The organism is Pseudoalteromonas thalassia (assembly GCF_049257215.1).
Classification (GTDB): domain Bacteria; phylum Pseudomonadota; class Gammaproteobacteria; order Enterobacterales; family Alteromonadaceae; genus Pseudoalteromonas; species Pseudoalteromonas lipolytica_C.
This window is the reverse complement of sequence record NZ_JBMMUE010000020.1, coordinates 1-57,671: the sequence shown is the minus strand read 5'-3', so window position 1 is coordinate 57,671 and position 57,671 is coordinate 1. Positions and strand designations below refer to the sequence as shown.

Here is a 57,671-nt window from a genome sequence, read left to right as displayed (position 1 = left end):
TGATGGGCTGCATTAAAGTGCTCAAAGGCCCGCTTATTGGCGCTAAAAAAGATTTTAAACTGGCTCGGAAATACGTCGTTTTCGGCAATATCGAAGTAGCTTTCGCTACTGAGTTCATCCAATGAATCCTCTGTTTTTGGCAGCTCTCTAAATTGACACTCTGTCAAAGGGCAAATTTCATCGTAGTCATAGAACACCACTCTTCCCCAACGGGTTACACCAAAGTTTTTCATCAGCATATCACCGGGAAAGATATTAGCCCCCGCGAGCTCTTTTATTGCCTTACCGTAATCAACCATAACTTGCTGCAGTTTTCGCTCATCACAGTCGTTGATGTACAAATTAAGCGGTGTCATTTTGCGCTCTACATACACATGGCGCAAAATAAGTGCATTTCCCGAAATCACTAGGCTATCAGCAATTTGCTGCTGCATTGTTTCTATAAGCTCTTCACTAAATCGGCTTAAATCAAACGCTAAATAACGAAATTCATGGGTATCAACTAGCCGGCCTACTCGGTCGGCTTGTTTAACAAAGTCGTACTTGGCCATTACTTGTTGCTTGGTGGCCGTTTTTGGTGCGCTAAATTTATCTTTTATTACCTTGTACACATAATCTGAGCCTGGGGTGGTAAATACCAGCATCACCATGCCTGGCGTACCCGGCGCAAGTGTGTATTTATCGTCAACAGGACTATTACGGGTGGTATCAACTTTGTAGCGATAGAACTCGGTTTTCGCGTGTTTGATAAAGCCTATGGCATTAAACAACTCAAAGCGTTGCTTATGAGGCATTAAAACACTGAGGTAATCAACGTATCGGGCGGGTTGGTCAGTATCGACCATAAAATATGTACGCGCAAAGCCAAACAACAAGCTTAATTGATCAGCTCCCATCACCACAGCATCAATGTGCAGACCTTTTTCACTGTTTAATAGCGCAATCGCAAATGGCATGTTATCGCCATTTTTAGCAATACAGCGACCTATGATGTAACAGGCTTTATTTCTAAAAAACAATGAATTAGCGTATTCAATATAGCCATCATTAAGAGCAAGCAGCTCATAAACTTGTGGGCATTGCTGTTTTGCTCCGGCAATCAAGGTGCGCTGTAACATGGCAACATCATCAGCAAAGTTAGCGTATTGTGAGCGAAACACATGACGTTTGATCAAGCTGCTGATCGCAGTTTCAAAGCCATTTTGCAGGGAAATACGGCTAACCAATGAATCAAAGGGCCTTGGCCCCAATTGATAGCGCGCTTTTAGTACAAACAAGTGCACATTGCGGATTTTTCGAGAGTCCCAGATTGCACCGAAGGTTGAATTAAAAAACGTATGAGCAATGGGCTGATTTTCGTGGCTTTGCACCATCTCTGCGTATATTTGTTTGGCTAATAGCCAAAGCGCTGGGTCGTCCACTTCACTATAAGCAATAATTTTTACCGCTTGGCTTACCTTTTTGACTTGCCCCTCGTAAACCTGCAATCGCGATTTCATAGCCCCTTGAACTTGATGCCACTGGCGCTGTTCAAAGCGACTTTGCGCACCGAGGGTAATATTTAAAAACTCTGCAAACATAGCCTCAAAGCCAGCATACACCGCACGGGCAAGCTTAGTCGCTACGACCTGATTTAACTGTTCGCTGTGTGATTTAACAGCCAAATGTGAACTCTGCTGTGGCATTATTTTTATCGCTTATGCTGATTATTTTAGTCGCCTTGTTTACACACAATAGCAAGCACGCTTTAATTTAGGTAATTAATAAAGATAATAAATAAGATTGATCAAATGAATATTAGGCACGTCGACCTCAACCTATTGGTGTATTTAAATGTCCTCATTGATGAACAAAGTGTGTCTAAAGCCGCCAATAAGCTGGCTTTGACTCAGCCAGCAATGAGTAACGCCCTTAAGCGTTTGCGTGATTTATTTGATGATCCATTATTAGTGCGAGCCGCTGGCACAATGACGCCAACCGCAAAAGCGCTCAGCCTTAAACCTGAAATAGAATCACTGTTAAAAATGGCCGAAGAAATTACTCAGCCAAGTGAAATATTCGACCCGAGCACCGCAAATATTACGTTTCGGATCATGGCAAACGACTACTTAGAATCAACGCTTATTGCGCCGTTTATTACCCAGCAGCTAGCAAAAAATCCGGGGCTTAATTTTGATATTTTGAGCCCAAGCGATGTTAATCTTCAGGATATGGAAAAAGGCACCATCGACCTTGCTATTAACCGCTTTAACGGCCTGCCCCGCTCATTCCATCAAGCCAGTGTGTGGCGCGACAATTACTGCTGCTTAACACACCCAGACAACCCTTATTTACAACAGCAAAACCTCGAAGGCTACCTTGCTCAAGAACACATTTGGGTGAATCGGGCTGGTTGGGGCGTAGAAGCGGCCGTGACGAATAAATCAGGCAGCCAAAAACTCGGCTGGGTCGATGAGGCATTATGGCAATTAGAACAAACCCGCAATATTCGTGTGTTCACCCGCCATTACATGGTGGCAAGCTTGCTGTGCCAATCACCAAAACTTATCGCCACACTCCCTCGCCGCCAAGCCATGTTATTAGCAAAACACACTGATTTGGTGATAAGTCCAGTGCCATTTCAAATAGTTCCTATTGAAGTGAAAATGTTATGGAGCCCTTTGTTACATCACGCAAACCCGCACCAGTGGCTGCGCAGAGAGCTACTTGCCTTTGCCGGTACGGTGGCTGATCGCTAAAAACAACATAATATTGATAAAATCAATATCAGTTATTGAAAACAACAATTTCATAAATAATGAGTGAAGGGCTAGAGTGAAGTTAAGCAAATAAACAAAGAGAAAATGATTATGGAAACTTCAGCGCAATTCACTCAACAGGACGGCCTTTACATTAATGGTCAATTACACTCATTCATCGAGCAGCAGCTTTGTAAAAAAAGCGATTTAGCTTGCGAAGAAATTTACCAAACACTGGCAACGATGGTTGATGAGTTTGGCTGCCAATGCCGTAAAACCAAACATCAAGATGATGATGTTTTACAAGCAGACACACTGTTAAAAGCATATAGCACAGTTCGCACTCACCCGCATTGTCATGTAGATGCGCAAACTACAACCGCAGTGCTCGATGAATACTGTTGCCAAGTACCGGCAATTTTAGTGGTAGCGTTAATGGACACATTAACAGGCATGACAAGTAACGAACCAGGTGCAGAGCACATTTACCAACGTGCAGCACAATTAACAGGTAAACCATGTGTCTACGCTGTTAAAAATGCCAATGCCGCTTAATATGGTTAATTATTTGAGTTACTTATTCGAGCGATGATGCTTTTTGCAAAATCACTGCAACTAAGCATCGTCGCACCGGCTACTAGGTTAGCTAAATCAAACGTCATTTCATTTGCGCTAAGCGTCTGTTCAAGCGCTTTTTCAATGTTATCCGCAGCTTGATGCCAGCCCATAAAACGTAGCATCATGACCGCACTTAAAATACTGCTTGTTGGATTTGCGCTGTCTTCACCGGCGATGCGATTAAATGTACCATGAGTCGGTTCAAAAAAAGCCACTTCATTATTTAAATTTGCTGCAGGCATAATACCCACGCCACCCACCTGCGCTGTAAGCATATCAGCCAAGTAATCACCGTTTTGATTTGTTGTCACCACCACATCGAATTGCTCTGGGGTGAGCAGCGCTTGTTGTAGCATGTTATCGGCAATCACTTCTTTGATGATTAAATCATCTTGATCGTCTCGTTTGATCACTAACCAACGACCATTTTCATGCGCTACAGCGTTAAACTCTTGCTCAGCAAGTGCAAATGCCCAGCGTTTAAACGCGCCATCGGTAAATTTGAGTACATTGCCTTTGTGCACCACAGTAAGGGATTCACTGTGCTCTTTAAGGGCAAAGTTGAGAGCGTAACGCATCAAGCGTTCTGCCGCCTCTTTCGAGCTATTTTTAATGCCAATGCCGCATTGGTTATCAAAACGAAGTCGGGTAACACCCATTTCTTGACACAAAAAATCAAGCATACGCTCGTTATCAATACTGCCAGCTTGCCACTCAATGCCCGAGTAAACGTCTTCAGAGCTGTCGCGTATTACAGTGATATTGGTTTTTTCAGGTTCTTTTAAAGGTGATGGTAAGTGTGGATAACTGCGAATGGGCCGCATGTTTACGAATAAATCCATCTCATGACGAAGAGCCACATTTAAAGAACGAAAACCACCACCAAGAGGAGTAGTTAACGGCCCTTTGATAGCAATTTTATATTGCCTGACAGCATGTAAGGTTTCTTGCGGGAACCAATCACCATCGTAAAGCGCGGCAGCTTTTTCGCCATTGAACACTTCCATCCAATGTATTTGTTTATCACCTTGATAAGCATGACTCACCGCAGCATCAACAATATCACGCATTACAGGAGAAATATCTTGGCCAACACCATCGCCTTCAATATAAGCAATAACCGGATTGTCAGGAATATGCCATCGCCCTTTACTATCGATAGTAATTTGTGCGCCCTTTGCTGGCACCGAAATGTGTTGATACTGCATCAAACTTTCCAAGCAATATGTTTTAACATTATTAGTATCAAGAAATAGCTAATTTGTCTGTGCTCATAGCGAAATAACGAGCATTCAACTAATTGATGTATCAATTATTAGTGAATGACATTGGCTATCTCATCTTCCATCGCGCAAAACAACGAGGCGATAAGTTGTGTATCAATCGTGACGGTGTCGTTTTTCAGCGCAGTATCTACAGCAACGGCCTTAACATAAAGCTTTTCACATTCGAACATATTGGCTGCGCCTTTTAACATATGAACATTTCTACTTAAACCATCGATATCCATGTTTTTATACTGTTCACGCATTTCTACATACTGGCTTTCAAGGCCTTTAATATAGTCATCTTTGAGGGCCTGAAATTCTTTTTCGGGCAACTTGATGTCTGCCAATTCATCACAATCTAAATAGCTGGCAATTTTGTGGCTAAAGCCATTTCTGTCAATTGGTTTGGCTATTAAATCATTAAAGCCTTGTTTCATATAACGGGTGACTTCATGTTTCATAGTATTGGCAGTCAGGGCAATGATAGGTGCAGTAACACCTGTTGCCTGCATCATTTTTAATGCTTCTTGACCGTCCATAATCGGCATTTGAATATCAAGTAAAATAAGATCAAAGCTGTCTTCTAAGGTCGCTTGCACAGCGTCTTTGCCATTTTCGACTGTAGTCACTGTTAGGCCCATTCGCTCTAATATTCGTGCAATTAAACGTCGGTTATCTGGATGGTCTTCAGCTAGTAGCACGCGCCCTTTTAGATTTTCTGGCGCATCGAGTTTACTAAATGGTGAGGTTTCAACGAGCCTAACTTCACTCATATCATTAAGCCAGCGAGTATTATCAGTAGTGTAAACGGACATAGAAAAAATAAACTCACTGCCAGAACCGACATTGCTTTTAACAAAGATATCCCCATCAAGCTTCTTAGCAAGACTTTTTGAAATATTTAAACCAAGCCCGGTACCGCCATACTGGCGAGAAATACTTGAATCAGCCTGATAAAAAGCACTAAATAAAGCTTGCTGCTCTTTATCTGTCATGCCAATACCTGTGTCTTTTACACTGATCGAAAGCACGTCATTTTCACAACTAACCGTAAGTGTTATTCGGCCGACTTGTGTGAATTTAAGTGCATTGGTAGTTAAATTTAACAGGATTTGTCGTAAACGACTTGGATCAGTAATAATATAATCTGGTAGTGGAAACTGATAATCCACACTGAATTTTAAGCCTTTATCGCGTATTTGCTTACCGATCAACGACTCAATATTGGCAATGGTGGCAAACAAATCTGTTTCGACTAAATCAATCTCTAGCTTGTTTGCCTCAATTTTTGACATATCGAGTATATCGTTTATTAACCCAAGAACATGGCGGCTATTTTGTAAAATAACGCCAATACCATGATTACGCTCATGAGGCTTGATATCACCAAGCATAATGCCATCTGCATAGCCAATTATTGAGGTCATTGGGGTACGAATTTCGTGGCTGATATTTGCCAAAAAGCGACTTTTGGCTTCATTGGCATCTCGTAATTCATCAGCCAACTCTTCAAGCTCTAAGGTTCTTAGTTGTACTTTTTCTTCTAAGTTTTTGTTTAGCTCTACGTTGTCATCATGTAATAACCTAAACTTGTCAGCAACAGCAAATGCTAGCAACATAGCGTCCATTGCCGTGCCTATCAAACCCAATAAATACAAATTAATTGAGGTGGCTGGCAACAAGCCTAAATTAGTTAAATTCCCGACCATGTTCGGTAGCATCATGGCAATATAGGCAAGCACAAAATAACGTGCCGGCTTAAAGCCAATCAGCATACAACGAATACCAATGTACAAGCCTAAACACAAAGCAACACCGGTTACTAATGTCGCCCAATAAAAACCAAAGCTTGGCCATAAAACACAAAAAGGGATGCCTAAAGTCGCAATAACCCCTACCGTTAAGGATAATTGAGCGAGCTTAGGGAACGTTTCTTTTAATTTGAGTAAATTATTGTAAAACAAAATATTGGTTAATGGTGTTAAGGCAAAACCTAGCCAATGAAGATGCGGGTTGTAGTAGCCAAACAACTGGTCTGATATATGAAAAAAATGACTCCATGCAAACACCCAAGATGCCGTAAATAACGCATAGTAAAGGTGAGTAACATCACGTGAGACTAAATAAATTAATAAGTTATAAAGTCCTAACGCAATCCCCACTCCAAAACAGAGCATCATGATCATATTTTCAAGAGTAATGGTTTCAAAATAATCTTGATAAGGTGTTAGTACCAGTTTTGCTGGGGTATAAAAGTAATCACTTTCAAAATAAGTGATTAGCGTATAGTGTTTATCTTTTTCAAGAGATAAGCGGTTACCATAGTGAAAGGCAAATTGATTTGGTTTTACACCGCCTGTAACAAACTGCTGAACCGGTGAGTTTGGATCAGTCATGTCGTAGATTCGACTTTCTATTTTTGATACAAGAGTGTTGTAGGGATAAAGTACTAAATCTTCAAATTCACTTTGATTTTCTATTTCAACGATTAGCCAATAACTGCCTCCGACTGAGCTAATACGAGATTGTGGCTTTTTATTTGCGCGCCATTTAGAGATATCAGCCACTGACGACGGAAACATATTATCGTTTGCGCTTAAAACTTGCCCAACATCATGCAGGTTTTGCTCCGCTGAGACATTCGTGTATACAAATGTCTCTTGTGCAAAGACCGAAGAACATAATAATAGAAAAAGCAGACCACAAATACACAGCTTTAACCGCATTCACTAGACTCCTTCACTACAACAAGCCTGCTGGTAATTAAAATTGAAAAGAAACGTCAAAACCATATCGTCTCCCTTCTCCTTTAAAGTCTTCAAGCATGCCTAGGAACGAGCTTAAATCGAACTTTAACTGACTGTATTCAGTATCAAATAAATTTTTGCCCCACAAAGTAAATGACCAATTATCAACATCGTATTTTAGATGCGCATTAACAATACTAAAGCCTTCTTGGCGGGCATAGGGATTCATGTTTTGATCAAAATAAAACTCAGACTGATAGTCGTATATGATGTTCGCTGATAACGGATACGACGCTAAGCTAGTGTCGTATTTTAAACCTGCTGAGACATTCCATTTAGAGGTAAAAGGCAGTTGATTATCGGTAATGCTATTACCAAGTGGGTCAACATAGTCGTCAAATTCTGCATGGGGGATATAACCCACTGCAAGTAACATGGCTAATTGCTTAGTTGCTTGATAGTTAATTTCAGTTTCAAGACCATAGATTATTGAATCAGCAACATTTTCAAGTAATTGCACAGGCGGCATTTGCGGTGTTTCTGACGCTTGGTTCATAAACACTTGTTGGTCGTTGTAATCATAATAAAACGCCGCCCAGTTCATTCTTAATTGTTGCTTAGGCCAGTACGACTTTAAGCCAATTTCATGGGCATTCAAGCGCTCTTTACCGTAATTCGCTAAAGTTGCTTGTTCTTCAGATGATAAGAATCCGCCATTGTAGCCGCCACTTTTACTGCCATTTGCAAATCGATAATAAACATTGCTTGCATCAGAATAACGGTAATTAACCGCAATTTGCCCTGTAAAACCGTTATCTGATTGCTCATCAGTAACGCGATAAAATGGCACCAGCACACCACTTAAATCGTTCACATCAACCACGGTATTTAATGTGGCGATTGAGTCATACTCTAGTGATTCATAGTCATATCTAAGACCTGCTGTAATCATCCACTGTTCTGCGACAGGCACTTCAATTTGGCTAAACACGGCCAAATTCTGCATCTTGATTTCATTATCGTAGATAAAGGTAGCAGTTAAGTTTGTTGGTAAAATGCCGCGAAAATCGCGTAAAATATCATTTAAATTATCTTGCTCAATGGTTTCATCCGCGAAATAAACACCACTCGTTAGCGTGTAATCTGCAAATTCATTTAACAATCTAAATTCTTGGCTAAACATTTGGGTATCTAACCCAAGTACCCCTTCGCATAAGCGAGCTGGTGAACCATCGCAATTAAAGGCATGGCTTCTTTGTAGATCATTAAAGCTCGACAATGAAGTAAATGTAGTTTGCTCGTTTACATGCCAATTTACTTCAGCGATAAAGCCATAGCCATCAGATTTATGAGGTGAGTCATTATTTACGCTTACCTCAAAAAAGTCATCACTACCATCATTAAAGCCAAAGTTATCAAAACAGCGTGTTGACCCCGCATCTGCTGGTGAACAAAGTTCTCCGGTTAAAGGGTTCGCTACAACACCAATACTCCCTACAGGCTGGACAATACCGTCCCAATCTTCAATATGCGCTTGCAGGTAAAGATCAACCTCATCCCATTCAGACGAAAAAGATACACGGGCATTTTTTTGCTCCATGCCTGCCGTTGGCGAGTCTGCAAAGGTATTTTTTGTTGAGTATTGGTAGTCTTGATAGTTAACAGCAACACGTAATGCACTAGAGTCAGTTAATTGCTGATTCCACACGCCATCGAGGCTCGTGCCATTGTTATTGGCTACTCCTAAGCTCAATAATCCATAGCTATCAAGCTCAGGCCGGTTTGAGCGAATAAGGATAGCACCACCCGTTGAATTACGACCAAATAAAGTCCCTTGTGGGCCGCGTAAAATTTCGAGTTGCTCAATATCATACAAATTCACAATTTGGTTATTGGCGGAGCCAACAGCCACACCATCAAGATACATGGCAACAGGTGACGTATTTGCGGTGTTGTAGTCAAGAAGACCCACCCCACGAATACTTACTGCGGGAGGTGTCCCCTCTGCGGCGTTTTGCGTTATTTTTACATTAGGTGAGAATAAACCAATCTCAGTTGAATCTTTAATATGTTGATTCTTGAGTAATTGTCCTTTCACTTGGCTCACCGCCACGCTAACGTCTTCAATTGCTTGAGGACGCTTTTGTGCGTATACACTAATGACTTCCATGTCTTTTCTAGTCTCTGCAGCCTGCGCAACAGCGCTTGCAATGACACAGAGTACCAAGCTTGAACAAGATAGTGTCTTCAGCTTTGGATCAATAAGAAAAGGACGCTTCATTCGCATTTTGACCTTAAAAGAGGGAAACCTGTTAAATTCTTGTAATTTCCAGCTTAGTATAGACCAAAACAAAGATTAAAGTCGCATACAAATAACAAAGACTAGTTATTTGTAATCAACACCATAATTGCCATCAGCATGATCATTCTTTTTCAAACGCATGTTCACCGCTAATCGTTTTGGGTAGACCGCAAATAGAACGTGCCGTTTGCATACCAGCCATTACAGCAGTTTCAACACAGCCCGCATTAACTCCGGTTTTTATCCAATCGCCAGTGATCCGTAAATTGATAAACTGACTACCATCAGTTGCAAGGCGGTATTTACTCGAATCAACCACAGATAACACATAGCGCTCACTGGGGTCTATATTAACGCGCCAGTACTGCTGTTCTGATACTGGTAAAATACTGTGAGGATCACTATAAAAAACCTGCCAATCAAATTTGTTATCAACATACGCATCAGGCCAAAGTGCCTGCATATCTGAACTAAACAAATTATGCATGTTGCGTTTGACTTCTGCCTTCATTTGCTCTGGAAACTGATGTGCAGTTGCAGGAGGGTAACTATCACAACTAAATGCACTACAAAAATAAGCAATATTTTTTGGGCCACTGTCGCTTGGCCAATCTTCTTTATCGACTAAATTACCCATCGCAGCCCAGGTATCAAACGGCTCAACAAAGCCACTTAATATAGGCCCCTCATTGCTTGGAACTGTGTCTTTAAAACCCAGTTGCTGGTTAGTTTTATTCAACCAGACTTGGCAAGCTTGCGTAGCCACACTTTGAACTTTTGTTGCTTGTAGAGAGAGCGCATAATCAACAGCGAGTAATTCAGGGGCTACATGCTCAAGTGAAGCAACCGACACACCTAAAATAAGCGTATCAAAGTCGATACCATGACGAAGAGTGATAGATGGCAGTGCTGTATTAAAATGCTCTTGGTAAACTTCTGGCCAGTTACTCCAAAAAGACTCAAGGTTTATTTGATACTCTTGCAGAAGGTGTGCTTGTTCAGAATTAATTTGTGAGTAAATTGGCTCACTTGGCCAACAAGGTAATTGTTTAACATCAATTAACGGCGCATAGTCTTCATTTTTTAGGCTCACTTGCTGACAAAGCTCTATTTCACTTACCAGCGGCTCACCTTGGTCAGTTTGCCCAGCAGATAAGTTAGTTAACTGATGGAAGAACTTAAACTTAACGCCACGCTGTTTTAATAATTCATAAATTGGCGCGAAAATAACATCGCCCATACCCGCTTGCATTTTCCACATTACACCGCCTTTATAGCAAAGGCCAATACGTAACATAGCAAGCGCAGCCACACCGGCTTCAACATTCGGCTTATTAAAATCACCATTTGGATAAGCAAACACTAAATCATAAAAACCGCGTACCGGTGCTGAATTCACACTGTAAGTTTTGTTAGCTCCATTTTTTTCAAGCCACTGACGAAAATCGTAGCAATTAATGACACCAAAGCCATCTCGGTAGACTTTATCTTTTATCAGCCCTGTGAGCATAGCAATGGCTAAGTCAGCGCAGATATAAAGTCGTCTTAGTTCTGCGTTTTCATCCAGTAAGTCAATTATCTGCTCTTTGAACCAACGCTTTATCTTGCGAACGATATACCAAATAACGAGGCGATCAGCTTGTTTACTTGTGTGGGTTGTTTGCTGCGAAGTAAACTGCAATAAGTGCGTCAGTAATGAGCGAGGACTTGATACTACTTCTGCCGCTCCCGCCTCAATATCATCGATAAATTGCCTTGCCCCACTAAGCTGGGTATCAATATCCGTTTTGATCTCTTGGTACATATACTTAAGTAAAGACTGATCTCGTGATTTTTTGGTCACCAATTTTGTTTTAGTTTGGTGCTGCTGACACACTAGCTCAATGCCTTCTGTCCATTTTTTGAGCCATGCTAATGTCATGGTGATAAAATCCCACACCGAAATATCAAGGCTGCCATCAGCAGGATTTCCAGCAACAGTTGGAAAATCAATAGGCCAAGTTTGCCATTCGTTATCAATGAATTCTTGCAAAGCAATAAAACTATGCGGTTTGAATGCCTGCTGCCAGGTTGCCAGCGAACAACTAGCAGGTCGGTTGAGTGAGTTATATACTCCTTCAAGGGTACGAAAACTATTTACATAAGCACCAAACCACACATGTAAACCATGCTCTTCAATACGCTGACCAAAATGGCTATTACGACCACTTGCGCCCTTGCCTCCTAAGCGCCAGCCCTGTTGATACACGGTTATTTCACGATGTTGCTGCCAGTCTGACTGCTCTGTCAGATAAACTGCAGCGGTCATTGCTGCTACACCGCCACCGACAATAGTAATTTTTTCTTTTTGCATGGTTATCCTTTACTCTGGTAAAACTTGAGTTGCGCCAAGTTGGTCAAAATCCATATTGACGTAAAACGGTAAGTGAACAGATTGTTTGCCAAGTGCTATGCCGAACATGTCATTAAGCGGAAAACTCGCCAGAGATTTAACATTAAGCTTAAAATCATTGTGTAAAAGTGTTAACTGATGGACTTTTTTGATTACAGACGGTGAATGAACCACGCTCTGATAAACTGCTTTATCCCCCTCTCCATCGGGAAATTGCTTAAACAAAATTTGATCCATCTGGGGATGAATGAAACCCTCTAACAATTGTTTTAGCAGTGCTAAATCAATACCTTTAATTTGAGGATCAAATAAATCAGTAACGCGTTTTGAAAATCGTGAAACGTTGTCGAGCAAATTTTCAGAGATGCTCGCGTCCGTTTGCTCAATAATTAGCAACTCATGCATTGCTAATTTAGAATCAGGTTTAAACACATCAAAGCATTCAAGGGATAGAGCAAACCGACCAGCGTCATCTAACGCAGATGGCATTTGATATTCACATAAATATTTATTGTAACCCCACGCCTCTCTGCCATTAATTAAAGCATAAATGTTATTTACGCTGATAAACGCCGGATACCAATAGAGGTGATTAATATCTCCCTTGACCATTTTTGCTACGGGAAGCCAAATAATGATATCCGTTTCTTGCATCCACCCATGCTCTGAAAAGGGAGGTGTCAAAGAGGAGATTTTTTCTATGTCAGTGAAGGTGAGCAAGCAACTGCTACCTAATACATTAAAAGAGACTGAATCTGTAGCCAGTAAATTCAATGTAGTATCAACATAAGCCTGCATCTTTTGCTCACATGCTGAGACAAAAAAACCATACATTTGCGCATTCGTCATGCGACAGGGAGGTTTAGCAACAGGGTTCGATAAAAAGTGGCTGTAATTTGAATGGTCCGTCATAGTTATTACTTACAATATTGTTTAGTAATAACTATAGACTAGTCTTTATGCATTAGTCACGAGTTGTTCGCAATCATGGCTGAGCAAAAGTTGTTTTGTAAAATACTGAAAAGCGCGTTGATTAAAGTTATCTGATAAAGGGTTCATAAACCCATGCTCATATTGTGTAATATCACATTGAACACCTGCTTTGGCTTTTAAAGCAGACACCACCGGAGCAAGCTCAAAATGCGTTTCTTTTTTAGGAAAAATAAACCTAAATGGAATAGACGCTTCAAGCTCAAGGTGATTTCTCACTTGTGATGGGTAAAAAGCAATAACCCGTTTTATCGCTGTATTTTTCAACTCTGCTTGAGCACGCCAAACGGCTGTTGCTCCAGCACTAAACGCGATAATTGTTGTAGGCTCACGCAGGGATGACATTTTCAGATACACTTTTTCGAGATAACCGTCATGGCCACAATGAGTCAAAAAGTGTTGATATTGAAACTGTTCATTAATAGGAAGTTGAATTTGACCCGAATATGGATCACATAGGCACGTTTTGCCACGAAGCTGCTGAGCAAGCTGGGTTAAATGCGCAGTTTTCCCAAAAATATCCGTTACTAACAGGTAATTCATGGTCATACCTATTTATTGTTGTTTTTGTGCCAATTCACACTACACTTGTTTCGAAAAAATATCCAGAAATTAATTGCTGTGTTTAAAAAATAAACCTTGCACTATGAAAAATCTTAACGTAATCTATTTCTCTGGTTTTAAAAAAACCTCGCGGTTAACCCCTTACCTTGATCCAGTAATTCCCGCATATTCGTATAAACACTTGCAACCCGAGTTGCTAAATGACATTTAGATGAATTTATAAATCATCACTAAACTGTCACAAACTTAGTCAACACTGTATGCAAGACAACAAATGTCGGTCTGTATTTTTTAATGCCTTTTAAAGCTCTACAGACACAGACAAAAAGAAAGAGTGAGTTTTATTATGTCATATAAATACAATGGATCTTTGATCCAAATCGCACATCCAGTGCAATCAATTTCGGTTAACAAACAGCGTGTAATCTTTAGTGACACGCAGGGCTTGAAAAATGCCATTTTCCAAAAGGCGAGTGATGCCCGTCAATTTGTTAAGTGGTTAAAAGCCAACTAAAACCAACCAATTAACGCCAGCTACAATGCTGGCGTTATAGTCTACATACCTACTATCACAAACCTAAATCCCTGCTAAACTTAGATTTAACAATACTTAATTATAGGTAGTAACAATGCGTCGTTTCTGGTTGCTTTTGTTATTTTTTTGCAGTGCTGTTTCACAGGCAACTGAACAACCAAAAGTCATTGAGTGGATCATGGTTGATTTTGCTCCCTACTACATCATGAATGACAAGTATGAAGGTACAGGGCGAGATGAGAGCGTAATCAAACTGCTTGAACAAGCGATGCCTGATTACACTTTTAAGCGCTCCCTCTTTCCTGCAAGTCGCGCAGTGCATGAGCTATCAAATCCATATAATAATTACTGTATGCTATCTTTGTACCAAAGTGAGCATCGCCGTCAGCATATTGTTTTTTCTAAACATACATCAACAGTTGGGTTATCCCCTTCTATAGCAATTAGAAAAGAGTTAGTGAACACTCTAGAACTGAACACAGCAAAGCCTGTTTCATTAAAAACATTACTTGCAGATAAGCACCTTGCTCTTGGAGTGTCTATGAGTCGCTCATTTGGTAAAGACATAGATAACGTTATAAACACCAGCCATGATGCCAATATTATCTCAAGACCCGGTCGCGACACTTTAGCAAGTTTGACATACATGCTTAATAAGAAACGAATTGATATACTGCTTGGCTACCCCAGCGAGCACTACTATTTAGCTCGTTCAATGGGATTTGAAGATGAGCTCACACAATTGACACTGTCAGAGGCGCCCGATTTAAGCCTTGGTTATATTGGCTGTACGAATAACGAACAAGGTAGTGAGCACATAAAACAGTTAGATATTACGCTTGAAAAAATAGCCCATACTCAGTCTTTTCACGATGTGATGATAAGGTGGCTACCCGATAATTTGCAGCCTATTTTGGAAAAGAGATTAATTAAAAGAAATGAAAGTGCCGCCCATTAAACGGCACTGATTTAAACTGTTGTTACTTACGAATACCTTCAATAAATAAACCAATATCAACATGTGTTGATGCTGGGCCAAGGTTGTAGTCGATACCATAGTCAGCTAGTTTTAGGCTTGTTTCGCCTTCAAAACCAACGCGGTAACCACCCCAAGGATCTTTACCTTCACCAATTTTATCAATTTCAAAAGTAATGGTTTTAGTAACACCATTTAAGGTAAATTCACCTGTAACATCCGCTTCATCACCGTCTTCATCAAATTTAATTGATGTACTTTTAAATGTTGCAGTTGGGTATTTATCAACATTTAAGAAGTCTTTACCACGTAAGTGCTTATCACGCTCGGCATGATTTGAGTCGATGCTTTTAGTATCAATCGTTACATTGATTTTAGAAGCATTAGGAGCTTTATCGTCATAGCTAAAATCACCTGAGAAGGTGTTAAAGCGACCATGTAACCAGCTGTAACCTAAGTGCTTAATTTTAAAAGTAACAAATGCGTGCGCACCATCTGTATCAATAACGTAGTCAGCTGCATTTGCGTTAGCTGTTGAGAAAAGTGCAGCACTTAGTGCTGTACCTAATAGTAATTTTTTCATGTTAATCATCCTTCAATGGTTTGATCATTCTAATTAAGGTTTTATCTTTATCGATAAAATGATGTTTTAGTGCCCCTAAAGCATGTAAAACAACCACAGCTATTAGCCCATACGCGGCATAAAAGTGAATTTTACCTGCAATATCTTCTTGGTTCGCGACCGACTCGGGTAATGCCGGTACAGCAAATAAATTAAATACTTCAATTGCACGGCCATCAGCCGTAGAGATTAAATAGCCCGATGTCACGATAACGATTAGAGCTAAATAAATCAGTTTATGTACTGAGTGAGCAACATGATTCATTGCCTTTGAGCTACCAGCAACAGGCTCAGGTTGAGTACCTAACAAGCGCCAACCAAAACGAAACAACAATAATGCCGCTAAGGTAATACCCACGCTTTTATGTAAATCCAAAGAGCCTTTGTACCATGCGTCATAATAGGTTAACTCAACCATATACACGCCTAAGCCAAACAAACCAAACACCCCTAGAGCCATTAACCAGTGCACTAAGATGGCGACCCAGCCATAACTTGACTTTGAATTCTTTAACATACTCATTTCCTATGAGAATTACGAAACTAAGTACAGCTTAGCTTAGGATTTATATAATGAAAATAGCGTAAAACGAACAGCTTCTGTGCGTATATGCACATTTCAGGGTAAAGAGGAAAGTTAAAAGGCAAAGGTCATATAACTATTAACTTTGAGTAGCTTAAGAAAATTAAGTTTTATATTTTACTTGCTGTTATTTCAATCCTGTACACTTCAAGACCCTCAGTCCCAACCTCAATCGTTGCAGGTTCGTTAAGGTTTACCATTAACTTAGGTTCTTGAAATTTATTATAAGAGCCATTTTCAAATTTATAGAGTGCTGACGTTAGTGTCACAGTTTGCTCGTTCAATGTAGGGGTTACATCAAATTTAAGAATATCATCTGCGGTCACTGTTTGAGTTTTGTCTTCTTCAGTTTTAACAACGTGCGTTTTTACAAGTTGATTATTCAAATAAAGGTTAAGGTCTAATTGCAAACTTTCTGCAGCTGAGACACCAAATGCAGCGAGAGATAACAGTAGCATTCCTAACTTTTTCATTATATTTTCCTTAATAGTAGGCTTACCCAAAATGGGAAAACTAACTTATCAGCTACTGAGTCTAGGCGCAATTGTTTAACACTTTGTAAGTTAAGTGTTTTATTAGAATACAAAGCACACTTTAGTGATTATCTTTATCTTGACTGGTGATGACCTACTTGCCATGAAGAAGTCACAGATTTTGAAACTTAAATCTAACCACTTAAAGCTTTAAACAGAAAAATTTTAGCTTCCAGCTATTCGCTTTCTTCCACCAAACCAACATAAATCTGGCTATTGGCATCTACCTGAAAGCAGCTGATCAAATTTTCTTTCACCAGTTCTAACATGGCGATAAAGCTAACTACAACACCGCTTCTGCCCTCTTCAATAGTAAAAAGAGTATGAAAAGGTAATTGTGATTGGGCTTCTGAGAGCTTATCTAAGATTAAGCTCATACGTTCACGGGTCGATAAAGCCTCTGCGGTAATATGATGGTGCTCAAATGTTTTAGCTCGGGCCATAACGTCGCTTAGTGCCACTAACAAGTCTTTCATGTCAACGTCAGGTAACAGTAACTCACGCTCACCAAATTCTGGCACCATTGCTTCGGCTACAAAGATATCGCGGCCTTCGCGAGGAATTTCGTCAAGGTTTTCGGCAGCTTTTTTAAATTGTTCGTATTCCTGTAAACGTCTTACAAGCTCAGCTCGTGGGTCTTCTTCCTCTTCAAGCTCTTCATGTTTTGGTAGCAATAATCTTGATTTAATTTGTGCTAATAAAGCTGCCATGACAAGGTATTCACCAGCCAGTTCAAGCTGAAACTCACTCATCATTTCAACATAACTAACGTATTGCTCAGTAATGCTAAAAATAGAGAGCTCTAGCACATCTAGTTTGTGTTTTTTGATTAAATACAGAAGTAAATCAAGAGGGCCTTCAAAGGTCTCTAAAATGATCTCCAACGCATCGGGAGGAATATATAAGTCTTCAGGTTTGTCGACCACCGCTTTGCCATGCAAAAAAGCCAGTGGCAGCTTTTGCTGTACTGGCTCTTGTAAGTTATCTTGGGCATCAAGCTCTTGGCTAGTCAATGAAATCTCTACAGTTCAAATGGTTTAGTATCACCACAACCCACACGTAAAATTTCGATATCATCATCCGACAAATCAATCACTGTGGTTGCTTGTTCAGGAAGATAACCACCATGAATTATTAAATCAACTTGCTTTTCAATGCGATCGCGAATTTCATCAGGATCAGCTTCTGTAAATTGCTCACCCGGTAAAATTAAAGAACACGACATTAAAGGCTCACCTAACTCAGCCAATAAAGCACAAGTGATCGGATGTTCTATAACACGGATACCAATGGTTTTTTTCTTCTCGTTCAATAAACGCTTTGGTACTTCTTTAGTGCCTTTGAAGATAAAAGTATAAGGCCCTGGAGTGTTATTTTTAATTAATCTGAATAACTGATTATCAACGCGAGCATAGGTTGATAGCTCCGATAAGTCGCGACATACCAAAGTAAAGTTATGATGTTTTTCAACACCACGGATACGCTCAATGCGCTCTTTTGCTTGCTTATTACCAATACTACAACCAATTGCGTAGCCTGAATCGGTTGGATAAACAATCACACCACCTTGTTTAATTATATCAACCGCTTGGCTGATCAAACGTGGTTGCGGATTATCTGGATGAATATGAAAAAACTGACTCATTATACGCTCCTATTGCCCTTCCCATGCTTGCCAAACCCCTTGGCAATCTTTTGGTAAGTATAAATTTTTACCCAGCTCTAACCAACTTGTCGGAAAATGAAAATCTGAGCCTTGCGATGCAAGTAACCCGTATTCACGACTCAATTCACCTAAAAACTGGCGCTCACTCGGCGCTTGCTGTGGTTGTGCCACTTCCATAGCATCGCCACCCGCGTCTTTAAACTCAATAATTAACTTACGCAGCCACTTATTCGACATTTGATAACGCCCAGGATGTGCAAGTACAGCAACTCCACCAGCTTGATGAATAGCAGCAATTGCTGTTTGCATATCGCACCAACTACTTGGCACATAGCCTGTTTTTCCTCGCCCTAAGTATTTTTTAAATACGCCTGGGAAGTTTTTAGCTACACCACGCTCAATCAGTGCACGGGCAAAATGCGCGCGTGTGATTTGTGCGTTTTCAGCAAATGTTTTTGCTTGGTCGTAAATGCCTTCAAAACCATTTTTAGCAAGGCGGCGACCTATCTCGGTTGCTCGCTCTTCACGTTTGGCTTGTTGCGCTTGTAATAATGACAACAGTGAGTCATTTTCATCATCAACATTTAAACCAACAATATGAATTTCGAAGCTTTCCCATTTTGTTGATACTTCAACACCAGCAATTAATTTAAGCGGTAAATTATCATCAGCTATGACTTGGCGAGCTGGTTTTATGGCACTTAACGTGTCGTGATCGGTAATTGCAAACACATCTATGTTTTTCTCAACCGCGCGGTGTAACAATTGCTCGACTGATAGCTGACCATCAGAGTATGTGGTGTGGCTATGTAAATCGTATTTTATCAAAGGGAAAGACTGCTTTACGTAAGTTCTTGAATCAATGATGTGAGTATAACAAAAATTTACTGCGAGGGCGTGATTATCTTTTTATGTTAGACATATAGCTGTGTGTACTAGTCACATAAATGGGCAATTACGATAGGTAAATACACAACACGTATTAATATGTAAATTAATGCTTGACAGTATCGGCTCAGGTACGCTTTACTGTATGCACTTTCAGACACGTTAAATAAGAAACAACAATGAACAAAACAATTCAAATCACAATTTGGTGGTGGCACTCGTAACAAGCGGGTGACGAATTGTCGTGTCTAACGATTTCTAAACCCGCTCATGTAGCGGGTTTTTTTATATCTAAATTTTAAGGTTTTATAATGAATTACATAGCAACTCTTACACATCATTGGTGGTGGCGCCTGGCTTAGCGGGACGGTAAGGGTCTATCTAATTTATAGGCATCTTTATACGAACCCCGCCAAGCATCGCTTTGCGGGGTTTTGTTTTTTAAAGAGTTTTTGGGAATGAGGGAGAATGAGGTTTGATTTTTAGTCATATAACAACGACACCGGGTGAAGTAACCAGTATCACTCAAGTGCGCGATTACATAAGTAGCCCACTTGCGTTATACAGTTTACTCGATAAGCCTAACTCACTGCTGTTAGAGTCTGCTGAAATTGATTCTAAAGACAGTGTAAAAAGTCTAATTTTGGTTGACTCAGCGCTACGTATTGTTTGCCAAGGCAAACAGGTCACACTCACAGCACAGTCAAATAACGGCAAACAATTACTGCCTTATTTACAAAGCCATGTGCAAAATTGTTCTGCAGAGCTTGTAGAAGACACATTAACCTTAACCTACAACGAGATTGCCAGCGATATTGATGAAGCCAGTAAACTAGTTGCAGATAACGCATTTAGTGCACTACGCAGCTGCATAAATAGTATTAAAAGCACCACAGACAATCCGTTTTCTGTGTTTTTAGGTGGTGTGTTTGCCTACGATATGGTTGCTAATTTCGAAACTCTTTCTGATGTGCCTGACGGCGAAAATAGTTGCCCTGATTATGTTTTCTATCTAGCCGAAACGTTAGTTGTCATTGACCACCAAGCAAAAACAACTGAGCTAATTGGCAATGTGTTTAACGGCCCACAAGTCCATGCTAATTGCTTTGAGGTTGGTCAACAGTTAGAGCGTTTAAATGCTGTTTGCGACAATGCACAAAGCTACCAAGGGCAAAAGCAAGCAGGCTCAAACCCAATCTCTGTGGATGTAAGCGACGAGCAATACTGCGAACATGTCATCAAGTTGAAAAAGAACATCGTTGATGGCGATATTTTCCAAGTTGTTCCGTCACGTACTTTTTCTCTCGCCTGCCCAGACTCACTTCATGCTTACAGCCAATTAAAACTACAAAACCCAAGCCCATATATGTTTTATATGCGCGATGAAGAATTTGTGTTATTTGGCGCATCGCCCGAGTCAGCCCTCAAATATTGCCCAGAGAGTAAACAAGTTGAGGTATACCCTATTGCCGGCACTCGCCCTCGTGGCAAGTTTGCTAACGGGCAAATTAATCCAGACCTAGACAGCCGCATTGAGCTTGAACTTCGCAACGACCAAAAAGAGCGTGCTGAGCACCTTATGCTAGTTGATTTAGCGCGAAATGATGTTGCCCGTATTAGCGTACCAGGCACACGTCACGCGAAAGAATTATTAAAAGTAGACCGTTACTCACAAGTGATGCACTTAGTTTCACGCGTTGTTGGCACTTTAAAGCCTGAACTCGATGCGCTGCATGCCTACCAAGCCTGTATGAACATGGGCACCTTAGTGGGCGCGCCAAAGGTTCGCGCCGCTGAATTAGTTCGTCAAACCGAACAAAAACGCCGTGGCAGCTATGGAGGTGCAGTGGGTTATTTAACGGGCGATGGCGCTATGGATAGCTGTATTGTTATTCGATCTGCCTTTGTTAAAGACGGTACAGCCTACGTGCAAGCAGGTGCAGGTGTGGTGTTTGATTCAGATCCACAATCAGAAGCCAATGAAACCCGCGCTAAAGCACAAGCTGTGATCACTGCGATTCAATCGACTTACGAGGCACAATAATGACGACAACATCAGCCTATAAAATCTACTTTTTAGATAACTTTGATTCATTTAGTTATAACTTAGTCGATGAACTTTCTATGTTAGGGTGCCAGTTAGTGGTATACCGTAATAACATCAGTGCACAAAGCATCTTTGAGAAAATGTGCCAAGAGACAGTACCCGTGTTATTAGTGCTTTCACCCGGCCCTGGCGCGCCATCTGATGCGGGTTGTTTAATGGAACTCATTGAACTATGTAAAGGCCGCTTCCCTATGCTGGGTATCTGTTTAGGACAGCAAGCTCTAACACAAAGCTACGGCGGGGTTATTGGTCATGCAGGCGAAACTGTGCATGGCAAGTCATCAATTATTACGTTGACTGAGCACCCAGTATTCGCAGGTATGGGCGATAAAATGCCGGTTGCTCGTTATCATTCATTAATGGCAACTAAAGTCCCTGATGATGTTGAAGTAATTGCTTGTTATGAAAATATTCCAATGGCAATTTACCATCAACAAGATAATGCCCTTGGCTATCAGTTTCATCCTGAGTCAATTTTAACGCCAAATGGCGCATTGCTATTACAGCAAAGCATTGAATTTTTAACCGCACGCGTGCAGTAGAGGAATAACATGGAAGCAACAACTCAAACCCAGTTAAACCAATTATTAGCAAAGCAAGATTTATCGTTTTCGCAAGCAACTGCATTGTTTGATGCCATCATGAATGGCCAGCTTAATGATATTGAATTAACTGCTGCACTTATCGCCCTAAAACTAAAAGGCGAAACAAGTGATGAAATCGCCGGTGCGGCAGCATCAATGCGCGCCAATGCAGTGCCATTTAAAACCAGCAAAACCTTGCTTGCAGATAGCTGTGGTACCGGTGGCGATGGCTCAAACACTATTAATATTAGTACTACTGCTGCTATTGTAGCCGCCGCTGCGGGCATCAACATAGTCAAGCATGGTAATCGCAGTGTATCGAGTAATTCTGGCTCAGCGGATTTACTAAAAGCCTTGGGTATCAATATAGATATGAGCCCTGAGCAAGCGGTCTATTGTTTAGAAAATACGGGGTTTGCATTTTTATTTGCACCGCATTATCACAGTGGTGTACGCCATGCGATGGGCGTGCGAACAGCCCTTAAAAGCCGCACAATTTTTAATATTTTAGGGCCGCTGGCAAACCCTGCAGCCCCTGAGGTGCAATTGCTTGGTGTTTATGACCCTTCGCTGTGTTTACCAATGGCCGAAACCTTAAAAACCCTTGGCACAAAACGCGCCATGGTGGTTCACGGTGCAGGCACTGACGAAATTGCCTTGCACGGGACAACCAAAGTGGTTGAGCTTAATAACGGTGAACTGAGCGAATACACGCTAACAGCGAGCGATTTTGGTCTTGCAAACTATTCACTTGAACAACTTGCAGGCCAAGGCCCAGAATATAACGCAAAAGCAAGCTTAGCGATTTTACAAGGTCAAGGTGAAATGGCGCATAACGCTGCCATTATAGCCAACGTTGCCGCCCTTCTTTATTTAACCGATAAAGCAAGTGATTTAAAAGCAGCCGCAGATCAGGTAAGTGAATTATTAGCATCTGGCAAAGCGATGAACACATTGAACGCAATTATTGAGGTAAGTCATGGCTAACGTGTTAGACAAAATTGTTGCCGACAAACGTATTGAATTAGAACAAAGAAAAGCACAGCGCCCGCTTGAGTCATTCATTAGCGAGGTTGTGCCAACCAAGCGAGACTTTGAAGGCGCATTAGCAGCAACCGGTACGCAGTTTATTTTAGAGTGTAAAAAGGCCTCACCGTCAAAAGGGCTTATTCGCGAACCATTCAATTTAGACGAAATTACATCGGTTTATAAAAAATACGCAACGTGTATGAGCGTATTAACTGACGAAAAATATTTCCAAGGTAGCTATCAGTACCTTGAATACGTGCGCAGCCAAGTGGAACAGCCGCTTATTTGTAAAGACTTCTTTATTGATGAGTACCAAGTTTACTTAGCACGCTTATCTGGTGGTGATGCCATTTTATTAATGCTCTCAGTCCTTGATGACGAGCAATATTTAGCGCTTCACAAAGTGGCTGACTCTTTAAACATGTCGGTACTAACAGAAGTCAGTAATGAGCAAGAAGTAAGCCGAGCACTTGCACTTAATGCCAGCCTAATTGGTATTAATAACCGCGACCTTCGTGATTTAAGTACTGATCTTGCAACAACAGAGCGCTTACGTCAGCTTATCCCAAATGACAAAGTGGTTATTTCAGAGTCGGGCATTTATACCCATAAAGATGTAAAACGCCTTGCGCCACTGTGCGATGGCTTTTTAATTGGCAGCTCACTAATGGCTGAGCGTGACTTAGAAGCCGCATGTCGTAAAGTCATTTTAGGTGAAAACAAAGTGTGCGGTTTAACTCGTTCACAAGATGCGATGGCAGCCTATGCCAGTGGTGCTGTGTATGGTGGCTTAATTTTTTATCCTAAATCGCCACGTTATGTTGATATCGACTGTGCCAAGCAAGTTACGCAAAGTGCCCCACTCGCGTATGTAGGTGTGTTTGTCAATGCGCCTCTTGAACAAGTGGTCGATTATGCTCAAAGCTTGAAACTAGCTGCAGTGCAATTACATGGTGACGAGAATAGCGAGTATATTCAAAGTCTCAGAAAGCAATTACCGCTTGGCTGTGAAATTTGGAAAGCTCAAGCTGTTAAAGGCGAATTACCTAAACCGCTTGAAGGGGTTGACCGCCATTTATACGATACTTACAGCAAAAACCACAAAGGCGGCACAGGCGAAGCATTTGATTGGTCTGTACTAGAGACAGCAACAGTACCTTTTATGTTAGCCGGTGGTTTGAATCCAGAGAATATTCATGCAGCGCTTTATCGCGGTGCTAATGGCCTTGACCTAAATTCTGGCGTTGAAACGTCAGCGGGCAAAAAGTGCCAAACAAAATTACAAAATGCGTTTTCGCATATCAGAAATTATTGAGGTTAGAATGCAAAATCCAGCTTATTTCGGTGAATTCGGTGGTATGTTTGTACCACAACTGCTTGTGCCAGCACTCAAGCAACTAGAAGCAGAGTTTAATAAATCACAAAACGATCCAGCTTTTCAGGCTGAGTTTGAAAAACTATTAAATGAATACGCAGGTCGTCCTACGCCATTAACTCTGACACGTAACTTAGTTAAAAATCCTAAGGTAAAACTGTATTTAAAGCGTGAAGATTTACTCCATGGTGGTGCGCACAAAACCAACCAAGTACTTGGTCAGGCATTGCTCACCAAGCGTATGGGTAAAAAAGAAGTGATTGCAGAAACAGGTGCCGGCCAACACGGTGTTGCAACGGCCCTTGCGTGTGCCCTACTTGGTTTAAAATGCCGTGTTTACATGGGTGCAAAAGACGTTGAACGTCAGCAACCAAACGTATTTCGTATGAAACTAATGGGTGCAGAGGTTATTCCTGTCACAGCAGGCTCTGGTACTTTAAAAGACGCAGTAAACGAAGCATTGCGTGACTGGTCAGCAAATTATAAAGATGCTCACTATTTACTAGGCACTGCAGCAGGCCCTCACCCATTCCCAACCATGGTGCGTGAGTTCCAAAAAATGATTGGTGAAGAAGCAAAACAACAAGTGCTTAAAGCTGAAGGTCGCTTACCGGATGCGGTGCTGGCTTGTGTAGGTGGTGGTTCTAACGCCATTGGTATGTTCACAGACTTTATTGATGAGCCAAGCGTAAAACTAATTGGTGTAGAACCCGCTGGTAAAGGCTTAGATACCCATCAACACGGTGCTACGCTATGTAAAGGCACAAAAGGCATTTTACACGGTACCTATACTTATATTATGCAAAATGACGATGGCCAAATTGAAGAGTCTTATTCTGTATCAGCAGGTCTTGATTACCCAGCTGTAGGCCCACAACATGCTCATTTACATGAAACTGGCCGTGCAGAGTACGTTGGTATTAGCGATACTGAAGCGCTTGAAGCGTTCCAACTACTGGCTAAAAACGAAGGGATTATTCCAGCGCTTGAATCAAGCCATGCCCTTGCATACGCCCTTAAATATGCCGAACAACAAACCGAAGACACTATTTTAGTAGTAAACCTAAGTGGCCGAGGCGATAAAGATTTGGCTCACGTACACAGTGTTTTATCAGAAGGAGGCGCGCTATGAGCCAGACCAACCGTTACGGACAAATGTTCGCCACATTAAATGAAACGAATCAAGGTGCCTTTGTACCGTTTGTTACTATTGGTGATCCTAATAAAGCACTCAGTGTAGAAATCATTAAAAGCTTAATTGATGGCGGTGCTGATGCCCTTGAGCTTGGTATTCCGTTTTCAGATCCGATTGCAGATGGCCCGGTGATCCAAGCTGCCAACATTCGCGCGCTTGATGAAAACATTAATACCCAAGATTGCTTTGATATCATCAAACAAGTGCGCCAGTACAATGCCGATATTCCAATTGGCCTGTTATTGTATTCAAACCTTGTGTTTAAGCGTGGCCTTGAAAAGTTCTATCAAGATGCTAAAGAAGCAGGCGTTGATTCAATTTTAGTGGCTGACGTACCGCTGCATGAGTCAAAGCTATTTCGCCAAACAGCAATGAAAAATGGTATTGATCCAATTTTTATTGCAACACCGAATGCAGATGATGACACTCTTCGAGAATGTGCTTCATATGGTCGTGGTTATACGTACCTTCTTTCACGCGCAGGTGTAACGGGTACAGAAACCAAAGCACAAATGCCAGCAGATTCATTAGTTAAAAAGTTAAAAGATTACCATGCTGCACCGGCATTATTAGGCTTTGGCGTATCAACACCGGAAGATGTTAAATCAGCACTCGATTCAGGGGCTGCTGGTGCGATTTCAGGCTCTGCGGTTGTTAAAATCATCGAGGCGAACCTTGATGACCAAGCAGCAATGCTAACTGGTTTAAAAGAGTTTGTAGCCAGTATGAAAGCCGCTACTAAGTAAGCTGTTTTATTACTTAAAAAAGGGCCTTAAAGGCCCTTTTATGTATCTACTCATTAATTATTAATGGTGGCGGTGGATGCCGTCAATACCAATTCGCTTAATTAAGCGGGCTTTTTGAGGCAAGAAAACCTGTTCGGTAACAAGGCAAAAATTTTGTAGTTTAGTTGCTCTAAATAAAAAATTTTTAACGCAGTTAACGTAAGGTTTAATCCCTCAAAATGAGTGCATATTAGTGCGAGTTGGTATCTATCTCTTCGATAAACTTACGATTAAAAGCCTCTAAGTCGGCTGGGCTTCGGCTTGTGACTATGCCATCATCAACACACACCTCTTGATCAACCCAATTAGCTCCTGCATTGATTAAATCCGTTTTAATACTTGGGTATGACGTTACTTTGCGGTCACGTAGTTTGTTAATTTCGGCTAGTAACCATGGGCCGTGGCAAATCGCGGCAATAGGTTTGTTTTTGCCTGCACTAAAAAAACCATCAACAAAGGCTTTAGCTTCACTGTTTTGGCGTAAAGTATCTGGATTAAATAAACCGCCCGGTAATAATAGAGCATCATATTCACTTGAATCTGTCTCACTGACTATGCGGTCAACGCTTACACGTTTTCCCCATTGATTTTCATCCCAACCAGTAATGTCATCTCTTTCAAGCGAAACAACTTCGACTTCAGCTCCTGCTTCAAGCAACGCACTGCGCGGTGATAGCAGCTCACTCTGCTCAAAACCATTTGTTGCTAATATCGCTACTTTCTTACCGTTTAGTTGGCTATTTAGATTTGACATGCTATCTCCTTATTTGTGAAAACTCACACTAATACAGCAGACACCATGCCAAACATAACCAACTGAAAATATTGCATTTATTAAAAATTCAAAGCGACACACCCTGTAAAAGCTACAAGACCTTTGCAAATCCTGCTTATAAGGCGTCTTTTAGGGCTTTTGCAGGTTTAAAAACAGGTTTGTTGGCGCCTGCAATTTCAATTTCTTCACCAGTTTGCGGGTTGCGCCCTTTTCGTGCAGGGTAATAACTCAAGGCAAACGTACCAAAGCCATTAATTTGCACTTGGTCACCCTCAGAAAGAGACTTTTCGATAGCATTTAACATGCTCGTTAAAGCTGCTTGTGTGTCTTTTTTAGTTAATTCGCTGTGGGCAGCCATTTGAGATACTAGTGCGGCTTTATTCATAAAAATGCTCCAAAATACGCCGCTTAATCATCTGAGGTTAAGCGGAAAAAGATAAGGTAAAACAACCTAAACGCAGGTTTAGGCCAGATTGGCTCGGGAGGCTAAGCTTTCAGGGCTACTAAGTCAACCTTGTATCTTGCGCAATAACTTGATACAACCCAGTATCATTTTAAATTAGAGCATTTATAAACCTATGCATGCGATTATTGAATACATCCCGCTGATTTTGTTTTTTGCGGTTTTCAAGTTAGTTGATATTTATTGGGCAACAGCCTTGCTGATGCTAACCACCTTAATTCAAGTTGCTTATTGTTATTTTAAAGATGGCAAAGTACCAACCCGTCACTGGGTGTTTTTTGCTATAGCGGTGGTATTAGGTACGCTGACCTTAGTATTCCACGACGAGCAGTTTGTAAAATGGAAAGCCACCATTGTTTATGCCATTTTCAGTGTCACTTTGTTAGTAAGCCGCTATGTGCTTGGCAAAAATCTTGTGAAAAAAGCACTTAGCTCAGTTTTAGAAAATGCCTCTGAGAGTAAACAAGAAATTGATGTACCAGAAGCACTATGGAATAAACTTAACCTGTTTTGGGTTGCAGTGACCGCAGGTATCTCTGCGCTAAATATCTATATTGCCTATAACTTCTCGCTCGATTTTTGGGTTAACTTTAAAGTGTTTGGTTTAATGGGTATTACCTTTGTTTGCGTGTTAGCAACGATCATTGCCCTTTTCAAATACTTACCTGAAGATGACGAAAAGAAAGATCCTAAGCAATCTTAATGTCATAAATCTGTCGTCTTAGCTTGTTAGCGTAAATAAAAAACACGCTGAGACGACATTGAACGCTAACCAATACCGCTGGTTTGAATTTACCCTCATATTTGTTTCTTTACCGCTATTAGGCTTTTTTCTGCGTGCCTATCTCGCGAACTGGCTTATTCCTGCCCTTATTATTTTAATGGCTGTTTGCGGCATGTTGCTGTTATCAGACCCCCACTTTAAGCGTTTTCGTTTAACTAGCCTTGGGCAATTTAGTGCGGTAAAACGTCGCTTATTTAGTTTTTTCTTTTTAGGGGCGCTATTCTCAGGGATGTTTTACGGCATCATGAATCAAGAAAACTGGTTTTCACTGCCAAGAAATTCATTTAACGATTGGCTAATGTTGCTATTGCTCTACCCCATTTTATCGGTGATGCCGCAAGAGCTTATTTTTAGAACTTACTTTTTTCACCGCTATAAACGGATTATGCCAAGTAAAACCGTGCGTATCATCGTCAGTGCATCGGTGTTTGCGTTGGCTCACATTGTCTATGCGAATGTACTCGCAGTACTGCTAGCATTTCTAGGTGGGCTGCTGTTTTCTTACACCTATGCGCAAAGCCGTTCTACCTTCGTGTGTGTTATAGAGCACAGCTTATGGGGGTTATGGATGTTTACGCTTGGCTTGGGTGATGTGCTTGATGCCGGAGCATTCTAGGGCTATAAAAAAGCCGCGCAAGTGCGCGGCTAAGTATTGAGCTGGCTTTTAAAATCCGAAAATACTAAATGCAAAAAACTTTGTTGCGACCGTATTTACAAAGATAAGTAATAAAATTGCCGGAATAAACGTTGATAGCGAAAAGTTCACATACTTCTCTGTAAAACTACCGATATAGCCTTCAGAGCCTTGGCTTAACTCTTCAGAAAGGTTCGCTTTTTTCCAACGATACATAACGAATAAACACACCATTAAACCATTAAGCGGTAAAATCGTGTCGTAAAACACATCATAAACAATATCGAATAAGCTCTTATCTGCCCCGCCGTAACTAACAAAATTTGTTAATGATTCAACCATACCAAACGACATCGTACACAGCACAGTTAAAACACCGGTTGATAGAGTTAAAATAGCTAACGCTTTTTTACGGCTAATGCCTTTGCGATCACTTAATGAAGCTGTCGGTACCTCAACAATCGATACAAGCGATGTAATTGCAGCAAAAAAGACTAATAAGAAGAATACAAACGCTACAATTGATGCACCCACGTAACCAATATCAGCTTGAAGCGCTAATAAAATTTTCGGTAGGTATACAAAAATCATCGACACTGATGAGTCAGATAACGTACTTGGATCTGTATTCGGGTTAAAACTAAAAATAGCCGGTAGCACCATAAGACCCGCAATAAAGGCAACAAGAGAGTCTGTTACAGCAACCATTTTAGCACTGCCAACTATATCGTCTTTCTTAGAGATATAAGATGCATAGGTCATTAAAATACCCATACCCAGTGACAATGAGAAAAACGCTTGAGCTAATGCACCATTTAAAACGCTCGCATCCATTTTACTGAAATCAGGAACGATGTAGTACTTCACACCTGCCATGGCATTATCCAGTGTTAATACGTAAACAACCAGCGCAGTGAGTAGTACAAATAAAGCTGGCATCATAAACTTAGCCGCTTTCTCGATACCTTCTTTTACACCACCAACCAGAATCAAGTTAACAATGATTGCAACAACGGCCATATAGCCAAACACTGTGTAGCTATTGATAAAAGTGCCAAAATTATCAGGCTGTGCCAAGGCATCTAGATTACCGAATGCAGTTTGCGATAAATAACCGAAAATCCATACGGTGATCACCATGTAAAAAACGGCAATCATAAACGGCGTTAATACCGCTAAAAAGCCAGCAAAGTTCCATTTTGGATCATTACCCGCTAAGATTTTGTATGAACCAAGCGGATCTTTCTGTGCTTTTCGGCCCATCGCCATTTCGGCCATCATCACAGGCAAACAGATAAAAATCACAAACAGTGCATAAACTAAAAGAAAAGCACCACCACCGTTTTTTGTAGCTGAAACAGGAAAACCTACTAAGTTTCCGATACCTACAGCAGAACCGGCTGCCGCTAAAATAAAACCGAGGCGGGAGCTAAAGTGCTCGCGTTTTTCGCTCATTTAAAAACCTTATTATTATTTTCTCAACCCAGCGACTCTACCAGTGTTACACCGCGTATTTCAAGCTTTATAAGTGAAAGCTATAAGCAAAGCTGTAAAGATTATTTAGCGAGTGAACACACATGTATGACACAATAATCTCTCGTCTATTGCTAACAATATGCTACTATTTTCTAAAAATAACATTGAGAACTCACTATGCTGTATATGATTTATTCAACTGATGTTGAAAATAGTTTAGAAGCCCGCAAATCTGCACGCCCAGCTCACTTAGCTCGCCTTCAAGAGTTAGACGATCAAAATCGTTTATTCACAGCAGGCCCTCTTCCTGCAATTGATAGCGAAGACCCAGCTGAGGCTGGTTTTACAGGCTCATTGGTGGTCGCGCAATTTGATTCATTAGAAGCAGCACGCGAATGGGCAGCAAACGACCCTTATATTGCTGTAGGCGTTTATGACAACTCAGTAGTAAAACCATTTAAAAAGGTGTTTGGTTAAAGCCTGAACTCAACTGAATCAATAATTCAGTGTTTGTTCACGGCTTATTAACTAAGATCTGGCTATCAAATTACAGAATTTAACGTAATTACTTGAATTTTAGTTAATTGGTTAATTAAACTAAATGGGTCTGGTTTAGGAGTTCCCCGTCATGCGCATATTATTAGCCTTCAGTTTTAGTCTTTTATTTGCATTATCAAGCTTTCATGCTGATGCCAATAAAAACCAAGCACCTGAGGTGACTAAAAAGCAAGCTGTGATGATTGCCAAAAAGTCTGAAGATGGCCGAACCCTAAAAATCACAGAGCAAGACAAAGTATTTACCGTAAGAATTTTAAAAACGAACGGCCATGTGGTTGACGTCCATGTGAACAAAAAGACTGGCGAAGTGAAAAAGGATTAAGAATGCGAATTTTAGTTATTGAAGATGATTTACACTTAGCAGATAACCTTCGTAATGCTCTAGAAAAAGAGCGTTATAGCGTTGACCTTTGTCACGATGGTGAAGCTGGTTTATTCCACATTACTGAGTACCCGCTTGATATGGCGGTGGTAGATTTAGGCCTTCCAAAAGTAGACGGTATCGAATTAATTACCAAAGCTCGCGCTCAAGGCATTACCATCCCTATTTTGATTTTAACGGCGCGTGACCGTTGGCAAGACAAAGTAGAAGGCCTCGATGCAGGTGCTGATGATTACCTTACAAAACCATTTCATGTTGAAGAGCTAATTGCCCGCTGTAATGCCCTTATCCGTAGAAGCGCAGGTAAAGCAAACCCAGAGATGACAGCTGGTCCTATCAAAATTCATACTCGCTCACAGCAAGTGTGGGTTAACGATAAAGAACTTAGCTTAACTGCATACGAATACAAAGTGTTAGAATACCTAATGGTTAACCCTCAAAAGGTAATTTCTAAATCTGAGCTAACAGAGCACATTTACGATCAAGACTTCGACCTTGATTCGAACGTAATCGAAGTATTCGTATTGCGTTTACGTAAAAAGCTTGACCCTGATGGCACCCTTAACCCAGTTGAAACATTACGCGGCCGTGGTTATAGGCTTAAAAGTCAGTGGTAGCATCGCAAATACCGCTTAAAGTAAGGCAAGGATTTATCCTTGTCTTTGTTTTATTAGTAGCCCTACCAATTTTGTTTTTCTCAATTGGTAAGGCTTACTACGCCTCTTTGGTCGAAGCGACCGAAAAAACCCTTGAAGCTCACTTATATTCATTAATTTCTGAAGTCGATTTCACCGAACGCGGCATTGTTATGCCAAGTACCATCTTAACTCCAGAGCTAAATAGATTAAACTCAGATACCTATGCGATGATTTATCGCGGCGACTTACCTGTTTGGTATTCTGAATCAGCCACCAATATCAACTTTATTCCTGATAACTTTGAAGCTCCAGCAGGCTCTGCTGACTTTCGCCGTGTTGAATACAACAATACCGTATATTGGCAATTAACACTTACCGTTATTTTAGAAAACATTGACCAATCGGAGCATGCCCGTTTTATCTTATTAAAACGTAATGATGCTCTACTTAGGCTGATGGATGGCTTTAAACAAACACTGGTTAATTGGATGTATGTGATGGGTGTGGCCATTGCTGCACTGATGGCAATTGGTTTTGTGTGGAGTGCAAGACCACTGCAGCGTCTCGATAAAGAAATTAAAGCCATTGAATCGGGCGATAACCAGCAAATAAAAGGTCTTTACCCGGTTGAGTTGCAAACTATTAAAGCCGATTTAAACTTATTGCTTGAATCGCAGCAGCGCCAAAAAGAGCGTTACCGCGCATCATTAAGCGATCTTGCTCATGCATTAAAAACGCCATTGGCAGTGCTTAAGTCAAGCCCATTGGCCAATGATGCTGATGCACAAGAGCAATTGGATCGTATTAATGTGATGATCGAACATCAATTAAAACGTGCCGCTACGGGTGCCTCTGATACATGGAAAAAGCAAACCCATATTAAGCCGGTTATCGAGTCAATTTTAAGTGCAATGAGTAAAGTGTATCGCGATAAAGATATTATTTTCACTTCTGAGGTCAGTGAAAAAGATTATTTTTTAGGTGATAAAACAGATTTAATGGAACTGCTTGGTAATTTAATCGATAATGCTTGTAAAGCTTGCCGTTCGCAGGTCGATATAAAGGTTAAGCAAAATAAGCAATTAACTCTCAGCATTTGTGATGATGGACCAGGTGTCCCAGAGCAAAAACGTGAATCGCTACTAACCCGCGGCACCCGACTCGATACATATGAGAGTGGGCATGGTGTTGGTATGGCCATCGTATCAGATTTAGTAAACTCATATAATGGCACATTGACTATCCGAGATGCAGAAAAACTGGGTGGTGCTGAGTTTATATTAGAGTTTAATTATCATGATAAAAAATAAACAATTCACTATAACACTCACTTTGTGCGCTGCTCTTGTAACACTGGCATCACAGGCTTCACAAGCACCACATGATTGCCAGTTAACAAGCAACAATACCGAAGAAACTAAGCGTTATATTCAATGTCTTGACCAAGTGATTAGCGATTTGCAACGCGATCAAAAAATGTGGGTAAATAAACTCACTATGGATATTGAAAAAATCAAAGAAGACACGGGAAATAGTCAATTACTGCCTATCTTTAAAAGAAGCTTAGTGAATCAAGAACGCTATCTAGAAGACAGCTGTCGTTGGCGATACTTAAATGAAATGCCAAATGCAACCAAGGCAGCCATTACCTATAAGCTTTGTGAAATAAATATCCTTGGTAATCACTTAAATATTCTAAAACAACCTCTTAAATAAAAGGCGCGTTAGCGCCTTATTATTTAAATTTTGCTTAATCTAGCAAATTGCTATTGGTCAATTGTTAACTCTTCACCGTTACCAAGTAAAGTTGCAAGCCACCGCCCTTCTTGGCTGGTTTCTAAAGCAATTTTTACTATCATGGTTAGTGGAACTGACAGCAACATACCTACTGTTCCCATCAACCAGCCCCAAAAAATTAACGATAAAAAAACCACCAGCGTTGATAAACCTAAGCCTTTGCCCATGAACTTTGGCTCGACGATATTACCCATCACTGTATTAATCACTAAATAGCCACCTGCAATGATCCCTGCAACTAGCGGCCCTTGCGTTATCAAAGCAAGTAATACAGGAGGTACCGCTGCAATGATAGAACCAATATTAGGAATGTAGTTAAGCATAAAAGCAACAACACCCCACAATACAAAATAATCAACGTCCAGTGCCCAAAGCATAAACCCAGCTAAAAGACCTGTAGCCAAGCTAACCATGGTCTTTATTGCGAGATAAGAGTTTATTGACCCTAAAAAGCGATCAATTTGTTGCATTTTCATTTCTGGGTCATCGAGTGCTAAATGAATTTTTTTATTCAGCATCGGCCCTTCAAACAGCATAAACACCACGGTTAATATAATTAGGAACAGGTTGGCCATCACTCCCCCTAATCCCGTTAGCATATTCGTTGCAACATCGATCATTTTGCCCGGATCGAATAAAGAAATAATCTGCTCTTTATCAATCAAAATATTATAACTTGCAGCAACATTAACCACCCAAACAAACTCTTCTTTTAGTTGTGTTTTATACTCGGGTAGTTTTTCAGAGAAATCGGTCATCGATTGCCCAACTAAACCGGCAAGGCTAATCCCAACGCCAACAATAATGAGCATTACTAACACCACTGCAACGCCCTTGGGAATTTTATACCCGGCAAAAAAACGTATAAGGGGATTACATATAATGGCAATAAAGGCAGCCAAAACAAAAGGAATAACAATCACACTTGCAGCTTTTATACCTGCTAAAACAATCACTAAAGCCGCAAATATAACTAAACTCTTATTAACACCAGTCAGGCTCGACAAAATAAAATCCTTGTAAACTTTTTCCCATCAGTGTATGTCAAATAAGTAATAAAAGAAAATCGAAAAACATCTGGCACAATAAATGCTCATAATTCATACAATCTGTGATATTATTGGCCAGTCGTATTGTAAAAGGAGCTAAGGATGGCGCATTTAACAGAACAAGAACTCTCATTTTTTAACCAACTCTTTGAAAATGCAGATGATGGTAGTGATGAAGTCACAAACACCAAAATGTCTGTAAAACTAAACTTACCCGATAAACTCAACGGATTATTAAAGAACGCTAAATTGACCTTACTTGCTGAAGTGGGTGTTTATCAATTATGGTTCCCGCTGGAGTTTGTTAATGATGAAAATGGCCAGGTTATTCCTCTACTCAGTGCTCCTGAGGTTATAGATACGAAAGGCATTGAGCGGAGTTGGCGAGCACCTCATCTAAACCTGCAAACTGACCACTACATTATTCTGTCACTATCAAGTACGGGAGTTTTGTTAAAACCAAAACAAAATAAGCCAGACTTTTCAAAAGAGCTGTTATTAGCATTTGAGCTGCCAAAAAAAGAGCGTATTGTTCTGTCTGCTAAACCTGTTCGCGTTACCAGCAATGGTATTGCAGCAAAAATTATTACGGTACACGAGGGTGAAATTGCTCTTCGTCAATACCTTTTCGAGACTCATAAAAAGCAACATGCCCAGCTATACGAACATGCCAATATAAGCACTGACCTTATCTAGTTGCAGGTAATGCTAAGCTTCGATAAGCTTGGCATTTTGCACCTCAACACAACAAGGTATTTTTATGAGTTACCCAATCGGAACGCCTGGTAAGCCATGGACCGACGCCGACAAAAAAGCGTGGCTTGAATTACAATCAGTAAAACGCAGTTACCGTGAAGATGTTGTCTCACAACTTGATGCTCTGTCTACACTCTTTGAAATTGAGCAGTATGGTGCACTGAGCTATGACAGCGATAAGTATCCTCTTTACATTTTAAAAAGCAAACAATGGCAAGCAGACAAACCAACTGTTTTAGTAACAGGTGGTGTACATGGTTACGAAACAAGCGGTGTGCATGGTGCACTAGCGTTTGCTAAAGACAAGGCCAAAGACTATTTTGCAGAATTTAATATCTTAGTGGCACCGTGTATCAGCCCTTGGGGTTATGAAACAATTAACCGCTGGAACCCAAATGCCACGGATCCAAATCGCTCATTCTATGCAGATAGTCCAGCTGAAGAGTCTGCCGCAATCATGCAATTTTTAGCCGACAACGCTATTGCACCCTATGTGCATATTGACCTTCATGAAACAACTGATACTGACAATAGTGAATTTCGCCCTGCTCTGGCAGCACGTGATGCAACGACTCACGATAACTGGAACATTCCAGACGGCTTTTATCTTGTTGCTGATAGCGAACGTCCGCATGATGCATTTCAAACAGCGATTATAAAATCAGTTGAGAAAGTAACCCACATCGCACCAAGTGATGAGAATAACCAGTTGATTGGTGTACCACAAACTCAATTTGGTGTTATTAATTACCAAGCCAAAAAGCTGGGGTTATGTATGGGCTTAACCGATGCAGAATATGTCACAACAACAGAGGTTTACCCTGACAGCCCACAAGCAAATGATAAAATCTGTATTGATGCACAAGTAGCCTCAATTACTGGTGCTTTGAACTATATTGTTAACAAATAGTTAGCTATATTTTAAATTCAGAGCGACTTATTTATTCGCTCTGAATGCAATTACACAAATAAAAACCTCACCCAAATCCAAATAAAGAAAAAAATATGTTTTTTCTTTTTTACATACTAAATAACTAGACACATATATACAATTGTATAAAATTCGCGCTCTTTTTTAATTCAAAAGGGAAGCAAATTGGAATTTAAGAATCACTATGGCAGTGTCAGTATCATCACTGATGGTCCAATTATTATTGGACAATTTTCTGGTAATATTAACGCACGTTTAGTCAATGACTTTGCAGTCGATTTAAAAAAGCATATTACTGCTTTAGCTGGAAAGCCGTGGGCATATATTAGTCATTCTACCCAATTACTTGCTACCACCCCTGATGCAGAACGTGGTTTTACTCAATTATTTCGTGCCCTGCAAGGCACAAACTGTGTAGCAACCGCTTATATGTTTAGCTCATCCATTGTGCTTAACCAAATGAAACGCATCATTGCGCAAGCGCAATCTCCGATTCAAATAATGGACTGTTTATTTGATGATTTAGACAGCGCTAAAGCTTATGTGCAAAAGCAGCTCGAATTTGCAAAGATGGCTTGTTAACTACAAGCCATTTTCACTTTTAGGTCAGGGTCAATCTCGGTAAAACTTAGTTTCTTTGGTAATTGCGATATCAGCATCTTCTAATGCTTGAATGTGAAAACTGATAGGCGTTACCTTTGATTTCAATTCATAGCCATCAGCAACCACAGTCACAGGCACACGCTTCATCTGACCCGCCTCAACTGTAATATTTTCGGGCACCTGTAAGCTTGCTTCTTCAATACCACTGATACCGATTGAATAGCTCAAACTATGCTGTGTTTTGTTGATAATTGATAAGGTATATGGGTTTTCTACTAAGCCTTCAAAATTAACACGATACAGGGCATTACGATCACGAATGACAGAGGCTTCAATAGGTGTACGCATTGCCATCCATACAACCATACCAACAACAAACAACGCCGTTAAACCACCATAGCCAAGCAGTTTTAGTCTAAATGGGTTGGTCGTTTTGCCTTCCATTTGTTTTTCAGAGGCGTACTTGATCAGGCCTTTTTGATAATTGAATTTTTCCATAGTGCTATCACACGCATCAATACATAAGCCACAGTTAATGCATTCATACTGTAAGCCATTACGAATATCGATACCGGCCGGACATACTTCCACACATAAGTTACAGTCTACGCAGTCACCTAAACCTAACTCTTTAGGATCGGCTTTACGTTTACGTGCGCCACGAGACTCCCCTCGCGCTTGATCGTAGGTAACCACTAACGTGTCTTTATCAAACATCACTGATTGAAAACGTGAATAAGGGCATGCGACCGTACACATTTTTTCGCGAAGAAAGCCCGCATTACCATAGGTACAAAAAGCGAACAGGAATACCCAAAAGCTGACGATCCCAGACATTTCTAGGGTAAATAAACTCATGTAAAGAGACTTAGCAGGGATGAAATAAGCCATAAATGACATAGATGTAAGCAAAGAGATCACCAGCCAAGCTGCATGCTTAGTGATTTTCTTTTGCCATTTACTTACTGACCAATCAGCTTTATCAAGTTTAATACGCTGGTTTCGGTTACCTTCGACTTTATGCTCGACCCAAGTAAACATCAGCATCCAAATTGTTTGTGGGCAAGTGTAACCACACCAAACACGCCCTAACCAATTAGTGACGAAGAACAAAGCAAATGCGCCAGTCATAAATAGCATGGCTAAGATCATAAAATCTTGTGGTAACAGCGTTAATCCAAACAGGGTAAATTTTTGGCTCGCTACATCGAGTAATACAACTTGGCGACCATCATATGGGATCCACGGTATGGCGATAAACGTCAGCATCAGCACCCAGCCTAAGTAACGACGGATACGTTGAAAATGCCCTTTTTGCTCTCGAATATAAATTGGCCCTTCTTGGTTGTAGGGCTTGATGATTAAGTCTTGTTCTTTAATATCAAATTTCATTTTGCTACTTACTTTTGTGTCGGTAATAGCCTGACAGAGCAACTATCAGACCAACACAAAGTAAAATGTAAATTACTGATATTAAATGATTAATTTTATTTCACCACACCATAAATCGCGATATATCACGAAAGCGCGCGTTATTTCGCGAAACTGCGTTGTATACCTAACTTTTTCATTTTTGATCTAAGGGTACTCTCAGGAAGACCCAGCAAAGTTGCAGCACCATTTTCACCTGATATTTGCCCGTTGCATCGCTTAAGTACCTCACAAATATGCTGCTTTTGTACAGCATCGAGGGAAACAACTTGCTCATTCGTTTGCTCGTTATTCAACGGCGCAGAGAGCTGTAATACAGTTTGCTTAGACAAAATAGCTTCACGCTCTAGGATATTTTGTAGTTCACGAATATTGCCTGGCCAATCATAATTAGCCAGTTTAGTGAGTGTAGCTTTGCTAAGCCCCTTTAACTGTTTACCTAAGCGCTTGTTAAGCTGTGTAATTATGTTTGCAGCAAGGAGCGGGATATCTTCTTTTCGCTCACGAAGCGCAGGCACACGAATAGGAAAGACATTTAAGCGATAATACAAGTCCATTCTAAAGCTACCCTGCTCGACCATTTGCCACAAATTACGATTTGTTGCAGCCAGTACTCGAATATCGACTTTTAAGGTTTGACTGCCACCCACGCGCTCAAACTCTTGCTCTTGCAGCACGCGAAGTAATTTACTTTGTGCTTCTAATGGCAATTCTGCCACTTCATCTAAAAATAATGTGCCTTTATCGGCCAGTTCAAAACGCCCTTTTCTGCGCTCATTGGCCCCTGTAAACGCCCCTTTCTCATGGCCAAATAACTCAGACTCAATTAAGTTTGCAGAAAAAGCAGCACAATTAACCCTAATAAATGGTTGCTTAGCTCGGCTACTCAAACGATGTAAGTTTCGTGCCACCAGCTCTTTGCCTGTGCCGTTTTCACCTAAAATTAGAACAGTGCTGTTAGTTTGGCTAACTAAAGTAATTTGTTCTAACATCGTTTGAAAAGAATGACTTTGCCCCACTAAACCTGAATCTTGCCAATCTTCGTTTAACTCTGAAATAAGATAAGCATTCTCAGCTTGTAGCTGTTCTGATAAGTGCTGGACTTGCGCTAAGGCATCACGCAATGCGACTTCTGTTTGCTGCTGTTTTGATACATCGCGAAAAATCGCGACTGCACCAATTAAGGCCCCATTTTTATAAACGGGTGTAGAAGTATACTCAACAGCAAAATAGCTACCATCTTTACGCCAGAATACTTCATCGTTTACGTGGCGATGTTTACCATCGAACATAGTGCAATATATCTGACATTCATCTGCGGGATATGGTGAGCCGTCTTTACGAGTATGGTGATGATATTGATGTATTTTTTTACCAAGCAGTTCTTCAGCTTTCCAGCCAGTCATGCGCTCAGCAGCAGGATTTACAAAGACCGCATTGCCCGATAAGTCAAAGCCATAAATCCCTTCGCCAACTGCATTGAGCAATAATGTGGGGTCGTTTAAAAATTCCTTGATCATAGTAGTCACTCAACTCGCGAAATATCACGAATGATTATGACAAGGTTAAGCTTGCTTAACAAGCAATTACAAAAAAAGCGGCTTAATGCCGCTTTAGATATTTTAATACTCTTATAAGGTAGGCACTAAGATAATTTCGCCCTGAGATACTTTCATATCTAATGGCAATTTGCTCAGTAATGCTAACTTAGGATCGTTCATATTTAACTTATAGACAGGGTTAACGGCTAAAAATCCGTTGATCACTTGCATTGCCTGATCATCTAATAAGTTTAAGCTTCCCTTAAAACCTGCTGTATCGATTGTTGTATCAACCAGTTTTACATTACGTAAAAAGACCGCTTTTTTCTCACTGTCATAAAATGGGCTACCTTCAATTTGCAGCTTCAAGCGTACTGGATATTTAAGCGCAAAGGCTTTAATAACAGCGCTTGAATCGGCTCCTAACACTACCACATCACGCTTATCTGGGCCTACATTTACACTTAGGTCATTTACCGCAAAATCAACAGGTAAGCCCATTAATTTAATTTGCTCACTCAATTTTGGTAATTGATCAGCAAGGGCTGCTTCAATTTCTGAATTGGTAAACGAGTACACAGACATACCTTGATTTGTACTTTTACATGCACCTAAAAATAAGCAGGTAAGTAATAATAAAATTCTCATTGTTTCCCTCAAAAAACACGGAAAAAAACCGCTATAAAAAGCGGTTTTATTCGTTAAATTGCAAATATTGCTTTAAGCCTTGCTAGTGTGTCAGCAGAAACTGAACCCTCACTGACTGCAAGTAATTGCTTTAAGTAATAATAAACATCGGCTTTTTCACCACGGTGTTTATCATCTAACATCGCAACTTGTTCTGTCATACGTAACTGACTATCAGCAGACTCAACACCTGCAAGAATCTCGATACGTGTTAAGAGCTGCTCAGCAGTTAAGCTAGTCGCTAATGAAGCTTGGAATTGCGACGGAAGCTCACTGCTGCTCTCAAGAGCTGCAAACAAAGCCGTTAACTTAGACTGCTCTGCTTGCTTACTAATAACCTTCGTTTTTTCGCTAATTGCTGATTCTAACTGAGCCACTCGAGCAGACAACGCTTTTGAGTACTCAAGTCCTGCCAATTTCACCGTTAAATCTTTAAGCTGTGCAAGATGCACTACACTCTCAAGTGCAGTTTCAAGTTCAGTTAACTGCTCAGCTACAACTTCATCATTTTGCTGTTGTACTTGTTTTTGCTGTTCAAACTCAGCACTACGCTTGGCAAATGTGTCGTCGTTAACACGTCTGAATTGTTGCCATAAGGTGTTTTCAGCTTTCATTCCCGCAAAGCCAATTGTTTGCCAAGTTTGTTGCAATGCTTTGAGCTCTTGACACGCAGCAGCCAAGTCATCACTTTGAGATAACAGTGTTGCTTGTTCTACAAGTGCGGCTTTTTGCTCAGCATTTGCTTTATGAAACGCAACTAATTGGCCTTGTACTTGTGATTGCGCAGCTTTGAATTGCGCTTGTAGTTCACGGTATGTTTTAGGGTCAACATTACCCGCAGAACGCCATGCTTTAACAACACGGTTAAACTTACTTTCAAACTGTTTCCAATCAAATTCACCAGATTCAGTATCGAGTTCATTGAGTTGCTGCATTTGCGCAATAATATCAACACGCTGTGCTTTAGCTTGCTCACGTTGCTGCTCTTGCTCTGCAAAATACTCGCGACATGGGGCAAACAATAGTTCAATCTGTTGATCGAATAACTCACCTTGCTGTTTCTCTGCATCCGTATCTAAACGACCTAATTCATTCCAACGACGACGTAACTGTTTAACTTGTTCAGCACGTTGTTTAGGGTCTGTACACTCGTTTGCAGCAAGTTCATTGACTTCAGCAAGTAATGCATCACGCTTTGGCGCTGATGCATATTTTTGCCAATCTTTTGCTTCTGCTAATTGGGCTTCTAAATCGGCTTTTAGGCTATTTAATGGCTGTTTATAGTAATCTGTAAGTGTGTCGTATAACTCTTCAAAGCCTTTAAACACACCAAACGCCACATTGAAACGGCCTTGTTCAATCAAACGCTTCACATCACGGGCTTTGCGTTTTGCTGTTTGTTGATTCTTTTCAAACTTATTTGTCAGCGGTGCCATTGCTTGCTGCCAGCTGTTTACTGCTTCAGCTAAATTTGCTTTGAAGCGACCTTGTAAACGACTAGGTATACTTGCTAGTTTTTTACGAGCCACTTTTTGCTGTTGTTCAAACTGCTGTTTTAAGCCATCAAAGTCATTTTCGTCTTCAGTCGTGGTAATCGCTTTTAAGGCATCAAACGCAGCTTTAAACTCTGCAATCGCGGTAACAAGTTGTGGTAATTGCTCAACTTGCTTAAATAGATTTGACAAGTGCTGTTTAACATCACGGACATTTTGATTATCAACTAAGTTTGCTTCAGCCAAAGTATCTTTTGCTTCTGCCACTTTAGCCTCAAGCCAATCTTGCTGAATTTGCTCTGGCGTTTCTAAACCTAATTGCAATGCGTTTTCAATTTCTTCGCCAATAGCTTCAAGGGTTGCAAGAGCTAGTACCTGACGCTGTTGCTCAGCTAATGCTTGCTGCATTGCTTCATGCTCTTTGCTTAGTGTTGCAATGTGAGCTTCAAGCTTTTGGGTAATCGTAGAGTATTTTTTATCAAGGACGCTTACTTGCTCATCACTGAGCCATTTTAACTCGATTGCTTGCCACTGTTGTAATAGCTCAGCATGTTGCAGCGATACTAGCTGAAAATCATTTTTATCACGAAGCGCATTCAATTTCGCCAATATAACGCGAGTATCAGCTTCGACTTTTGCAGGCATTTCTACTGCTAAACGTTCATTCTCAAGATGAGCCGCAAGTTGTGTATGCGCTTCACCTTTTGCATGTTTTAGTAGTGGCTTTGCAAGTTGGTGGTTAATGACAAGCTCAACAAGTTGCAATTGTAGCTCTTCGCGGCCTTCTTTAAAGGCTTTATCAATTAGGCTTGGGTTTGCTAAACGCTTTAATAATTTAACACGAACTTGAATTTCTTTTTCTGCAAATGCTAGCTTTTCAAGGGTTTTCACTGGCGCATAACGCTCTATAAACTCGTTTTTAATACTCGCGTCAAGTTTGCTATCAGTATTCAAAACCGCTTGATTAATGTGCTGCTCTGCAATTTCTTTAAGTGCTTGGTCTTGCTTGTATACTTGCCACCATAAAACAAGATCGTTCACTTTATTCAAGGCTTTTTTACGGATCTCAGCGGAGCTATCTTCAAGGGCAATACTATTTAAGATGCTAAGATCACGTTCTGTATCAAGGCGTTCAACTGCTGCTAAACGAACCTGACTTTTAGGGTGTTTCCATTTTGGAGTAAACAGGTGTTTAAAGATCATTTTCACTAAACCTAGCTATTTCATTTTCTGATGCGAATTCTTTTTGCAATTGAGCTTTACTCTTTTGCACCATTTCACCATTTGCGCCAATGGTAAACTGCTCATTGGTTTGCGAAACTTTAGCTTGGTAAAGCATCACGAGTTGAACTGTTTGTTGTTTTTGCTCTTCTGATAATGGAGTGCCATCAGGCCATTTACCTGTAGACGCACCATACTGAAGACGTTCAAATACTTCCGGGGTGATATTTTTAACAATATGATCAATATTCATGCTACTTTTTCTTTTTTAAAACAACTAAATAGATACGGCACACTATATACCATACAAAACCTACTGCCATTGCTGTCGAATAGGCATACCACTCAATAGACTCTGTTTCTGGATGCATAAAGTAATAACAGAAAAAGCCACCTAAAAATAATATCAGTGCGAGGAAAGACTGATTCATAAACTTTTGCTGTCTACGAATACGCGTTTCTTTTTGCATTTGCTGCAACTGCTCATTGCTTAGATCGGTGACTTGGCATTCACAATGCGGGCATTGTTTATGTTTGTCAGATATTGATTTTGCACATTGCGGGCAACTAATAATCGCCATATCTTTCTCCATACTACGCATAAAAAAGGCGCCTTTAGGCGCCCTTTATTGTACTTGTTTTATGAGTCGATGTCTTATTTGAATTTCATTCATTTGTGAAGATTCGAAAACCTGTACAACTAAATTCACGACAAATACTCAAAAAGCTGATTTATTGTTTCTGTTTCGCCTTTTCAGCTAGACGCTTTTCCCAGAAAGTCGCATTTTTAATGCCTAATTTAACTGGGTCAAAGGTGATTTCACCACCCGCTTTCTTTTGGTCTTCATAATCTCGTAGACAATTAAGAGCAGGTTTGGCAACAAAGAAAATAGCTAAAATACCCACGATGTTGATCCACGCCATTAAGCCAACACCAATATCACCGATATTCCAGATATAGCCTGAGCTATTTACCATACCGTAAGCCACCATAAACATAATGACGAACTTCACAACAACCAGTGGAATATTACCTTTAAAATAACGGTTTAAATAAGCAACGTTAGTTTCAGCAATATAGTAATAAGCAAGAATGGTTGTAAATGCAAAGAAGAATAAAGCAATACCAACAAACGCTTCACCAAAACCGCCAAATACACTAAACAGTGCCATCTGAGTAAAGGCTGCTGAGCCTACTTCAGTTGCAGCATCAACATTTTGTACAATAAATTGACCCGCAGGTAACTCACCCACAATATTGTATTGTTTAGTGATTAGAATCATTAGCGCTGTTGCTGTACAAACGAAAATAGTATCAACATAAACAGAGAATGCTTGCACTAAGCCTTGTTGAGCTGGGTGGTCTACTTCAGCTGCAGATGCTGCATGCGGACCCGTACCTTGGCCTGCTTCGTTTGAATAGATACCACGTTTAACACCCCAACCAATCGCAGCACCAAACCCTGCTTGCGCAGTGAATGCATCAGATAAGATCATTGAGAAAATGCCTGGCACTTTATCTAAGTTTAAGAACACCACGATTAAAGCTAACACGATGTAACCTAGCGCCATAAATGGCACCACAATTTGTGTGAAGTTTGCGATACGTTTAATGCCACCGAAGATGATAAACGCAAGTACAATTAAAATGATTGCAAGAGCAACTAGCTTAAAGCTACCTACTTCACCAAAGCTGGTGCTAACCAATGTGCCTTCACCGAAGACTTGTGTGAATGCATTACCCACCGCGTTTGCTTGTACGCCAGGTAAGAAAACACCACAAGCAATAATAGCGGATAGAGCAAATAACACTGCAAGCCACTTTTGTTGTAAACATCTGTCGAAGTAATAAGCAGGGCCACCTCGATACTGACCATCTTCTTCTGACTTATAAATTTGACCTAGCGTTGATTCTGCATATGCAGTACTTGCGCCTAAAAATGCGACAATCCACATCCAAAAAATCGCACCTGGACCACCAAAGCCGATCGCAGCAGCAACCCCGGCAATATTACCAACACCAACACGGCCCGATAATGAAACAGCCAGAGCTTGGAATGATGAAATTCCTGTATCTGAGTTATTAGAACTTAGCAATAACTTACACATTTCTTTGAAATGTCGAACTTGCGCGAAACGGGTTAAAACGGAATAAAACAGGCCTGCACCTAGACATAAGTAAATGAGTGCACTACTCCAAATTACGTCATTGACGGCGCTTACAAAAGCTTCCATGGATATCCTCTATAATTATATTTTTTATTGATAGTTACGATGCTCTGCGTTAGCGAATGAGAATGCGCGACATAATGATCTGAGAATTAATCAAAAATAATCTTCTCTCAGCTAGATGTACTGAATATTAACTTAAACAACCTAACTTTGTTAACAGTTAATTTTCAATATGACAAATGTGCTTTGTATTAGTCAACCAAAAAAAACGGGCATCAATCTGATTGATACCCGCAAAATTTGCTTAATGTTGTTATCTTAATTTATCAACAACGTTAACAATAGCCGCTAACGTATCTTGACCAAACTGATATGAACGACGGTCAGACCAGCCGTAATCAGGGTCTGGTAAATCATCGTTATCTTTAAATGGCATCTCTACCGTATACGCTAATGCATTAAACTCATGCGCTACAGCTGAAGAACCTACCGTTAGATTAGCCTGACCTGGCTCATCTTTTGGATAACCGTGTTCGTCTTGGAACTCAGGCGTTACAGTTAAAAGCGCAGCTTTAAAGCTATCTTCTAACTCTTTTAAACGATCATCGTAACCCGGAATACCTTCGCTACCCGCAACAAAGTTATAAGGAATCGCTTCGTCGCCATGAATATCTAAGTGCATATCAAGGCCCGTTTCACGCATTTTGTTAAGCACTAAAAATACTTCAGGGCTATTTTCCATGCTTGGTGTTTGCCATTCACGGTTCAAGTTAACGCCCTTAGCGTTAGTACGTAAGTGACCACGCACACTGCCATCAGGGTTCATGTTTGGCACAATATAGAATACTGCTTTAGATAATAGTGCCGCTGCATGTGGGTCTTCGTCATCAAGTAATTTATGAAGTAAACCTTCAACATACCACTCAGCCATTGTTTCACCTGGGTGCTGACGTGCCGTGATCCAGATTTTTTTCTTTTCACTGCTAGGTATACCGACACGTAATACACTCATGTCACGACCATCAAGTGTTTCACCTAAAGTTTCTAGTTCACACGCATGCTGGCTTTGTGCCCATGCTAATAAATCAAGGTGACGGTCATAGCTATATGGTGCGAAATAAGCAAAATACATGCTGCTGCACTCAGGCTCAACTTCAAATGATAATGTACCGTTTGCATATTCAGATGGAACACGGAACCAAGTTTGACGATCGTATGATGCAACCGCATGATAACCATCCCAGCCATCAGGATACGCTGAGTTTTCTAGGTTATTAATGTGTAATTTATGGTTTTGAAACGCGGTTGTTTCAAGACGAAAGTGAAACCACTGGAAAAAATCAGACTGATTGTCTTTATTAATTTCTAATTGAATATTCAGTGGATCAACGGCTTCAATAACCTTGATATTACCACTATCAAAATTGCTGGTGATTTTCATTCTATAAACCTATTGGTTAAAAATAATTCTTAGCTATTCGTTTGTAAGTTAAGAATTAAGTCAACGCCCTATCGTTAGAACGTTTCGTTAGTAATATGGTGTAGACCCTTAACAGCCTACCACATGCTGAAAATTTGCAAAAACTTTCACGACTAAAAAAGCCAGCATAATGCTGGCTTCTAGATTCTTTATAGCTTAGGTATTAGCGAGGTAAACTTGGGAAAGTTACTTCAGCCATATCACGCATACAACGTACTACCTGACAGCTATAACCAAACTCATTATCGTACCAAACATAAAGAACAACACGGTTGTCATCTACGATAGTCGCTTGTGAGTCAACAACACCAGCGTAACGGCTACCCACTAAGTCAGTAGATACGATTTCAGTTGACGCTGTGTAATCGATTTGATCACGAAGGTCTGAGTAAAGTGCTGTTTCACGTAAGAACGCATTTAGCTCTTCAACTGTAGTGCCTTTTTCAAGGTTTAAGTTCAAGATTGCCATTGATACGTTTGGTGTAGGAACACGGATAGCGTTACCTGTAAGTTTACCTTCAAGCTCAGGTAAAGCTTTAGAAACCGCTTTTGCAGCACCCGTAGACGTGATAACCATGTTAAGTGCAGCAGCACGACCACGGCGCTCAGCTTTGTGGTAGTTATCAATTAAGTTTTGGTCATTGGTGTACGAGTGAACAGTTTCAACGTGACCATTCTTGATACCGAACTTATCGTTAAGCGCTTTTAACGTTGGGGTAATAGCATTGGTTGTACAGCTTGCTGCACAGACAATTTTATCTTCAGGTTTGATATCTTGGTTGTTTACACCGTAAACGATGTTCTTGATGTTGCCTTTAGCTGGTGCAGTTAATAATACTTTTGCTGCGCCTTTGGCTTCTAAGTGCTGACCAAGGCCTGCTTCGTCTTTCCAGATACCTGTGTTATCAACAACAAGTGCATTCTCGATGCCGTAAGCTGTGTAATCAACTTCGCTTGGTGAGTTAGCGTAGATAACTTGAATGTAGCTACCGTTAGCTTTAATTGCATTACGCTCTTTATCAATTGTGATTGAGCCATTGAATGGACCGTGGATAGAGTCACGACGAAGTAAGCTTGCACGCTTTTCTAGGTCGCCGTCTTTACCGCCACGCACAACGATTGCACGTAAACGTAGGTCTGCATAAGGACCTGACTTTTCGATTAATAGACGCGCTAATAAACGACCAATACGACCAAAACCGTACAACACAACATCACGTGGTTCTTTACGCTCTGAGTTTGCGATTTCTGCAAGTTCGTCAGTTAAGTACTCTTCAACTGAACGACCTTTTGCAGCATCGTTAAACAAATAACCATACGCTAGTTTACCAATATCGATACGTGCAGAATTTAAATCCATTTTGCTAATTGCTTCTAAGAAAGGGAAGCTTTCACGTAAACGTAGTTTTGTACCTTCAAACTGAGCGACTGTTTTGTGCGCTTTGATGATATCGATTGTACTGGCATTAACGAGAGGACGGCCATATACAGCGATTTCGATACCACGATTACGGTAAAGTCTACCAATGATTGGTTGCATACTTTCTGCGTAATCTTGACGTTCTTGCCAGCTGCTTGTGTATTCTAACTCGTGAGATGAGGTCATTTTTTTTACCTAATTAAACAATTTTGAACGGATAGCCTTTGAAAATGTGTTGTGATTTGAGAGCAACACATGTTAGGCACGGCTATTCTAATTTAAACTCAAATGATTCTCCACTGTTACAGAACAATTCATTGCGCTAGAATAAAGTCGTAATTATTAAGTCGAGGTTAAGGAATGTTATTAAGAGCAAGCGTGTTGCTTGGTTTATTGGCGTTAACGGGGTGTGAAGATCCGCTTACACTGGCAAAGGTATGCGAAGAGACTCCTGGCTTTTGCAGTGATTTAAATAAAGACAGTCACTGTAAAGAGCAACGTGCCGAGGTCATCATTCAGCGATATGTTGAATATAAGTCACCAACAGACGAAAACAAATACCAGTTATTAAAAGATTTCGAGAAATACGATCAGTGTGTATCGCTCGCTGCCAAAATTGAGCATATAAAACTAAAAGAAAAAACGACGTCTCGTGTTGAAGGTCATTTAACCAGTATTAAAGAGATGACACGTATCTTCCAAGATACAAAAGACACAAATCATCCAGGCTTGTTGTATTACCATTGGTCACGTAATAACGACCAATCAGCGTTAACGAAACTTCTCGCTCTTGAAGAAAAACAAGATAAGCGCGTAACTGAAGATGCAGAAATGCAGTTTTTCTTAGCAAGCTACTACGTTAAGTTTGATGATGAAAAAACCATTGACTTGCTTTACAAAACGCTAGAACTGAATAAAGCAGGTGAAACACCCAACCCTGAGATCTACCCTACTCTTGTGAGCTTATTCTACAAACATGAAAAGTATAAGCATGCCTACACCTTTGCACGTGTAGCACAATTATCTGGGTATGAAGATGTCGATATTTTACCTATCGAGCATCAACTCGCTGCCGCAGGTAAAAGCCTGGACAGCTTAGATGATTTAGCGCAAAAAACCTACGATAGCATCCAAGCGGGTAGCTTCGTATCACCACGCGGGTTTTAATTAATTCGCTAGTGCAGTACTTAGACAAATAAAAAAGGCAGCTAACGCTGCCTTTTCTTATTTTGCTTTGCTTGTGCCAACTTCTACACGAGTTTTTAGCTTTTGACCTGGTCTAAAAGTCACTACTCGGCGTGCCGAAATAGGGATATCTTCACCTGTTTTCGGATTGCGACCTGGACGTTCTTTCTTATCTCGAAGATCAAAGTTACCAAATCCAGAGAGCTTTACTTGCTCGCCTTTTTCTAGCGCTGAGCGGATTTCTTCAAAAAACGCTTCAACTAAATCTTTGGCATCTTTTTTATTGATCCCGAGTTTTTCAAATAGGTGTTCAGCTATGTCGGCTTTAGTAAGCGCCATATCTAGTCCCTCAACGATGCGTTAAATTGTTCGGCCAATGCGGCCACCACATTATCAACTACTTGATTGATATCTTTCTCTTCGAGCGTTCTATCAACCGCTTGCAGTGTTAGAGCAATCGCCAAACTCTTATAATTTGGCTCAATACCTTTGCCCTTATACACATCGAATAAGTTTAGGTCAACCAATTGATTTCCGCCAACTTTTTCTATTACATTTAAAATATCACCAGATTTTACGTGATCTTTCACTAAAATCGCGATATCACGGCGGTTTGACGGGAATTTCGAGACCGTTACCGCTTCTGGTAATTTTCTTTTTTCAAGGGCTGACATTTCGATTTCAAATACAAAGGCTGTGTTATTGATATCTAGTAACTTTTGCACTTGTGGGTGCACAGCACCAAAAAATCCTACTTTTTTACCATCAACATAAATAACTGCTGATTGACCTGGGTGTAAGCCATCAGACTGCTCTGCTTTTATCTCAAAGCGTGCAATATCGTTGCTAATTGCTAAAAGTGCTTCAACATCGCCTTTTAAGTCATAAAAATCAACGCTACGCTTTTCTTGAACCCAATGTTCGCCGTGTGCAAGTCCAGAGATTACACCACCAATCACAGCAACTTGGTTTACGCCGTTTTCAGCATTCTCGTCACGTAAGAATTTTAAGCCATGCTCAAATAAACGTACACGTGGTTGTTGACGGTTTTGGTTATACACTAACGATGCTAATAGACCCGGCATTAAGCTCACACGCATTGCTGACATTTCAACTGAAATTGGGTGTGGTAATACAAGCGCATCACTTTGTGGATGTAAAATTGCTTGTGCTTTTGGATCAACGAAGCTGTAGGTAATTGCTTCTTGGTAACCACGTGTTACAAGCGTATTGCGGAATTTAGTTACCGCAACATGTGACTCGTCATGGTTAGTCATTTTTAATTTAGCTGTTGGTGCAACGTTTGGAATGCTGTTATAGCCGTAAACACGTGCAACTTCTTCAATTAAGTCTTCTTCGATACGAATATCAAAACGATAGCTAGGTACGTCAGCGCTCCATACACCATCAACAATTTTCACATCTAGACCCAAGCGCGTTAAGATATCAGTGACTTTTGCATCATCAATATGATGACCAATTACACGGTCTAAACGCTCACGACGTAAACGCACTTCTGTCACTTTTGGTAATTTATCAGTTGCTACTGCTTCAACAACTGGGCCTGCTTCACCGCCAACAATCTCTAGAAGTAATGCTGTAGCACGTTCCATCGCATCTTTTTGTAGCGCAAAATCTACACCACGCTCGTAGCGGTGTGATGCATCCGTGTGTAAGCCGTAGCTACGTGCTTGACCAGCAATCGCTACCGGGTTAAAGAAGGCACTTTCTAATAAAATATCTGACGTTGACTCAGTCACACCTGACTTTTCACCACCAAAAATACCCGCGATAGCAAGTGCTTTATTGTGATCAGCAATAACAAGTGTAGATTCATTTAGTTTCGCAGTATTGCCATCAAGAAGAACGATTTCTTCACCAGCATTAGCGCTGCGAACTTTAATACCACCTTCAATAGCATTTAAATCAAATGCGTGCATTGGGTGACCAAGCTCTAATAACACGTAGTTTGTAACATCAACTACTGGATCAATTGAACGAATACCACTGCGACGAAGTTTTTCTACCATCCAAAGCGGTGTTTCTGCATCAAGGTTAATACCTTTGATTACACGACCTAGATAACGAGGACAGGCATCATCATTAACAAGTTCAATGGATACTTTATCTTCAATCGTCGCCGCAACAGGGGCAATCTCAAGATTGTTAACATCAATACTGTTCAGTACACCTACCTCACGCGCTAGACCTTTAATACCTAAACAGTCACCACGGTTTGGTGTTAGGTCAACATCAATAATGTTGTCGTCTAGGCTTAAGTACTCGCGTAAGTCAGTGCCGATTGGTGCATCACTTGGTAGTTCCATGATGCCATCACCTTCTTCGCTGATACCTAACTCAACGAATGCGCACAGCATACCGTGAGATGGTTGCCCACGAAGCTTGGCTTTTTTGATTTTGAAGTCACCCGGTAATACAGCGCCAACTGTCGCAACAGCTACTTTTAAACCTTGACGACAATTAGGTGCACCACAAACGATATCAAGTAGCTCATCACCACCTACGTTTACTTTAGTTACACGTAATTTATCAGCATCAGGGTGTTGACCACACTCAACCACTTCACCAACTACAACACCTGTGAACTCTGCTGCTGCAGGCTCAACACCGTCAACTTCAAGACCAGCCATTGATAACTGTTCCGAAAGAGCCTGTGTGTCGATTGCTGGGTTCACCCACTCTCTTAACCACTTTTCACTAAATTTCATTTTATATCTTCACTCTTAACGGAACTGGTTTAGGAATTTTAAATCGTTTTCGAAAAATGCACGTAAGTCGTTTACGCCGTAACGCAACATAGTCAAGCGCTCAACACCCATACCAAATGCGAAGCCTGTGTATTTTTCTGGATCAATACCCACTGATTTAAGAACGTTAGGGTGAACCATGCCACAGCCTAATACCTCTAACCACTTGCCGTTTTTACCCATAACATCAACCTCAGCTGATGGCTCAGTAAACGGGAAATATGAAGGTCGGAAACGGATTTCCATATCTTCTTCAAAGAAGTTACGTAAGAAATCGTGCAAAATACCTTTTAACTCAGTGAAGCTTACATCTGTATCAACCATTAAGCCTTCCACTTGGTGGAACATTGGCGTGTGAGTTTGGTCATAATCGTTACGATAAACACGACCTGGAGAAATGATGCGCAATGGTGGCTGCTCAGTTTCCATAGTACGGATTTGTACACCACTGGTTTGTGTACGAAGCACAAGCTTAGGGTTGAAATAGAAAGTATCGTGATCAGCACGCGCAGGATGGTGCTCAGGAATATTTAGCGCATCGAAGTTATGAAAATCATCCTCAACTTCTGGGCCTGATTTAACCGCAAAACCTAACTCACCAAAAAAGCTTTCAATACGTTCAATTGTACGAGTTACTGGGTGTAAGCCACCTGTTGGCATAACACGACCCGGTAAAGTTACGTCGATCGTTTCTGCAGCTAGTTTCTCTTCAAGAGCCTTACTTGCTAGTAACTCACGCTTTTCGTTAATGGCTGTTTGTACTTCTTGTTTTGCTTGGTTAATCACTTGACCCGCTTCTTTACGCTCTTCAGGGGCAATCTTGCCTAGCGTTTTAAGTAAGTTGGTGATTTCACCTTTTTTACCAAGGTAATTAACCCTGATATCTTCTAACTGCGCGATTTCATTCGCACTGGCAACTGCCTCAAGTGCTTGCGCTAAAATATTTTCTAAGTTCATTGAGTACCTGGTCTTTCACAGAAGGATTTTGTAATAGCTAATGATAACTGAAAGCAAGGACTAGATTCTAGCCCTACTAAAGCTTTAACGTTGATTTTATAAAGGGAATTGTTAATTTTCTTTGTGCGGCCATCGAGGCATGGTCGAGTTTGTCTAAAACATCGAGTAAAGCGCGCATATCACGGCTTAATCGCGTTAATAAAAAGCGCGCGCATTCATCGGTCAGTTCAAGGCCACGCATGTGAGCGCGGCGTACAAGTGCCTCTGCTTTATCATCATCACTCATTGAGCGAATTTGTAATGTGGTACCCCATTTTAGTCGAGATACTAAGTCTGGTAAGTTTATATGCAACATATCAGGCAATAGATCGGCTGTTACAACAAGATATTTACCAGGCTCGTTAAAGCGATTAAAAAAGTTAAATAGCCCCTTCTCCCATGCATCATTCCCTGCCACTAAGTGCACGTCATCGATACATAAAACGTCAAGGTTTTCGAGGCCTTCGAGTACCACAGGGCCAAAATCAATCACCTCGCGCATCGACAGTAACATCGTTGATAAACCATGCTCTTGAGCGTGAATACAAGTCGCGTATAAGAGGTGGGATTTACCAGAATCGCCTAGGCCGCATAGGTAGGTATATTGAAACTTATTATTGAGCTTTGTGAACGCATCTTTAAGATGACTGACTTCAAGCGAGTTCTCACCACCAAAGTAAGATGTAAATGTTTCATCATCGGGTAATGTAACCGGTAATGCCATTTGCATAGGTTCTTGCACGTGTTTTAAAGCCCTTGCCACTGATATTCTAACTCATCACCTGTTACCACCTGATAAAAATCACGAGGATCTTGATAAGCTTTAAACGCACTGTCTAACTCGAGAGCTTTTCTGAAATCATTCATACTGCCAGTATGATTTACAGTAAACTGTACAGTATCAGGTTTTCGGATAGTGATTTCAGCTCGAGTTACAACACTTAAACTTTCTAAACGACGTTTTGCAACTTCAATATCTACAAAGTTATCAATACCTTTTAGGTAAAATGTTGCAGTTGCAAGCTGACCAATCATGGTAGGGTCAATAGCATACTCTTGTGCTAAACCGCCCGCTAAATTATCAACCATATCTGCAACAATTTGTTGCTTATCACCAACTAATCGATTTGTTTCAAATAATTCTGCATTTGTAAAACGCCAATCAAGCACCCAAGTTTCAGAATCTTGCTGCTGATACATTCGAGCTGTGATACTACGCTCTGCACTGTAACGACTTGATGCTTGCTCTACTGGTTCAGAAAAATTTCCCCATACTTCGGGTATGCCAACTATAGAACGATCTTGCAAATCAAGTAATGGCACAACCACAGGCAAACCACGTCTGTCTGCCTTATCATAGATTAACTGCTCAAGTTGTGGGTAACTTTCTTGCGTAACGAGCTCACGTCGCCAATTATCTTCTATAGCTAACCAGATAGCTACTAGCGGGCGTCGTGTCCCCCATAAAGGCAGATTTAAATCCTTTATTAGTGCATTAATTTTATTAGCTTCAAACTTAACAACCAAGTTCAAAGTACCATCTGGCTTTTCATCATATTCAAACTTAAGCATATAGTCTGAAATGTCGCTGGTACGCTCTTTGGCAACAGGGTTTTGATCTGCTGATGTATCACCCGTCACTTTAACCAATACATTAAGAAGTGCTTCACGACTAGCAGCTAATCGAGCATCTCGTGATTTATCAGCAACTTTCAGAGTATCTTGGTATAGATTAGTCACCTCAACTGCAAAAGTTGAAACACTAGAAAAAAATAATAATAAACAAATAAGTAATCTAGACACAGGCCATTAATTCTTGCTTTTAAACTGGTTTGATCCTAAATCAAAGCCATAAACAAAGCAAAGTTAATTTAATGAACGGGAGATGAGTGAGTTAGCGAGTTTCGAGAGTAAAGCTACAAGTTAGAAAGAGTAAAGTTAGTAAGGGTAACTTTGAAGTCTACCCAACCTACCTGAAGAATGGATAAGTCACATTGTTGATGCAAGCCGCGAAAAGTCGCGGTAGAAAATCGCGAAAAATGCGAAAACTTAAGCTTTAAGTATTTTGAATAGACTTTAACATATTTAAATAGAACTAGACGCTTATTTATAAGTTGGATCTGTATTAATTAAGCATACGTTCTTAACTTCTATTAACTCTAACTTGTCGTTGAGTTTTGTTTGTTCTTTCCTGATACCTACCAGTTCATTTAGAACATTTTGATTGGTGCTTTGAATTGCGCCATACAGCTTATCAGGAACATTGATATCTGAAACCATTGAACCAATTGAAAAGCCAATTGAGCCAAACATAGAGGCAACAGCTATCCAAATCGCTACCAAGGACTTTTTATTTGCGTCTTTAGCTGACTCCCTAGCTTCTTTAAGCTCAACATATTCTAAATATCTAAAGTGGTCTTCAGCACTTGCAAATAGTTCAATATCTGACTTATCAACTGAAGAATAAAATGAAGCATGATTCTGAAATAGAAGTGACTTGTGATGAATTAACCTCTTCAGTTGTTCCTTCTCTTTTTCATTTGGCCCTACAGATTCACATAACTGTTGAAAAGTAAAAGACTCTTGCTTTGTAGCCCACTCTAGCACACGTATCATCAAGTTCTTATCGTCCATTCTATTTCCTTATTATGTTAAGTCGGCGCTAAACTATCATCGTCTAGGTAAACTCTTTCATCATAGCGCTCAGCTGTCACTTTTACCCTATCTGTTGATGAAGGTTTAATATCTGTTATTAATACATTGTTACACCAGCGGCTAGCGATGCCAAACATAAATAAAGGAGGCTCTATTGAACCATCAAAGACAGGTTCAAAGTCTAACGCTTCATTTATAATAACTTCATTGCTCGCTGAGCCTATTGATGCTGTATAAGGTCCTGATAATGTACCGTCTGGCTTTGCTAAACGCAAAAACATAAGATTGATCACTTTGCCATTTCAGTTCTGTATTTACATATTACTGTGCTACCAATTATGTACTCAATGGTACTTGAGACTGAGCAACAAAAGTTAATTCAAAGCCACACTAAGCAAACCGTTGTATCTGCTAACAAGTCAATTGAAATAAGAACCGAACTACCAGAAACGTTAGAAGAGTCAACCCGCAAGTGTCAAGAGAACATAGCTAAATACCGGAGATAACATGAGTGGCAAAGCGCAAACAGCAGAAACCCTATTATTACTCCTTGACTCGATAGAACGTAAGATTTTAGAGAATAAAGTCGATGAAGAACAAACCACAAAATTAGCAACGTTAATATTCGATGACTTTCGCCGTAATAACATACAGAGCTTGCTAAGAAATATGGATATTCTGAGCGACGCATCTACCAAATTCTTCGGGCCATACATGCAGCTGAATCAAAGCGCATACAACCTGAGCTGATCTAACCAACCAATTAGCCCCACAAAGGGCTTTCTTATGGCAAAAATTAACCTGGATTTTCCCTGTTGTTTTTTATTCAAGTGATAATTTACTTTAAATATCTTAAACTAAGTGCAGTTGTACAATATTTACAACTACATTAACTACAATAAATGGAACTATATATGTTTTTGTCAAAATCAAATTGGAAACCATCTTTAGCCATTGCATGTGCAGCTGTTCTTAGTGGATGCGCCTCCCCTGATTACAACTATATCCCAGTGTCGACTCAAATTAGTGAGCCTGCAATTGACAGTGTAAATATTGCGTATGTTGGCGATGTTATGCTTAGGCAGGGGAAATACTCAGAACATGATGCTATATATTTACCTTATAAAGTAGAAGTTAGTTGGGCGTATGACCTACATTGTTGTGGTCAACTAATTCCGGACAGTGAATTAAGTTTTTCTTCTGCTATAGCAGGGGCAACCATTTGATTATGGCTATGTGGCCTGCGCCAGTTATAATAATTCATCAAATAATTACTAAT

The 57,671-nt window shown here is 40.5% G+C and carries 56 protein-coding genes (1 of these 56 running past the window's edge); 23 read left to right on the top strand and 33 right to left on the bottom strand.

From position 1 onward, the window contains the following. A protein-coding gene (gene aceK, locus AAEU31_RS18530) for a bifunctional isocitrate dehydrogenase kinase/phosphatase (RefSeq protein ID WP_421967988.1) crosses the window boundary here: on the bottom strand, positions 1-1,685 show its 5' portion. The gene continues 145 nt to the left of window position 1, outside the view; only the first 1,685 of its 1,830 coding nucleotides appear in the window; the start codon lies at positions 1,683-1,685; the stop codon falls past the left edge of the window. A 105-nt stretch (positions 1,686-1,790) separates the two neighbouring features. Between aceK and AAEU31_RS18525 the strand changes: the two genes are divergently transcribed. Together AAEU31_RS18525 and AAEU31_RS18520 are read left to right on the top strand one after the other, a co-directional pair. After that, a complete protein-coding gene (locus AAEU31_RS18525) occupies positions 1,791-2,738 on the top strand; it encodes a LysR family transcriptional regulator (protein ID WP_105180795.1) in 948 nt (315 codons plus the stop codon). Positions 2,739-2,849: 111 nt separating this feature from the next. After that, a complete protein-coding gene (locus AAEU31_RS18520; RefSeq protein WP_421967987.1) occupies positions 2,850-3,293 on the top strand; it encodes a hypothetical protein in 444 nt (147 codons plus the stop codon). Between the two features lie 5 nt (positions 3,294-3,298). Here the strand turns inward: AAEU31_RS18520 and icd are convergent, their stop codons facing one another. From icd to AAEU31_RS18490, 6 genes are all read right to left on the bottom strand, one after another. Continuing rightward, positions 3,299-4,564 carry an NADP-dependent isocitrate dehydrogenase gene (gene icd, locus AAEU31_RS18515; RefSeq protein ID WP_421967986.1) on the bottom strand — a complete coding sequence of 422 codons (1,266 nt, stop codon included), beginning with the start codon at positions 4,562-4,564 and terminating at the stop codon, positions 3,299-3,301. Positions 4,565-4,671: 107 nt separating this feature from the next. Next, entirely contained in the window at positions 4,672-7,350 is a 2,679-nt protein-coding gene (locus AAEU31_RS18510; protein ID WP_421967985.1) for a 7TM diverse intracellular signaling domain-containing protein, read from the bottom strand. Positions 7,351-7,387: 37 nt separating this feature from the next. Further along, positions 7,388-9,652 (bottom strand): TonB-dependent receptor, encoded by a 2,265-nt coding sequence (locus AAEU31_RS18505; protein WP_421967984.1) that lies wholly within the window; start codon positions 9,650-9,652, stop codon positions 7,388-7,390. Between the two features lie 142 nt (positions 9,653-9,794). After that, positions 9,795-12,026, bottom strand: coding sequence for an NAD(P)-binding protein (locus AAEU31_RS18500; protein WP_421967983.1), 2,232 nt, complete (start codon positions 12,024-12,026; stop codon positions 9,795-9,797). Positions 12,027-12,035: 9 nt separating this feature from the next. Beyond that, positions 12,036-12,899: an acetoacetate decarboxylase gene (locus AAEU31_RS18495; protein ID WP_421967982.1), complete on the bottom strand. Its 864-nt coding sequence runs from the start codon at positions 12,897-12,899 to the stop codon at positions 12,036-12,038. Between the two features lie 123 nt (positions 12,900-13,022). Further along, positions 13,023-13,598 carry a dienelactone hydrolase family protein gene (locus AAEU31_RS18490; RefSeq protein ID WP_421967981.1) on the bottom strand — a complete coding sequence of 192 codons (576 nt, stop codon included), beginning with the start codon at positions 13,596-13,598 and terminating at the stop codon, positions 13,023-13,025. A 367-nt stretch (positions 13,599-13,965) separates the two neighbouring features. Between AAEU31_RS18490 and AAEU31_RS18485 the strand changes: the two genes are divergently transcribed. Beyond that, positions 13,966-14,133 (top strand): hypothetical protein, encoded by a 168-nt coding sequence (locus tag AAEU31_RS18485; protein WP_165381452.1) that lies wholly within the window; start codon positions 13,966-13,968, stop codon positions 14,131-14,133. A 115-nt stretch (positions 14,134-14,248) separates the two neighbouring features. After that, positions 14,249-15,112: a hypothetical protein gene (locus AAEU31_RS18480; RefSeq protein ID WP_421967980.1), complete on the top strand. Its 864-nt coding sequence runs from the start codon at positions 14,249-14,251 to the stop codon at positions 15,110-15,112. Positions 15,113-15,134: 22 nt separating this feature from the next. Here AAEU31_RS18480 and AAEU31_RS18475 read toward each other — a convergent pair whose 3' ends face one another. The 6 genes from AAEU31_RS18475 to rnm form a co-directional block, all read right to left on the bottom strand. Then, complete coding sequence (locus tag AAEU31_RS18475; RefSeq protein ID WP_135925208.1) at positions 15,135-15,713, bottom strand: YceI family protein; 579 nt, start codon at positions 15,711-15,713, stop codon at positions 15,135-15,137. Position 15,714: 1 nt separating this feature from the next. Continuing rightward, complete coding sequence (locus tag AAEU31_RS18470; protein ID WP_063529650.1) at positions 15,715-16,269, bottom strand: cytochrome b; 555 nt, start codon at positions 16,267-16,269, stop codon at positions 15,715-15,717. Positions 16,270-16,445: 176 nt separating this feature from the next. Continuing rightward, the gene (locus AAEU31_RS18465; protein ID WP_421967979.1) at positions 16,446-16,808 is read right to left on the bottom strand and encodes a hypothetical protein; all 363 of its coding nucleotides are present in this window, start codon (positions 16,806-16,808) and stop codon (positions 16,446-16,448) included. A 236-nt stretch (positions 16,809-17,044) separates the two neighbouring features. Next, positions 17,045-17,881, bottom strand: a complete 837-nt coding sequence (locus tag AAEU31_RS18460) for a segregation and condensation protein A (RefSeq protein ID WP_421967978.1) — start codon at positions 17,879-17,881, stop codon at positions 17,045-17,047. Between the two features lie 8 nt (positions 17,882-17,889). After that, positions 17,890-18,513, bottom strand: coding sequence for an L-threonylcarbamoyladenylate synthase (locus AAEU31_RS18455; protein WP_135925218.1), 624 nt, complete (start codon positions 18,511-18,513; stop codon positions 17,890-17,892). A 9-nt stretch (positions 18,514-18,522) separates the two neighbouring features. Then, entirely contained in the window at positions 18,523-19,362 is an 840-nt protein-coding gene (gene rnm / locus AAEU31_RS18450) for an RNase RNM (RefSeq protein ID WP_135925220.1), read from the bottom strand. A gap of 535 nt (positions 19,363-19,897) precedes the next feature. On the opposite strand from rnm, the gene AAEU31_RS18445 reads away from it, so the two are divergent. The 6 genes from AAEU31_RS18445 to trpA are packed head-to-tail and all read left to right on the top strand — an operon-like array spanning position 19,898 to position 26,458. Beyond that, positions 19,898-21,466: an anthranilate synthase component 1 gene (locus AAEU31_RS18445; protein ID WP_421967977.1), complete on the top strand. Its 1,569-nt coding sequence runs from the start codon at positions 19,898-19,900 to the stop codon at positions 21,464-21,466. Then, positions 21,466-22,071: an aminodeoxychorismate/anthranilate synthase component II gene (locus AAEU31_RS18440; RefSeq protein WP_135925225.1), complete on the top strand. Its 606-nt coding sequence runs from the start codon at positions 21,466-21,468 to the stop codon at positions 22,069-22,071. Before AAEU31_RS18445 ends, AAEU31_RS18440 begins: the two co-directional genes overlap by 1 nt. Positions 22,072-22,080: 9 nt before the next feature. Continuing rightward, positions 22,081-23,100, top strand: a complete 1,020-nt coding sequence (trpD, locus tag AAEU31_RS18435) for an anthranilate phosphoribosyltransferase (protein WP_421967976.1) — start codon at positions 22,081-22,083, stop codon at positions 23,098-23,100. Further along, positions 23,093-24,457 (top strand): bifunctional indole-3-glycerol-phosphate synthase TrpC/phosphoribosylanthranilate isomerase TrpF, encoded by a 1,365-nt coding sequence (gene trpCF, locus AAEU31_RS18430; protein WP_421967975.1) that lies wholly within the window; start codon positions 23,093-23,095, stop codon positions 24,455-24,457. The genes trpD and trpCF overlap by 8 nt, the downstream gene beginning before the upstream one ends. Before the next feature lie 7 nt (positions 24,458-24,464). Beyond that, positions 24,465-25,649 carry a tryptophan synthase subunit beta gene (gene trpB, locus AAEU31_RS18425; RefSeq protein ID WP_135925232.1) on the top strand — a complete coding sequence of 395 codons (1,185 nt, stop codon included), beginning with the start codon at positions 24,465-24,467 and terminating at the stop codon, positions 25,647-25,649. Beyond that, positions 25,646-26,458 carry a tryptophan synthase subunit alpha gene (trpA, locus tag AAEU31_RS18420; protein WP_199526206.1) on the top strand — a complete coding sequence of 271 codons (813 nt, stop codon included), beginning with the start codon at positions 25,646-25,648 and terminating at the stop codon, positions 26,456-26,458. The genes trpB and trpA overlap by 4 nt, the downstream gene beginning before the upstream one ends. A gap of 229 nt (positions 26,459-26,687) precedes the next feature. Here trpA and AAEU31_RS18415 read toward each other — a convergent pair whose 3' ends face one another. Then, positions 26,688-27,251 (bottom strand): type 1 glutamine amidotransferase domain-containing protein, encoded by a 564-nt coding sequence (locus AAEU31_RS18415; RefSeq protein WP_421967974.1) that lies wholly within the window; start codon positions 27,249-27,251, stop codon positions 26,688-26,690. Between the two features lie 136 nt (positions 27,252-27,387). Beyond that, complete coding sequence (locus AAEU31_RS18410; protein ID WP_421967973.1) at positions 27,388-27,657, bottom strand: HU family DNA-binding protein; 270 nt, start codon at positions 27,655-27,657, stop codon at positions 27,388-27,390. A 193-nt stretch (positions 27,658-27,850) separates the two neighbouring features. Here AAEU31_RS18410 and AAEU31_RS18405 point away from each other — a divergent pair, with 193 nt between their 5' ends. Continuing rightward, entirely contained in the window at positions 27,851-28,438 is a 588-nt protein-coding gene (locus AAEU31_RS18405; RefSeq protein ID WP_135925239.1) for an inner membrane-spanning protein YciB, read from the top strand. Positions 28,439-28,496: 58 nt separating this feature from the next. Continuing rightward, on the top strand, positions 28,497-29,135 hold the full coding sequence (locus AAEU31_RS18400; protein ID WP_119851615.1) for a CPBP family glutamic-type intramembrane protease: 639 nt from the start codon (positions 28,497-28,499) through the stop codon (positions 29,133-29,135). Between the two features lie 48 nt (positions 29,136-29,183). Here the strand turns inward: AAEU31_RS18400 and AAEU31_RS18395 are convergent, their stop codons facing one another. Beyond that, positions 29,184-30,608, bottom strand: coding sequence for a sodium-dependent transporter (locus tag AAEU31_RS18395; RefSeq protein ID WP_235383766.1), 1,425 nt, complete (start codon positions 30,606-30,608; stop codon positions 29,184-29,186). 198 nt (positions 30,609-30,806) lie between these two features. Between AAEU31_RS18395 and AAEU31_RS18390 the strand changes: the two genes are divergently transcribed. The 5 genes from AAEU31_RS18390 to AAEU31_RS18370 all read left to right on the top strand — a co-directional run bounded on the left by AAEU31_RS18390 (position 30,807) and on the right by AAEU31_RS18370 (position 33,923). Beyond that, positions 30,807-31,106, top strand: a complete 300-nt coding sequence (locus AAEU31_RS18390; RefSeq protein WP_421967972.1) for a YciI family protein — start codon at positions 30,807-30,809, stop codon at positions 31,104-31,106. Between the two features lie 151 nt (positions 31,107-31,257). Further along, positions 31,258-31,509 (top strand): PepSY domain-containing protein, encoded by a 252-nt coding sequence (locus tag AAEU31_RS18385; protein ID WP_138557333.1) that lies wholly within the window; start codon positions 31,258-31,260, stop codon positions 31,507-31,509. A gap of 2 nt (positions 31,510-31,511) precedes the next feature. After that, positions 31,512-32,186, top strand: coding sequence for a response regulator transcription factor (locus AAEU31_RS18380; RefSeq protein ID WP_054552907.1), 675 nt, complete (start codon positions 31,512-31,514; stop codon positions 32,184-32,186). Continuing rightward, complete coding sequence (locus tag AAEU31_RS18375) at positions 32,180-33,517, top strand: ATP-binding protein (protein WP_135925250.1); 1,338 nt, start codon at positions 32,180-32,182, stop codon at positions 33,515-33,517. Before AAEU31_RS18380 ends, AAEU31_RS18375 begins: the two co-directional genes overlap by 7 nt. After that, the gene (locus AAEU31_RS18370) at positions 33,504-33,923 is read left to right on the top strand and encodes a hypothetical protein (RefSeq protein WP_135925252.1); all 420 of its coding nucleotides are present in this window, start codon (positions 33,504-33,506) and stop codon (positions 33,921-33,923) included. The genes AAEU31_RS18375 and AAEU31_RS18370 overlap by 14 nt, the downstream gene beginning before the upstream one ends. A 50-nt stretch (positions 33,924-33,973) precedes the next feature. On the opposite strand, the gene AAEU31_RS18365 is transcribed toward AAEU31_RS18370, so the two are convergent. After that, positions 33,974-35,011 (bottom strand): AI-2E family transporter, encoded by a 1,038-nt coding sequence (locus AAEU31_RS18365; protein ID WP_135925254.1) that lies wholly within the window; start codon positions 35,009-35,011, stop codon positions 33,974-33,976. Positions 35,012-35,155: 144 nt separating this feature from the next. Here AAEU31_RS18365 and AAEU31_RS18360 point away from each other — a divergent pair, with 144 nt between their 5' ends. The 3 genes from AAEU31_RS18360 (at position 35,156) to AAEU31_RS18350 (ending at position 37,322) form a co-directional block, all read left to right on the top strand. Then, positions 35,156-35,749: a hypothetical protein gene (locus AAEU31_RS18360; RefSeq protein ID WP_135925257.1), complete on the top strand. Its 594-nt coding sequence runs from the start codon at positions 35,156-35,158 to the stop codon at positions 35,747-35,749. Between the two features lie 64 nt (positions 35,750-35,813). Continuing rightward, positions 35,814-36,719, top strand: a complete 906-nt coding sequence (locus tag AAEU31_RS18355) for a M14 family metallopeptidase (RefSeq protein ID WP_421967971.1) — start codon at positions 35,814-35,816, stop codon at positions 36,717-36,719. A gap of 186 nt (positions 36,720-36,905) precedes the next feature. Continuing rightward, positions 36,906-37,322 (top strand): hypothetical protein, encoded by a 417-nt coding sequence (locus tag AAEU31_RS18350; RefSeq protein WP_135925261.1) that lies wholly within the window; start codon positions 36,906-36,908, stop codon positions 37,320-37,322. 30 nt (positions 37,323-37,352) lie between these two features. Here the strand turns inward: AAEU31_RS18350 and ccoG are convergent, their stop codons facing one another. The 9 genes from ccoG to AAEU31_RS18305 form a co-directional block, all read right to left on the bottom strand. Further along, positions 37,353-38,735 (bottom strand): cytochrome c oxidase accessory protein CcoG, encoded by a 1,383-nt coding sequence (gene ccoG, locus AAEU31_RS18345; RefSeq protein ID WP_421967970.1) that lies wholly within the window; start codon positions 38,733-38,735, stop codon positions 37,353-37,355. Positions 38,736-38,875: 140 nt separating this feature from the next. Continuing rightward, positions 38,876-40,294: a sigma-54 interaction domain-containing protein gene (locus AAEU31_RS18340; protein WP_421967969.1), complete on the bottom strand. Its 1,419-nt coding sequence runs from the start codon at positions 40,292-40,294 to the stop codon at positions 38,876-38,878. A 111-nt stretch (positions 40,295-40,405) separates the two neighbouring features. Next, complete coding sequence (locus AAEU31_RS18335) at positions 40,406-40,963, bottom strand: YceB family lipoprotein (RefSeq protein WP_135925267.1); 558 nt, start codon at positions 40,961-40,963, stop codon at positions 40,406-40,408. Positions 40,964-41,016: 53 nt separating this feature from the next. Continuing rightward, a complete protein-coding gene (locus AAEU31_RS18330; RefSeq protein ID WP_421967968.1) occupies positions 41,017-43,698 on the bottom strand; it encodes a DUF349 domain-containing protein in 2,682 nt (893 codons plus the stop codon). After that, a complete protein-coding gene (locus tag AAEU31_RS18325) occupies positions 43,688-43,969 on the bottom strand; it encodes a YeaC family protein (RefSeq protein ID WP_135925273.1) in 282 nt (93 codons plus the stop codon). Before AAEU31_RS18325 ends, AAEU31_RS18330 begins: the two co-directional genes overlap by 11 nt. A gap of 1 nt (position 43,970) precedes the next feature. Further along, positions 43,971-44,297 carry a hypothetical protein gene (locus tag AAEU31_RS18320; RefSeq protein ID WP_135926289.1) on the bottom strand — a complete coding sequence of 109 codons (327 nt, stop codon included), beginning with the start codon at positions 44,295-44,297 and terminating at the stop codon, positions 43,971-43,973. A gap of 151 nt (positions 44,298-44,448) precedes the next feature. After that, a complete protein-coding gene (locus AAEU31_RS18315; RefSeq protein ID WP_135925277.1) occupies positions 44,449-45,951 on the bottom strand; it encodes an alanine/glycine:cation symporter family protein in 1,503 nt (500 codons plus the stop codon). Positions 45,952-46,201: 250 nt separating this feature from the next. Next, a complete protein-coding gene (locus AAEU31_RS18310) occupies positions 46,202-47,329 on the bottom strand; it encodes a M14 family metallopeptidase (RefSeq protein WP_135925279.1) in 1,128 nt (375 codons plus the stop codon). 202 nt (positions 47,330-47,531) lie between these two features. Next, the gene (locus AAEU31_RS18305) at positions 47,532-48,974 is read right to left on the bottom strand and encodes a glyceraldehyde-3-phosphate dehydrogenase (protein ID WP_135925281.1); all 1,443 of its coding nucleotides are present in this window, start codon (positions 48,972-48,974) and stop codon (positions 47,532-47,534) included. A 174-nt stretch (positions 48,975-49,148) separates the two neighbouring features. On the opposite strand from AAEU31_RS18305, the gene AAEU31_RS18300 reads away from it, so the two are divergent. Beyond that, positions 49,149-49,955, top strand: a complete 807-nt coding sequence (locus tag AAEU31_RS18300; protein WP_135925283.1) for a DUF2989 domain-containing protein — start codon at positions 49,149-49,151, stop codon at positions 49,953-49,955. A gap of 57 nt (positions 49,956-50,012) precedes the next feature. Here the strand turns inward: AAEU31_RS18300 and ihfA are convergent, their stop codons facing one another. The 7 genes from ihfA to AAEU31_RS18265 all read right to left on the bottom strand — a co-directional run bounded on the left by ihfA (position 50,013) and on the right by AAEU31_RS18265 (position 56,673). Continuing rightward, the gene (gene ihfA / locus AAEU31_RS18295; RefSeq protein ID WP_002960690.1) at positions 50,013-50,312 is read right to left on the bottom strand and encodes an integration host factor subunit alpha; all 300 of its coding nucleotides are present in this window, start codon (positions 50,310-50,312) and stop codon (positions 50,013-50,015) included. A gap of 2 nt (positions 50,313-50,314) precedes the next feature. Beyond that, positions 50,315-52,702 carry a phenylalanine--tRNA ligase subunit beta gene (gene pheT, locus AAEU31_RS18290; RefSeq protein WP_295511206.1) on the bottom strand — a complete coding sequence of 796 codons (2,388 nt, stop codon included), beginning with the start codon at positions 52,700-52,702 and terminating at the stop codon, positions 50,315-50,317. A gap of 15 nt (positions 52,703-52,717) precedes the next feature. After that, positions 52,718-53,698 (bottom strand): phenylalanine--tRNA ligase subunit alpha, encoded by a 981-nt coding sequence (gene pheS, locus AAEU31_RS18285; protein ID WP_062568835.1) that lies wholly within the window; start codon positions 53,696-53,698, stop codon positions 52,718-52,720. Between the two features lie 76 nt (positions 53,699-53,774). Next, positions 53,775-54,467 (bottom strand): DnaA regulatory inactivator Hda, encoded by a 693-nt coding sequence (hda, locus tag AAEU31_RS18280; protein ID WP_213018564.1) that lies wholly within the window; start codon positions 54,465-54,467, stop codon positions 53,775-53,777. 17 nt (positions 54,468-54,484) lie between these two features. Further along, entirely contained in the window at positions 54,485-55,540 is a 1,056-nt protein-coding gene (locus AAEU31_RS18275) for a DUF2066 domain-containing protein (protein WP_421967967.1), read from the bottom strand. A gap of 300 nt (positions 55,541-55,840) precedes the next feature. Then, on the bottom strand, positions 55,841-56,371 hold the full coding sequence (locus AAEU31_RS18270; protein ID WP_421967966.1) for a hypothetical protein: 531 nt from the start codon (positions 56,369-56,371) through the stop codon (positions 55,841-55,843). Positions 56,372-56,388: 17 nt separating this feature from the next. Continuing rightward, positions 56,389-56,673 (bottom strand): hypothetical protein, encoded by a 285-nt coding sequence (locus AAEU31_RS18265; RefSeq protein WP_421967965.1) that lies wholly within the window; start codon positions 56,671-56,673, stop codon positions 56,389-56,391. A gap of 408 nt (positions 56,674-57,081) precedes the next feature. Here AAEU31_RS18265 and AAEU31_RS18260 point away from each other — a divergent pair, with 408 nt between their 5' ends. Together AAEU31_RS18260 and AAEU31_RS18255 are read left to right on the top strand one after the other, a co-directional pair. Beyond that, entirely contained in the window at positions 57,082-57,147 is a 66-nt protein-coding gene (locus AAEU31_RS18260; protein WP_421967996.1) for a hypothetical protein, read from the top strand. A 159-nt stretch (positions 57,148-57,306) separates the two neighbouring features. Next, complete coding sequence (locus AAEU31_RS18255; protein WP_421967998.1) at positions 57,307-57,618, top strand: hypothetical protein; 312 nt, start codon at positions 57,307-57,309, stop codon at positions 57,616-57,618. Positions 57,619-57,671 lie beyond the last annotated feature (53 nt).

Bases quoted from the DNA above. Each gene is read 5' to 3' on its own strand.
- AAEU31_RS18525 (WP_105180795.1), top strand. From the start codon at position 1,791: ATGAATATTAGGCACGTCGACCTCAACCTATTGGTGTATTTAAATGTC.
- AAEU31_RS18520 (WP_421967987.1), top strand. From the start codon at position 2,850: ATGGAAACTTCAGCGCAATTCACTCAACAGGACGGCCTTTACATTAAT.
- icd (WP_421967986.1), bottom strand. From the start codon at position 4,564: ATGCAGTATCAACACATTTCGGTGCCAGCAAAGGGCGCACAAATTACT.
- AAEU31_RS18510 (WP_421967985.1), bottom strand. From the start codon at position 7,350: ATGCGGTTAAAGCTGTGTATTTGTGGTCTGCTTTTTCTATTATTATGT.
- AAEU31_RS18505 (WP_421967984.1), bottom strand. From the start codon at position 9,652: ATGAAGCGTCCTTTTCTTATTGATCCAAAGCTGAAGACACTATCTTGT.
- AAEU31_RS18500 (WP_421967983.1), bottom strand. From the start codon at position 12,026: ATGCAAAAAGAAAAAATTACTATTGTCGGTGGCGGTGTAGCAGCAATG.
- AAEU31_RS18495 (WP_421967982.1), bottom strand. From the start codon at position 12,899: ATGTATGGTTTTTTTGTCTCAGCATGTGAGCAAAAGATGCAGGCTTAT.
- AAEU31_RS18490 (WP_421967981.1), bottom strand. From the start codon at position 13,598: ATGAATTACCTGTTAGTAACGGATATTTTTGGGAAAACTGCGCATTTA.
- AAEU31_RS18485 (WP_165381452.1), top strand. From the start codon at position 13,966: ATGTCATATAAATACAATGGATCTTTGATCCAAATCGCACATCCAGTG.
- AAEU31_RS18480 (WP_421967980.1), top strand. From the start codon at position 14,249: ATGCGTCGTTTCTGGTTGCTTTTGTTATTTTTTTGCAGTGCTGTTTCA.
- AAEU31_RS18475 (WP_135925208.1), bottom strand. From the start codon at position 15,713: ATGAAAAAATTACTATTAGGTACAGCACTAAGTGCTGCACTTTTCTCA.
- AAEU31_RS18470 (WP_063529650.1), bottom strand. From the start codon at position 16,269: ATGTTAAAGAATTCAAAGTCAAGTTATGGCTGGGTCGCCATCTTAGTG.
- AAEU31_RS18465 (WP_421967979.1), bottom strand. From the start codon at position 16,808: ATGAAAAAGTTAGGAATGCTACTGTTATCTCTCGCTGCATTTGGTGTC.
- AAEU31_RS18455 (WP_135925218.1), bottom strand. From the start codon at position 18,513: ATGAGTCAGTTTTTTCATATTCATCCAGATAATCCGCAACCACGTTTG.
- AAEU31_RS18440 (WP_135925225.1), top strand. From the start codon at position 21,466: ATGACGACAACATCAGCCTATAAAATCTACTTTTTAGATAACTTTGAT.
- trpD (WP_421967976.1), top strand. From the start codon at position 22,081: ATGGAAGCAACAACTCAAACCCAGTTAAACCAATTATTAGCAAAGCAA.
- trpCF (WP_421967975.1), top strand. From the start codon at position 23,093: ATGGCTAACGTGTTAGACAAAATTGTTGCCGACAAACGTATTGAATTA.
- trpB (WP_135925232.1), top strand. From the start codon at position 24,465: ATGCAAAATCCAGCTTATTTCGGTGAATTCGGTGGTATGTTTGTACCA.
- trpA (WP_199526206.1), top strand. From the start codon at position 25,646: ATGAGCCAGACCAACCGTTACGGACAAATGTTCGCCACATTAAATGAA.
- AAEU31_RS18415 (WP_421967974.1), bottom strand. From the start codon at position 27,251: ATGTCAAATCTAAATAGCCAACTAAACGGTAAGAAAGTAGCGATATTA.
- AAEU31_RS18410 (WP_421967973.1), bottom strand. From the start codon at position 27,657: ATGAATAAAGCCGCACTAGTATCTCAAATGGCTGCCCACAGCGAATTA.
- AAEU31_RS18405 (WP_135925239.1), top strand. From the start codon at position 27,851: ATGCATGCGATTATTGAATACATCCCGCTGATTTTGTTTTTTGCGGTT.
- AAEU31_RS18395 (WP_235383766.1), bottom strand. From the start codon at position 30,608: ATGAGCGAAAAACGCGAGCACTTTAGCTCCCGCCTCGGTTTTATTTTA.
- AAEU31_RS18390 (WP_421967972.1), top strand. From the start codon at position 30,807: ATGCTGTATATGATTTATTCAACTGATGTTGAAAATAGTTTAGAAGCC.
- AAEU31_RS18385 (WP_138557333.1), top strand. From the start codon at position 31,258: ATGCGCATATTATTAGCCTTCAGTTTTAGTCTTTTATTTGCATTATCA.
- AAEU31_RS18380 (WP_054552907.1), top strand. From the start codon at position 31,512: ATGCGAATTTTAGTTATTGAAGATGATTTACACTTAGCAGATAACCTT.
- AAEU31_RS18370 (WP_135925252.1), top strand. From the start codon at position 33,504: ATGATAAAAAATAAACAATTCACTATAACACTCACTTTGTGCGCTGCT.
- AAEU31_RS18360 (WP_135925257.1), top strand. From the start codon at position 35,156: ATGGCGCATTTAACAGAACAAGAACTCTCATTTTTTAACCAACTCTTT.
- AAEU31_RS18355 (WP_421967971.1), top strand. From the start codon at position 35,814: ATGAGTTACCCAATCGGAACGCCTGGTAAGCCATGGACCGACGCCGAC.
- ccoG (WP_421967970.1), bottom strand. From the start codon at position 38,735: ATGAAATTTGATATTAAAGAACAAGACTTAATCATCAAGCCCTACAAC.
- AAEU31_RS18340 (WP_421967969.1), bottom strand. From the start codon at position 40,294: ATGATCAAGGAATTTTTAAACGACCCCACATTATTGCTCAATGCAGTT.
- AAEU31_RS18335 (WP_135925267.1), bottom strand. From the start codon at position 40,963: ATGAGAATTTTATTATTACTTACCTGCTTATTTTTAGGTGCATGTAAA.
- AAEU31_RS18330 (WP_421967968.1), bottom strand. From the start codon at position 43,698: ATGATCTTTAAACACCTGTTTACTCCAAAATGGAAACACCCTAAAAGT.
- AAEU31_RS18325 (WP_135925273.1), bottom strand. From the start codon at position 43,969: ATGAATATTGATCATATTGTTAAAAATATCACCCCGGAAGTATTTGAA.
- AAEU31_RS18320 (WP_135926289.1), bottom strand. From the start codon at position 44,297: ATGGCGATTATTAGTTGCCCGCAATGTGCAAAATCAATATCTGACAAA.
- AAEU31_RS18315 (WP_135925277.1), bottom strand. From the start codon at position 45,951: ATGGAAGCTTTTGTAAGCGCCGTCAATGACGTAATTTGGAGTAGTGCA.
- AAEU31_RS18310 (WP_135925279.1), bottom strand. From the start codon at position 47,329: ATGAAAATCACCAGCAATTTTGATAGTGGTAATATCAAGGTTATTGAA.
- AAEU31_RS18305 (WP_135925281.1), bottom strand. From the start codon at position 48,974: ATGACCTCATCTCACGAGTTAGAATACACAAGCAGCTGGCAAGAACGT.
- AAEU31_RS18300 (WP_135925283.1), top strand. From the start codon at position 49,149: ATGTTATTAAGAGCAAGCGTGTTGCTTGGTTTATTGGCGTTAACGGGG.
- ihfA (WP_002960690.1), bottom strand. From the start codon at position 50,312: ATGGCGCTTACTAAAGCCGACATAGCTGAACACCTATTTGAAAAACTC.
- pheT (WP_295511206.1), bottom strand. From the start codon at position 52,702: ATGAAATTTAGTGAAAAGTGGTTAAGAGAGTGGGTGAACCCAGCAATC.
- pheS (WP_062568835.1), bottom strand. From the start codon at position 53,698: ATGAACTTAGAAAATATTTTAGCGCAAGCACTTGAGGCAGTTGCCAGT.
- hda (WP_213018564.1), bottom strand. From the start codon at position 54,467: ATGCAAATGGCATTACCGGTTACATTACCCGATGATGAAACATTTACA.
- AAEU31_RS18270 (WP_421967966.1), bottom strand. From the start codon at position 56,371: ATGGACGATAAGAACTTGATGATACGTGTGCTAGAGTGGGCTACAAAG.
- AAEU31_RS18265 (WP_421967965.1), bottom strand. From the start codon at position 56,673: ATGTTTTTGCGTTTAGCAAAGCCAGACGGTACATTATCAGGACCTTAT.
- AAEU31_RS18255 (WP_421967998.1), top strand. From the start codon at position 57,307: ATGTTTTTGTCAAAATCAAATTGGAAACCATCTTTAGCCATTGCATGT.